The 53,529-nt window shown below is 70.9% G+C and carries 60 protein-coding genes and 1 pseudogene (2 of these 61 cut by a window edge); 34 read left to right on the forward strand and 27 right to left on the reverse strand.

Annotation, left to right across the window (positions count from 1 at the left end):
- The 3 genes in view from MCHLDSM_RS16305 to MCHLDSM_RS16315 are tightly spaced (each overlapping or abutting the next) and all read left to right on the forward strand, a layout consistent with a single transcriptional unit that may run on beyond the window.
- A protein-coding gene (locus MCHLDSM_RS16305) for an aspartate aminotransferase family protein (protein ID WP_048471021.1) crosses the window boundary here: on the forward strand, positions 1-805 show its 3' portion. 503 nt of this gene lie to the left of the window's left edge; 805 of the gene's 1,308 nt are visible here — the last part of the coding sequence; its start codon lies beyond the left edge, outside the window; it ends in the stop codon at positions 803-805.
- A complete protein-coding gene (locus MCHLDSM_RS16310; protein WP_048471022.1) occupies positions 792-1,967 on the forward strand; it encodes an amidohydrolase family protein in 1,176 nt (391 codons plus the stop codon). Before MCHLDSM_RS16305 ends, MCHLDSM_RS16310 begins: the two co-directional genes overlap by 14 nt.
- A complete protein-coding gene (locus tag MCHLDSM_RS16315; RefSeq protein WP_048471023.1) occupies positions 1,957-3,411 on the forward strand; it encodes an aminotransferase class I/II-fold pyridoxal phosphate-dependent enzyme in 1,455 nt (484 codons plus the stop codon). The genes MCHLDSM_RS16310 and MCHLDSM_RS16315 overlap by 11 nt, the downstream gene beginning before the upstream one ends.
- Before the next feature lie 3 nt (positions 3,412-3,414).
- Here the strand turns inward: MCHLDSM_RS16315 and MCHLDSM_RS16320 are convergent, their stop codons facing one another.
- The gene (locus MCHLDSM_RS16320) at positions 3,415-3,996 is read right to left on the reverse strand and encodes a TetR/AcrR family transcriptional regulator (protein WP_048471024.1); all 582 of its coding nucleotides are present in this window, start codon (positions 3,994-3,996) and stop codon (positions 3,415-3,417) included.
- Positions 3,997-4,050: 54 nt separating this feature from the next.
- On the opposite strand from MCHLDSM_RS16320, the gene MCHLDSM_RS16325 reads away from it, so the two are divergent.
- Both MCHLDSM_RS16325 and MCHLDSM_RS16330 read left to right on the forward strand, forming a co-directional pair.
- Positions 4,051-4,836: an SDR family NAD(P)-dependent oxidoreductase gene (locus MCHLDSM_RS16325; protein ID WP_234714017.1), complete on the forward strand. Its 786-nt coding sequence runs from the start codon at positions 4,051-4,053 to the stop codon at positions 4,834-4,836.
- A gap of 32 nt (positions 4,837-4,868) precedes the next feature.
- Entirely contained in the window at positions 4,869-5,741 is an 873-nt protein-coding gene (locus MCHLDSM_RS16330; RefSeq protein WP_048471026.1) for an SDR family NAD(P)-dependent oxidoreductase, read from the forward strand.
- Positions 5,742-5,759: 18 nt separating this feature from the next.
- Here the strand turns inward: MCHLDSM_RS16330 and MCHLDSM_RS16335 are convergent, their stop codons facing one another.
- Positions 5,760-6,197: a VOC family protein gene (locus MCHLDSM_RS16335; RefSeq protein WP_048471027.1), complete on the reverse strand. Its 438-nt coding sequence runs from the start codon at positions 6,195-6,197 to the stop codon at positions 5,760-5,762.
- 93 nt (positions 6,198-6,290) lie between these two features.
- Between MCHLDSM_RS16335 and MCHLDSM_RS35050 the strand changes: the two genes are divergently transcribed.
- A complete protein-coding gene (locus MCHLDSM_RS35050) occupies positions 6,291-7,073 on the forward strand; it encodes a hypothetical protein (RefSeq protein WP_053083006.1) in 783 nt (260 codons plus the stop codon).
- Here MCHLDSM_RS35050 and MCHLDSM_RS16345 read toward each other — a convergent pair.
- Positions 7,060-7,677 carry a dihydrofolate reductase family protein gene (locus MCHLDSM_RS16345; RefSeq protein ID WP_048471162.1) on the reverse strand — a complete coding sequence of 206 codons (618 nt, stop codon included), beginning with the start codon at positions 7,675-7,677 and terminating at the stop codon, positions 7,060-7,062. The genes MCHLDSM_RS35050 and MCHLDSM_RS16345 overlap by 14 nt on opposite strands.
- Positions 7,678-7,856: 179 nt before the next feature.
- On the opposite strand from MCHLDSM_RS16345, the gene MCHLDSM_RS16350 reads away from it, so the two are divergent.
- Together MCHLDSM_RS16350 and MCHLDSM_RS16355 are read left to right on the forward strand one after the other, a co-directional pair.
- Positions 7,857-9,047: a lycopene cyclase family protein gene (locus tag MCHLDSM_RS16350; RefSeq protein WP_234714018.1), complete on the forward strand. Its 1,191-nt coding sequence runs from the start codon at positions 7,857-7,859 to the stop codon at positions 9,045-9,047.
- 26 nt (positions 9,048-9,073) lie between these two features.
- Positions 9,074-9,718 (forward strand): pyridoxamine 5'-phosphate oxidase family protein, encoded by a 645-nt coding sequence (locus tag MCHLDSM_RS16355; protein ID WP_048471028.1) that lies wholly within the window; start codon positions 9,074-9,076, stop codon positions 9,716-9,718.
- A gap of 12 nt (positions 9,719-9,730) precedes the next feature.
- Here the strand turns inward: MCHLDSM_RS16355 and MCHLDSM_RS16360 are convergent, their stop codons facing one another.
- Positions 9,731-10,537 (reverse strand): YhjD/YihY/BrkB family envelope integrity protein, encoded by an 807-nt coding sequence (locus tag MCHLDSM_RS16360; RefSeq protein WP_053083011.1) that lies wholly within the window; start codon positions 10,535-10,537, stop codon positions 9,731-9,733.
- Positions 10,538-10,582: 45 nt separating this feature from the next.
- Between MCHLDSM_RS16360 and MCHLDSM_RS16365 the strand changes: the two genes are divergently transcribed.
- Entirely contained in the window at positions 10,583-11,269 is a 687-nt protein-coding gene (locus MCHLDSM_RS16365) for a CDP-alcohol phosphatidyltransferase family protein (RefSeq protein ID WP_082168911.1), read from the forward strand.
- Here MCHLDSM_RS16365 and MCHLDSM_RS16370 read toward each other — a convergent pair.
- Both MCHLDSM_RS16370 and MCHLDSM_RS16375 read right to left on the reverse strand, forming a co-directional pair.
- Entirely contained in the window at positions 11,172-12,719 is a 1,548-nt protein-coding gene (locus MCHLDSM_RS16370) for a phytoene desaturase family protein (protein WP_082168922.1), read from the reverse strand. The genes MCHLDSM_RS16365 and MCHLDSM_RS16370 overlap by 98 nt on opposite strands.
- Positions 12,716-13,849: a glycosyltransferase family 2 protein gene (locus MCHLDSM_RS16375; protein WP_201780384.1), complete on the reverse strand. Its 1,134-nt coding sequence runs from the start codon at positions 13,847-13,849 to the stop codon at positions 12,716-12,718. Before MCHLDSM_RS16375 ends, MCHLDSM_RS16370 begins: the two co-directional genes overlap by 4 nt.
- 99 nt (positions 13,850-13,948) lie before the next feature.
- Here MCHLDSM_RS16375 and MCHLDSM_RS16380 point away from each other — a divergent pair, with 99 nt between their 5' ends.
- Both MCHLDSM_RS16380 and MCHLDSM_RS16385 read left to right on the forward strand, forming a co-directional pair.
- The gene (locus MCHLDSM_RS16380) at positions 13,949-14,770 is read left to right on the forward strand and encodes a carotenoid biosynthesis protein (RefSeq protein WP_048471029.1); all 822 of its coding nucleotides are present in this window, start codon (positions 13,949-13,951) and stop codon (positions 14,768-14,770) included.
- A complete protein-coding gene (locus MCHLDSM_RS16385) occupies positions 14,767-16,329 on the forward strand; it encodes an FAD-dependent oxidoreductase (protein WP_053083007.1) in 1,563 nt (520 codons plus the stop codon). Before MCHLDSM_RS16380 ends, MCHLDSM_RS16385 begins: the two co-directional genes overlap by 4 nt.
- A gap of 8 nt (positions 16,330-16,337) precedes the next feature.
- Here the strand turns inward: MCHLDSM_RS16385 and MCHLDSM_RS16390 are convergent, their stop codons facing one another.
- Positions 16,338-16,784, reverse strand: a complete 447-nt coding sequence (locus tag MCHLDSM_RS16390) for a VOC family protein (RefSeq protein ID WP_048471030.1) — start codon at positions 16,782-16,784, stop codon at positions 16,338-16,340.
- A 192-nt stretch (positions 16,785-16,976) separates the two neighbouring features.
- Between MCHLDSM_RS16390 and MCHLDSM_RS16395 the strand changes: the two genes are divergently transcribed.
- The gene (locus MCHLDSM_RS16395) at positions 16,977-17,924 is read left to right on the forward strand and encodes a cation transporter (RefSeq protein ID WP_048471031.1); all 948 of its coding nucleotides are present in this window, start codon (positions 16,977-16,979) and stop codon (positions 17,922-17,924) included.
- Between the two features lie 12 nt (positions 17,925-17,936).
- On the opposite strand, the gene MCHLDSM_RS16400 is transcribed toward MCHLDSM_RS16395, so the two are convergent.
- The 3 genes and pseudogenes from MCHLDSM_RS16400 to MCHLDSM_RS16410 form a co-directional block, all read right to left on the reverse strand.
- The gene (locus tag MCHLDSM_RS16400) at positions 17,937-18,227 is read right to left on the reverse strand and encodes a putative quinol monooxygenase (protein WP_048471169.1); all 291 of its coding nucleotides are present in this window, start codon (positions 18,225-18,227) and stop codon (positions 17,937-17,939) included.
- Between the two features lie 78 nt (positions 18,228-18,305).
- On the reverse strand, positions 18,306-18,596 hold the full coding sequence (locus MCHLDSM_RS16405) for a hypothetical protein (RefSeq protein WP_048471170.1): 291 nt from the start codon (positions 18,594-18,596) through the stop codon (positions 18,306-18,308).
- A 383-nt stretch (positions 18,597-18,979) separates the two neighbouring features.
- Positions 18,980-20,311 (reverse strand): annotated as a pseudogene (locus tag MCHLDSM_RS16410) (NAD(P)/FAD-dependent oxidoreductase); the annotation flags it as partial.
- Positions 20,312-20,510: 199 nt separating this feature from the next.
- Here MCHLDSM_RS16410 and MCHLDSM_RS16415 point away from each other — a divergent pair.
- Positions 20,511-21,470 (forward strand): esterase family protein, encoded by a 960-nt coding sequence (locus tag MCHLDSM_RS16415; RefSeq protein ID WP_048471033.1) that lies wholly within the window; start codon positions 20,511-20,513, stop codon positions 21,468-21,470.
- 30 nt (positions 21,471-21,500) lie between these two features.
- Here the strand turns inward: MCHLDSM_RS16415 and MCHLDSM_RS16420 are convergent, their stop codons facing one another.
- Both MCHLDSM_RS16420 and MCHLDSM_RS16425 read right to left on the reverse strand, forming a co-directional pair.
- A complete protein-coding gene (locus MCHLDSM_RS16420; protein WP_048471034.1) occupies positions 21,501-21,818 on the reverse strand; it encodes a hypothetical protein in 318 nt (105 codons plus the stop codon).
- 55 nt (positions 21,819-21,873) lie between these two features.
- A complete protein-coding gene (locus MCHLDSM_RS16425; RefSeq protein ID WP_048471171.1) occupies positions 21,874-22,140 on the reverse strand; it encodes a hypothetical protein in 267 nt (88 codons plus the stop codon).
- 122 nt (positions 22,141-22,262) lie between these two features.
- Between MCHLDSM_RS16425 and MCHLDSM_RS16430 the strand changes: the two genes are divergently transcribed.
- Positions 22,263-22,604 (forward strand): DUF3253 domain-containing protein, encoded by a 342-nt coding sequence (locus MCHLDSM_RS16430; protein WP_082168912.1) that lies wholly within the window; start codon positions 22,263-22,265, stop codon positions 22,602-22,604.
- 6 nt (positions 22,605-22,610) lie between these two features.
- Here MCHLDSM_RS16430 and MCHLDSM_RS16435 read toward each other — a convergent pair whose 3' ends face one another.
- Positions 22,611-23,417: a class I SAM-dependent methyltransferase gene (locus MCHLDSM_RS16435; RefSeq protein ID WP_234714020.1), complete on the reverse strand. Its 807-nt coding sequence runs from the start codon at positions 23,415-23,417 to the stop codon at positions 22,611-22,613.
- A gap of 28 nt (positions 23,418-23,445) precedes the next feature.
- Here MCHLDSM_RS16435 and MCHLDSM_RS16440 point away from each other — a divergent pair, with 28 nt between their 5' ends.
- Positions 23,446-23,988, forward strand: a complete 543-nt coding sequence (locus MCHLDSM_RS16440; protein WP_048471035.1) for a class I SAM-dependent methyltransferase — start codon at positions 23,446-23,448, stop codon at positions 23,986-23,988.
- Here MCHLDSM_RS16440 and MCHLDSM_RS16445 read toward each other — a convergent pair whose 3' ends face one another.
- From MCHLDSM_RS16445 to MCHLDSM_RS16455, 3 genes are read right to left on the reverse strand one after another with little or no spacing between them, the layout of a single operon-like run.
- Complete coding sequence (locus tag MCHLDSM_RS16445; protein WP_048471036.1) at positions 23,989-24,372, reverse strand: DUF4267 domain-containing protein; 384 nt, start codon at positions 24,370-24,372, stop codon at positions 23,989-23,991.
- A 6-nt stretch (positions 24,373-24,378) separates the two neighbouring features.
- A complete protein-coding gene (locus tag MCHLDSM_RS16450) occupies positions 24,379-24,747 on the reverse strand; it encodes a SpoIIAA family protein (RefSeq protein WP_048471037.1) in 369 nt (122 codons plus the stop codon).
- Positions 24,748-24,801: 54 nt separating this feature from the next.
- A complete protein-coding gene (locus tag MCHLDSM_RS16455; RefSeq protein WP_048471174.1) occupies positions 24,802-25,683 on the reverse strand; it encodes a TIGR03854 family LLM class F420-dependent oxidoreductase in 882 nt (293 codons plus the stop codon).
- 67 nt (positions 25,684-25,750) lie between these two features.
- Here MCHLDSM_RS16455 and MCHLDSM_RS16460 point away from each other — a divergent pair, with 67 nt between their 5' ends.
- The gene (locus tag MCHLDSM_RS16460) at positions 25,751-26,503 is read left to right on the forward strand and encodes an alpha/beta hydrolase family protein (RefSeq protein ID WP_048471175.1); all 753 of its coding nucleotides are present in this window, start codon (positions 25,751-25,753) and stop codon (positions 26,501-26,503) included.
- A 54-nt stretch (positions 26,504-26,557) separates the two neighbouring features.
- On the opposite strand, the gene MCHLDSM_RS16465 is transcribed toward MCHLDSM_RS16460, so the two are convergent.
- Entirely contained in the window at positions 26,558-28,036 is a 1,479-nt protein-coding gene (locus MCHLDSM_RS16465; RefSeq protein WP_048471038.1) for a hypothetical protein, read from the reverse strand.
- A gap of 200 nt (positions 28,037-28,236) precedes the next feature.
- Here MCHLDSM_RS16465 and MCHLDSM_RS16470 point away from each other — a divergent pair, with 200 nt between their 5' ends.
- Positions 28,237-28,671: an MOSC domain-containing protein gene (locus MCHLDSM_RS16470; protein WP_048471039.1), complete on the forward strand. Its 435-nt coding sequence runs from the start codon at positions 28,237-28,239 to the stop codon at positions 28,669-28,671.
- A gap of 6 nt (positions 28,672-28,677) precedes the next feature.
- On the opposite strand, the gene MCHLDSM_RS16475 is transcribed toward MCHLDSM_RS16470, so the two are convergent.
- On the reverse strand, positions 28,678-29,193 hold the full coding sequence (locus tag MCHLDSM_RS16475) for a hypothetical protein (protein ID WP_048471176.1): 516 nt from the start codon (positions 29,191-29,193) through the stop codon (positions 28,678-28,680).
- A gap of 114 nt (positions 29,194-29,307) precedes the next feature.
- Between MCHLDSM_RS16475 and MCHLDSM_RS16480 the strand changes: the two genes are divergently transcribed.
- Together MCHLDSM_RS16480 and MCHLDSM_RS16485 are read left to right on the forward strand one after the other, a co-directional pair.
- A complete protein-coding gene (locus tag MCHLDSM_RS16480) occupies positions 29,308-29,898 on the forward strand; it encodes a YdcF family protein (protein WP_048471040.1) in 591 nt (196 codons plus the stop codon).
- A 17-nt stretch (positions 29,899-29,915) separates the two neighbouring features.
- A complete protein-coding gene (locus tag MCHLDSM_RS16485; protein ID WP_048471041.1) occupies positions 29,916-30,623 on the forward strand; it encodes a type II CAAX endopeptidase family protein in 708 nt (235 codons plus the stop codon).
- Here MCHLDSM_RS16485 and MCHLDSM_RS16490 read toward each other — a convergent pair.
- The 4 genes from MCHLDSM_RS16490 to MCHLDSM_RS16505 all read right to left on the reverse strand — a co-directional run bounded on the left by MCHLDSM_RS16490 (position 30,607) and on the right by MCHLDSM_RS16505 (position 34,582).
- Positions 30,607-32,460: a fatty acyl-AMP ligase gene (locus MCHLDSM_RS16490; RefSeq protein ID WP_048471042.1), complete on the reverse strand. Its 1,854-nt coding sequence runs from the start codon at positions 32,458-32,460 to the stop codon at positions 30,607-30,609. The genes MCHLDSM_RS16485 and MCHLDSM_RS16490 overlap by 17 nt on opposite strands.
- Before the next feature lie 66 nt (positions 32,461-32,526).
- Entirely contained in the window at positions 32,527-33,138 is a 612-nt protein-coding gene (gene ripD / locus MCHLDSM_RS16495) for an NlpC/P60 family peptidoglycan-binding protein RipD (RefSeq protein ID WP_048471043.1), read from the reverse strand.
- Positions 33,139-33,334: 196 nt separating this feature from the next.
- Entirely contained in the window at positions 33,335-33,832 is a 498-nt protein-coding gene (gene tpx / locus MCHLDSM_RS16500) for a thiol peroxidase (RefSeq protein ID WP_043409562.1), read from the reverse strand.
- A 42-nt stretch (positions 33,833-33,874) separates the two neighbouring features.
- Positions 33,875-34,582 carry a DUF899 domain-containing protein gene (locus MCHLDSM_RS16505; protein ID WP_048471044.1) on the reverse strand — a complete coding sequence of 236 codons (708 nt, stop codon included), beginning with the start codon at positions 34,580-34,582 and terminating at the stop codon, positions 33,875-33,877.
- Positions 34,583-34,668: 86 nt separating this feature from the next.
- Between MCHLDSM_RS16505 and tenA the strand changes: the two genes are divergently transcribed.
- The 5 genes from tenA (at position 34,669) to aceA (ending at position 40,890) form a co-directional block, all read left to right on the forward strand.
- Positions 34,669-35,406 (forward strand): thiaminase II, encoded by a 738-nt coding sequence (gene tenA, locus MCHLDSM_RS16510; RefSeq protein ID WP_048471177.1) that lies wholly within the window; start codon positions 34,669-34,671, stop codon positions 35,404-35,406.
- Between the two features lie 72 nt (positions 35,407-35,478).
- On the forward strand, positions 35,479-36,714 hold the full coding sequence (locus MCHLDSM_RS16515) for a GTP cyclohydrolase II (protein ID WP_048471045.1): 1,236 nt from the start codon (positions 35,479-35,481) through the stop codon (positions 36,712-36,714).
- Positions 36,711-37,925 carry a URC4/urg3 family protein gene (locus tag MCHLDSM_RS16520; protein WP_048471046.1) on the forward strand — a complete coding sequence of 405 codons (1,215 nt, stop codon included), beginning with the start codon at positions 36,711-36,713 and terminating at the stop codon, positions 37,923-37,925. Before MCHLDSM_RS16515 ends, MCHLDSM_RS16520 begins: the two co-directional genes overlap by 4 nt.
- Positions 37,926-38,564 carry a uracil phosphoribosyltransferase gene (upp, locus tag MCHLDSM_RS16525; RefSeq protein ID WP_048471047.1) on the forward strand — a complete coding sequence of 213 codons (639 nt, stop codon included), beginning with the start codon at positions 37,926-37,928 and terminating at the stop codon, positions 38,562-38,564. It abuts the gene before it with no gap.
- 37 nt (positions 38,565-38,601) lie between these two features.
- Positions 38,602-40,890: an isocitrate lyase ICL2 gene (gene aceA, locus MCHLDSM_RS16530; RefSeq protein WP_048471048.1), complete on the forward strand. Its 2,289-nt coding sequence runs from the start codon at positions 38,602-38,604 to the stop codon at positions 40,888-40,890.
- Between the two features lie 222 nt (positions 40,891-41,112).
- On the opposite strand, the gene MCHLDSM_RS16535 is transcribed toward aceA, so the two are convergent.
- Entirely contained in the window at positions 41,113-41,889 is a 777-nt protein-coding gene (locus tag MCHLDSM_RS16535; RefSeq protein ID WP_048471049.1) for an O-succinylbenzoate-CoA synthase, read from the reverse strand.
- A 36-nt stretch (positions 41,890-41,925) separates the two neighbouring features.
- Here MCHLDSM_RS16535 and MCHLDSM_RS16540 point away from each other — a divergent pair, with 36 nt between their 5' ends.
- Positions 41,926-42,666 (forward strand): glutamine amidotransferase, encoded by a 741-nt coding sequence (locus MCHLDSM_RS16540; RefSeq protein WP_048471050.1) that lies wholly within the window; start codon positions 41,926-41,928, stop codon positions 42,664-42,666.
- Here the strand turns inward: MCHLDSM_RS16540 and MCHLDSM_RS16545 are convergent.
- From MCHLDSM_RS16545 to MCHLDSM_RS16555, 3 genes are all read right to left on the reverse strand, one after another.
- Positions 42,663-42,956, reverse strand: a complete 294-nt coding sequence (locus tag MCHLDSM_RS16545) for a Dabb family protein (protein ID WP_048417355.1) — start codon at positions 42,954-42,956, stop codon at positions 42,663-42,665. The genes MCHLDSM_RS16540 and MCHLDSM_RS16545 overlap by 4 nt on opposite strands.
- Positions 42,957-42,975: 19 nt before the next feature.
- Positions 42,976-43,665: an Rv0518 family GDSL lipase gene (locus MCHLDSM_RS16550; protein WP_048471051.1), complete on the reverse strand. Its 690-nt coding sequence runs from the start codon at positions 43,663-43,665 to the stop codon at positions 42,976-42,978.
- A gap of 62 nt (positions 43,666-43,727) precedes the next feature.
- Positions 43,728-44,942, reverse strand: coding sequence for an acyltransferase family protein (locus MCHLDSM_RS16555; protein ID WP_048471052.1), 1,215 nt, complete (start codon positions 44,940-44,942; stop codon positions 43,728-43,730).
- A gap of 245 nt (positions 44,943-45,187) precedes the next feature.
- Here MCHLDSM_RS16555 and MCHLDSM_RS16560 point away from each other — a divergent pair, with 245 nt between their 5' ends.
- The 6 genes from MCHLDSM_RS16560 (at position 45,188) to yaaA (ending at position 51,015) form a co-directional block, all read left to right on the forward strand.
- A complete protein-coding gene (locus tag MCHLDSM_RS16560) occupies positions 45,188-46,369 on the forward strand; it encodes a PP2C family protein-serine/threonine phosphatase (RefSeq protein ID WP_048471053.1) in 1,182 nt (393 codons plus the stop codon).
- Positions 46,359-47,942: a sensor histidine kinase gene (locus MCHLDSM_RS16565; RefSeq protein ID WP_048471054.1), complete on the forward strand. Its 1,584-nt coding sequence runs from the start codon at positions 46,359-46,361 to the stop codon at positions 47,940-47,942. The genes MCHLDSM_RS16560 and MCHLDSM_RS16565 overlap by 11 nt, the downstream gene beginning before the upstream one ends.
- Positions 47,939-48,379, forward strand: coding sequence for a response regulator (locus MCHLDSM_RS16570; protein WP_048471055.1), 441 nt, complete (start codon positions 47,939-47,941; stop codon positions 48,377-48,379). Before MCHLDSM_RS16565 ends, MCHLDSM_RS16570 begins: the two co-directional genes overlap by 4 nt.
- A 1-nt stretch (position 48,380) precedes the next feature.
- A complete protein-coding gene (locus MCHLDSM_RS16575) occupies positions 48,381-49,514 on the forward strand; it encodes an alkaline phosphatase family protein (RefSeq protein ID WP_048471056.1) in 1,134 nt (377 codons plus the stop codon).
- Positions 49,515-49,677: 163 nt separating this feature from the next.
- Positions 49,678-50,244 carry a glycoside hydrolase gene (locus MCHLDSM_RS16580; protein ID WP_048471057.1) on the forward strand — a complete coding sequence of 189 codons (567 nt, stop codon included), beginning with the start codon at positions 49,678-49,680 and terminating at the stop codon, positions 50,242-50,244.
- 24 nt (positions 50,245-50,268) lie between these two features.
- Positions 50,269-51,015, forward strand: coding sequence for a peroxide stress protein YaaA (yaaA, locus tag MCHLDSM_RS16585; protein WP_048471058.1), 747 nt, complete (start codon positions 50,269-50,271; stop codon positions 51,013-51,015).
- Positions 51,016-51,036: 21 nt separating this feature from the next.
- On the opposite strand, the gene MCHLDSM_RS16590 is transcribed toward yaaA, so the two are convergent.
- Complete coding sequence (locus MCHLDSM_RS16590; RefSeq protein WP_048471059.1) at positions 51,037-51,531, reverse strand: hypothetical protein; 495 nt, start codon at positions 51,529-51,531, stop codon at positions 51,037-51,039.
- Between the two features lie 121 nt (positions 51,532-51,652).
- Here MCHLDSM_RS16590 and MCHLDSM_RS16595 point away from each other — a divergent pair, with 121 nt between their 5' ends.
- The 3 genes in view from MCHLDSM_RS16595 to MCHLDSM_RS16605 are tightly spaced (at most 47 nt apart) and all read left to right on the forward strand, a layout consistent with a single transcriptional unit that may run on beyond the window.
- Complete coding sequence (locus tag MCHLDSM_RS16595) at positions 51,653-51,892, forward strand: hypothetical protein (RefSeq protein ID WP_048471060.1); 240 nt, start codon at positions 51,653-51,655, stop codon at positions 51,890-51,892.
- Entirely contained in the window at positions 51,889-52,242 is a 354-nt protein-coding gene (locus MCHLDSM_RS16600) for a hypothetical protein (protein ID WP_053083008.1), read from the forward strand. Before MCHLDSM_RS16595 ends, MCHLDSM_RS16600 begins: the two co-directional genes overlap by 4 nt.
- 47 nt (positions 52,243-52,289) lie before the next feature.
- Positions 52,290-53,529, forward strand: partial view of an amidase gene (locus tag MCHLDSM_RS16605; protein WP_048471061.1) — the 5' portion only. 227 nt of this gene lie beyond the right edge of the window; only the first 1,240 of its 1,467 coding nucleotides appear in the window; its start codon is at positions 52,290-52,292; its stop codon lies beyond the right edge, outside the window.

The raw sequence follows: 53,529 nt of genomic DNA on the forward strand, positions 1-53,529 counted from the left end.
CCCGTTCCGGCCCGGGCCGGACGGTGTGGAGGCCGATGTGACGGCCTGCCTGGAACTGGCCGACCAGCATCTGGGCGGCGGTCGCGTCGCGTGCCTGATCGTCGAACCGATCCTGTCCGACGGCGGTCTGGTGGTACCCCCGGACGGCTTCCTGGCGCAGCTGCACGAGGTGTGCCGGCGCCACGGCGTCCCGATGATCTGCGACGAGGTCAAGATGGGGCTGGGCCGGCCGGGCACCCTGCACGCCTTCGAGCACGACGGCGTGGTGCCCGACATCGTCACGTTCGGGAAGGTGATCGGCGGCGGGCTGCCGCTGTCGGCCGCGGTCGGACCCGCCGAGATCCTCGACAACCCGCCCGCTGCGGCGCTGCTGACCACAGCCGGCAACCCGGTGTGTACCGCCGCGGGCCGGGCAGTCCTGAAGACCATCGTCTCCGACGGGCTCGTCGACAACGCCGCCACCGTCGGTGCGGTACTCGCGGATTCGCTGCGCGGTCTGGCCGACTCCCCCGGCGGTGACCGGATCGGCGACGTCCGGGGCCGCGGCCTGGCCGTCGGCCTGGAGCTCGTCGATCCCGAGACGGGTGACCGGGATCCGCGGCTGGCCGCCGCGGTGGTCTACCGTGCTTGGGAGTTGGGCGCGGTCGTCTACTACGTCGGCGGGAACGTCCTCGAGATCACCCCGCCGCTGGTGCTCACCGAGAGTCAGGCGATGCAGGCGGCGGAGATCCTCAGGGCGGCGATCGGCGACGCGGCCGCAGGCAAGGTCGACGCCGAGGAGGTCGCGAAGTATGCCGGCTGGTGAACTGCAGGACGTCTTCGACGGCGTGGAGGCCCAGGTCCCCGACGGCCTCGCCGACCACCTGCGCACCGTCACCCTCGTCGACCACCACGTGCACGGCACCTTCACCGAAGCCGTCGACCGGGCCACGTTCGAGTTCTCGATCAACGAGGGGTCCAACGATCCGGTGCCGAGCTGGATGACACAGTTCGACTCCCCTCTCGGCCTGTCGATACGGCGTTGGTGCGCACCACTTCTCGGTCTGCCCCCGCACGCCGACGGCGAACAGTACTGGAAACGCCGCTGCGAATTCGGTCCCGACGAGCTGGCGACGACGATGCTGCCGGCCGCCGGTGTGTCGCGCTGGATCGTCGACACCGGCTTCAAGGGCGACCGGATCACCCCGCACGGCCGCCTCGCCGAACTCGCCGGTGGGCAGTCCTCGGAGATCATCCGGCTCGAACGGGTCGCGGAGGATCTTCTCGAGGACGGCACCGCCCCCGACGACTTCCCCGACGCGATGCGGGCTGCGCTGGCGCGCGCCGCCGACGACCCGGCGGTCGTCGGCACCAAGACGATCGTGGCCTACCGCACCGGCTTCGACATCGACTGGAGCGCGCCCGCCGACGCCGACGTCGTGACCCGCGCCCGGGACCTCGCGGCGCGGCCGGGTTCGCCGCGCATCGACGACCCGGTGCTGATCGCGTTCGGTGTGCACGAGGCGGCGGCACACGGCCTGCCGATCCAGGTGCACGTCGGGTTCGGCGACCGTGATCTGGATCTGCACCGCTGCGATCCCCTGCTCCTCCTGCCGCTGCTGCGAACCATGCCGCCCGTGCCCCTCCTGCTGCTGCATTGCTACCCGTACCACCGCCAAGCCGGTTATCTCGCACAGGCTTTCGACCACGTGAACTTCGATGTCGGGCTGGCGATCAACTACCTGGGCCCCCGCGCCACCGGACTGGTCGCCGAGGCGCTGGACACCGCGCCGTTCGCCAAACAGCTGTACTCGTCGGACGCATTCGGCCCACCCGAACTCCACGTGCTGGGGTCGGTGCTGTGGCGGCGTGCCATGGGGCTGGTGCTCGGCGAGTGGGTCCGGACCGGCGACTGCGCCGAGGCCGACGCGATCCGCATCGTCGACATGATCGGCGTCACCAATGCCCAACGCGTCTATGGGCTCTGACCACACCCGCGCACCCCTGTTCGCCTCGCTACGCGAATTCGTCGAGCGCGGGCAGGCGCCGTTCTACTCGCCGGGGCACAAGGGCGGCCGCACACTCGACCCGTGGCTGCGGCAGAACATCGCCGCCCTGGACCTGAACAACCTGCCCGACACCGACACGCTGCACTGCCCGGCGGGGCCGATCCTCGAGGCGGAGCGGCTGATCGCCGACGCATGGGGCGTCCCGCAGAGCTTCGTCATGGTGCAGGGATCCACGGGCGGGAACATCGCCGTCGCGCTGACGGCGCTGCGGCCCGACGAGCCGGTTCTGGTGGCGCGCAACGCCCACAAGTCGGTGCTGGCAGGGCTGGTGCAGGTCGGCGCCCGGCCGGTGTGGCTGGAGCCGCGCTGGGACGCCGCGTTCGGTGTCGCACACGGACTCGACACCGGCGTCGTCGAGACGGCGTTCCAGACGACCGGTGCGAAGGCCCTGTGGGTGCTGCACCCGACCTACTACGGCACGACCGGGGACATCACCGCACTGGCCCAGGTGTGCCGCCGCTACGGCGCGCGGATGCTCGTCGACGGTGCGCACTCCCCGCACTTCGCGTTCCACCCGGAGCTGCCCACTCCGGGCGAGCGGTCCGGCGCCGCCGCCACCGTGCAGTCGGTGCACAAGATCCTGTCCGGGCTCAGCCAGGCCGCCGTGCTGCACGTCGACACCGCCCAGCTCGACGAAGCGTCGGTGCGGCGGTCCCTGCAACTCGTGCAGACCACCAGCCCGCACTTCGCGATCATGGCGTCGATCGATCTGGCGCGCCGGCAGATGGTGCTCGACGGCCGGGCCCTGCTCGACGCCGCGCTGGCCCGGGCACGATCCGCCGCCGAGCGGCTCAGCCAGATTCCGGGTCTGACGGTGCTGCGACCGCACCACCTGGCCGGACCCGGCACCGGCCTGTGCCAGCTCGACGAGACCAAGCTGCTGATCGGAACCGCCGCCGTGAACGCCGACGCACGGGAGATCCTGGCGCGGCTCAACCACGTGCACGGTGTGCAACCCGAACTCGCCGGCACCGGACACATTCTGTGCATCAGCACCATCGGCAACACCGCCGACGACTTCGACCGGCTGACAACGGCTTTCGAGGAAGTATCCGCCCACTTCGGACAGCGGGATATCGACACGGCGAGTGGGTGGACCGCTGATCTGCTCGCGGTGCGGCCGGACGTGGTGCTGACGCCGCGTGACGCGTTCTTCGCCGACACCGACAGCGTCGCACTGGCCGATGCCGCCGGACGGGTCGCCGCCGAGGCCATCACCCCCTACCCGCCCGGCATCCCGCTGGTGATGCCGGGCGAGCGCCTCGGGCGGGACGTCATCGACCTGCTGGTGGCGCTGCGCGACGCGGGCAACCCGATCAGCGCCTCGGATCCGACGCTGACGGTCGTCGCGGTCGTGCGCTGACCGTCACCGGCGCGGCGGCGCGTCGACGAGCGCGGTGAACGCCCCTTCCAGCAGAGCCTGCAGATCACCCGGTTTCGCGTGCGCCAGCGTGGTCGCGCCCACGACGCTTCGCATCAGCAGCACACCGGAGATCACCGACAGGATGACGTCCCCCCGAAGGTGTGCCCCGGGGCCCCGGAGTTGCCGGGCCAGTCGTCGCCCGACATGGCGTTCGATGGCGTCGCGCACGATCTCGGTGGCCCGCGGGTTCGACAGCGAACGCAGCATGATCAGGAACGGCTCGGGTGGATCGGCTCGCGGATCGGTATGGGCGACCAGCGCGGCGGCTACGTGGCGCGCCAGATCTGCGGCGTTCTCGGCGACGAAAACCGCTGGCGCAAAGGAGGTCTCGACGGCCTCGACGAACAGCTGCTCCTTCGACCCGAAGTAGCGGTTGACCAGCATCGCGGTGAAGCCGGCATCGGCGGCGATATCCCTCACGCCTGCGCCGTCGTAGCCGGCCCGTGCGAAATGGCGAACGGCCGAGTGCAAGATAGCCTCGCGGGTGGACGCCGCATCGCGGCGGCGCGGTGAGCTGGACGGCATACCTCACGGTAGAGGAATAAATCACGAGAAGTCTACATTTGTAGACATATGCAGATGGGATTGTCGAACAAACGAGCACTGGTCACCGGATCGAGCACAGGGCTGGGCCGCGCCATCGCCGAGATGCTGGCCGGCGAGGGCGCTTCCGTGGTGGTGCACGGCCGAGACGAGCAGCGCACCCACCACGTCGTGGACGGGATCCGCTCGGCCGGCGGTGACGCCGCAGGCGTGATCGGAGACATCGCGACCGCCGAAGGGGCAGCCGAGGTTGCCGGTGCCGCCGGTGCGGTGGACATCCTGGTCAACAACGCCGGTTACTACGACGGGCTGCGGTGGACGCAGCTCGGTGCGGACGACTGGCTCGAGATCATGCGCGTCAACGTCATCTCCGGCGTGCGGATGATCGAGCACCTGGTGCCCGGCATGCGACGCCGGGGGTGGGGTCGCGTGATCCAGATCGGCGGCGGTCTGGCCCTTCAGCCGGCAGCGGGACACCCCCATTACAGCGCCAGTCTCGCTGCGCGCCATAACGCGACCGTGTCCCTGGCCCGCGAGCTCGCCGGCACTGGCGTGACGGCCAACATCGTCGCTCCCGGCGCCATACTCACCGGCCCCACCGAAGAGATGGCCCGCCGGGCCGCCGCCGAGCACGGTTGGGGATCCCACTGGAATGACATCGAAAAGGCCGCGTCGACCGCGTGGTTCCCCAACGATGTCGGCAGATTCGGCAGACCCGAGGAAGTCGCTGCGGCCGTGACCTTCCTCGCCAGCACGCACGCCGACTACATCACCGGGGCCGATCTCCGCGTGGACGGCGGCGTCGTCCGCACCGTCTCGTGACTTCGTCCACCCACCACAGAAAGGGAAACATCATGACGAACCCATCGAAAGTCATCCTGATTTCGGGTGCCTCCCGCGGCCTCGGCCGTCACCTCGTCGACCGGGCGCTGGCCGCCGGGCACCGCATCGTCGCCGGCGTCCGGTCGCCCTCCGCGCTCGCCGACCTGGCCGACCGGCATGCGGACCGCCTCGCCGTCGTGGAACTGGACGTCACCGACGCCGACCAGGCCCGCGGCGCCGTCTCCACCGCGGTCGAGCGATTCGGGCGACTCGACGTCCTGGTCAACAACGCCGGCTATGCGAATATGGCCCCGATCGAAGATGTCGACATCGACGACTTCACCGCCCAGATCGACACCAACTTCTTCGGCGTCGTGCGGCTGACCCGGGCCGCGATACCGGTCATGCGCGCCCAGGGGTCCGGTCACATCGTCCAGATTTCCTCGGTGGGAGGACGATTGACGCGCCCCGGCCTGGCCGCATACCAGTCGGCCAAGTGGGCTGTCACCGGGTTCTCCGGCGTGCTGGCCGCCGAAGTCGCTCCGCTGGGCATCAAAGTCACCGTGCTCGAGCCGGGCGGCATGCGCACCGACTGGGCCGGTGCGTCGATGCGTGTCGACGAGGTGCGCGACGAGTACGCGAGCACGGTCGGCGCGGCGGCGCAGATGAGCAGATCCAGCAGCATCGGCGCCAGCGACCCCGCCAAGGTCGCCGATCTGGTGCTGCAGATCATCGACATGGCCGAGCCGCCGGCTCGGCTTCTGGTCGGGCCCGACGCCTACGACTACGCCACAGCCGCAGGGCGGGCCCTTCTCGCCGACGACGAGCGGTTCCAGGCACTGAGCAGATCGACCGTGGCCGACGATGCGACTGCAGCCCAGCTCGATCCGCTCAGCGGTACGTAGGACGAGTGGATCTCGGGGTCACTCCGCCGTCAGTTTCTCAGCGAGCATCACCAGGATGCCGCTCGGACCCCGCAGATACGTCAACTTGTAGAGGTCGCGGTAGGTCGCCACGCCGCGCAACGGATGGCACCCGTGCCGGGCGGCGATCGCCAAGGCCTCATCGAGGTCGTCGACCGAGAAGGCGACGCGGTGCATGCCGATCTCGTTGGGCAGCGTGGGATTCGAGGTGATCGCCTCGGGGTGGATGTACTCGAACAATTCGAGGCGGCCCTGACCGTCGGGCGTCTGCAGCATCGCGATCTTGGCGTGGTTGCCGTCCAGGCCAACCGCGGTGTCGGTCCACTCACCGCGGACGGTGTCCCGGCCGACGACCTCCAGACCCAGATCGGTGAAGAAGGAGATCGTCGCCTCCAGATCGGAGACCGCGATGCCGACGTTCTCGAATGTGATAGCCATCGACCCGGATGCTACCGACGCCGTGGGGGTGCTCGGCTCTAGAGTGATCCGCCTGACGAGGAGAGGTGCCGCGTGCGAGGAGTTGCCTGGCTCGTGGCCGCGGCACTGGCGCTGGTGGCGGCCTTCGTGGTGGTGCCTCCCCTGGCGGCCGGCGGTGGATACGTCACCATCGGCGACAACACGCCGCTCGCGACAGCGTTCGCGGACAATCTGGTGACATCGTGGACCTCGACCAGCGGTGCGATGACCTCGGGAATGACTGAGCTGATTGATCTTTGGCGCCGTTGGCACGCCATCAAAATCGTCATCTCGGGACTGTCCACGGTGGCGTCGGGCGTGCTCGCCATCCTCCTGTGGAGTCGTTTCCTGCGTGACGACGCCGGTGGTCGCCGACGCCTCGGGTACCCGGTATGCGCAACGCTGGTGACGGTCCTGGCGCTGTGCGCGGTCGTCGTGGTGGCGGCGAACATCCAGGCCACCGCGGCCCCCTTGTCGGCGTTGACGCCCCTCCTTCCGGCCGACCCGCCGCCCGGGGAGCTCCGCGACGTCATGGCGCAGATCCGCAGTGGGCTCGTCGATCCGACCGGCACGTACGCGCAGCGACCCGCGCTGCTCACGCTGGTGGACAGCCAGCGCCGGTATCTGTCGGCGCTCGGGCTGACCGCTTCGGTTCTCGCGGTGATGTTCGCCGCGGCCGGCTTCCGTGCCGGGGCGGCGTGGCGCGCCACGGCGCCGGGCGAGCGCCGTCGCCGACGCACCGTGCTGGGTTTCGCGGTCGCTCTGGCGCTGGCGACCGCCGCCGCAGCGCTGGCCGCGGCCCTGACCTCCGCCACGGATCCGGCCGCCTCGCTGCTGGCGATCTTCACGACCGGATGACACGGAAGCGCAGATGAGCCACGCCCGGCGCGTCGAGGACCCGCTCGAGTTCGAGTTCGGGTGTGCCGGCGGGGAACCCGTCGAAGAGCCGTTCGCCGGAGCCGAGGATCACCGGGCTGATCTGCAGATCGATCTCGTCGACCAGACCCGCGGCGATGGCCTGGCGGGCACACGAGGCGCCGCCGGCGATCGAGATGTCCCTGCCCCCGGCGGCGGCTTCGGCTCGGGCGTAAGCGGATTCGATCCCGTCGGTGACGAAATGGAAGGTCGTGCCGCCGGCCATCTCGACCGGCTCACGTGCATGGTGGGTCAGGACGAACACCGGGCAGTGGTACGGCGGCTCCTCACCCCACCATCCTGTCCAGCCGGAGTCCCCCCATTCGCCCCGGATGGGCCCGAACATGTTGCGCCCCATGATGGTCGCACCGATGCCGTCCATCATGTCGGAGACGACCTGCCGGTTGACGGGATGGTCTTTGTCGGGGCCCAGGTGCCAGCCGTGAAGCCGCTCACCACCGACGCCGAGCGGGTGATCGCGGTCCTGGTGCGGCCCGGCGACGAAGCCGTCGGCGGAGATGGACATCGACAGATTGGTTCTGGGCACAGCGCCTCCGATCACGCGGGTGTTCCTGTCTGACACGCTTCTGACTGCCACGCGTAGCAGAATTCATCGGCCCGACGCAGCCGTTTCGGACCGCTCGCCCGCCGAACTGCTACGTTCGCGGGCGAGACAACCGACGCTCGGTGTCCTTTCGACGAGCTTCTGGGGCGATGATGGGACATATGGACGTGTTGGTGGTCGGCGGCGGCCCCGCCGGGACGGCGCTCGCCGGCGCATGCGGACGGCTGGGGCTGTCCACCGGCCTGGTCGACGTCGCCCCTGACCGCCCGTGGACCGCGACGTACGGCATGTGGAGCCGCGAACTGCCCGCCGATCTGCCGGCCGACGTGGTGGCGGCACGCGCCGCCGGCCGGGTGACGGCGCTGACCGAGCACCACCTCGGCTGGGACTACGCCGTGCTGGACGTGCCCGCCCTGCAGCGCCACCTCACCGACGGGCTGACCGGGGTCACGGTCCACCCCGGGCGGGTGGTCGGCTCCCCCGAGGCCGGTGCGGTCACGCTGGCCGACGGGTCTGCGCTGCGCGCATCGGTCATCGTCGACGCCGGCGGCCAGGCGCGGCCGCTGAACGCCCGCCGTCAACGACGCACCCGCGCGGCGCAGACGGCTTACGGGGTGTTCGTCGACGAAGCCGCGGCCGCGCCGCTGATCGGGCCCGGCGAGGCCCTGTTCATGGACTGGCGGCAGGACCACGGCGAATCCGGCTGGCCCACGTTCCTCTACGTCGTCCCGCTCGGCGGCGGGCGGGTGCTGCTGGAGGAGACGTCGCTGGCCCGCCGGCCGGGTCTGCCCCTGTCCACCCTGCGCCGACGGCTCTACGCCCGGCTGACGCATCATGGCATCACCGTGCCGGACGGCGCTCCGACCGAGAAGGTGGCGTTCCCGGTGGACCAGCCGCGACACCGCGCGCCCGGTGTGCTGGGATTCGGCGCCGCGGCGCCCCTGATCCACCCGGCGACCGGGTTCAGCCTGGCGGCGTCGCTGAACCTGGCGCCACAGGTGGCCGCCGCAATCGCCGCGCATCTGCCCGACGGCCCGGACCGCGCGCTGGCGGCGGCGCGCAACACCGTGTGGCCGTTGCCTGCCCGGGTCGTGCACCACGTGCGGCGCGTCGGCCTGGAAGCACTGCTGCGGATGCCCCCGGCCGACGTTCCGGGCTTCTTCGAACAGTTCTTCGCCCTGCCCGACTCCCACCGCTGGACCTACCTCACCGCCCGCGACGACGTGCGCGGCACCGTCGAGGCGATGACCTGCCTGTTCCGTGCGTCCAACAGTCGGCTGCGCGGCCTCCTCGTCAAGCCGGCGCTGATGCCGCCCCTGCAGACCAACGACCGCGAGAGCTCACCCGCGTGAGGCGGCGCAGCCGCTAGCCTGACGCCATGACACCGTCCACCCGGGTGACCAGGCTGCCGGAGAAGCAGCGCGACAGCCGCGCCGAGTTGTACGCGCTGCTGGACAGCACGCCGCTGGCGACGGTCGCCGTGATCCGCGACGGTCACCCCTCGATCTTCCCGACCGGGTTCGCCCGTATCGCAGACGAATTGGTGATCCACGGGTCGACGGGCTCGCCGTGGCTGCGGGCACTCGCGGCGGGCGCCCCGGCGGCCGTCTCGGTCACCACCCTCGACGGCATCGTGGTCGCGCGCAGCGGTTTCGAGTCGTCGTTCCACTACCGCAGCGCCGCATTGTTCGGCACCTTCAGCCCGGTCCCCGACGCCGACAAAGTGCGCTACCTGGAGACGCTGACCGATGCGTTCATCCCCGGCCGGGTGGCCGAATTGCGCCCCAGCACACGCAAGGAGATCGCGGCCACCGTGGCGCTGCGGCTCGACATCGGCGCGGACAACTGGTCGCTGAAGGTCAGTGACGGCTGGCCCGAGGACCCGGACGAGGACGTGGCCAGCGGCGCGTGGGCCGGGGTGGTCCCGTTGACGGTCCGGGCGGGGGCGCCCCACCCGGCGCCCGACGTGCCCGCCGGCATCCCCGTGCCCGCGTCGGTGCGGGCGCTGGCGGCCGCGGACTGACCCGGCGGCCGCTCAGCCGGCGCGGTTGAGCTGATCGAGCACCACGGTGGCGCGGAACCCGCACAGCACGAGGATGTGCATGATGTAGAGCCACAGCGCCAGAGCCGTCACGGCACCGACGATCGGCAGCCCGCCGAACGGCGCCGACCACGGGATCGGGATCGCCAGGAACAGCACGAAACCCTGCAGGAAGCCCGCCAGGACGGAGCCGGTGCCGAAAGCGCCCACCGCGAGCGCCCGCCACCCGATCCGGCCCGGACCGATCAACCCGAACACGGCCAGCAGCGCCGTCGACACCGTGACCCAGACGATGTGGAAGGCCACGACCACGCCCCACACCGTCGACCATCCGCCGCCCGCGTACAGCGGACCGACGTACGGCGCGGACAGCAGCACCGCGAGCACCAGGAACGGCGCGACCGCCGCCACGCCCAGCAGGCCGGCCCGGCCGCGCCATCCCGTCAGCGTGTCGGGCTCCGCCGACATCTGCACGAACGCGCGCCGCAATCCCTCGCCGTAGAGGCTCGCCGGGAACAGCACCACCAGCGCCTGCACCCACGACATCGACAGCGCCACCCGGGTCAGCGTCCGTAGCGCCTCCGGCGTGCCGTGACCGCCCGGCAACCCGTCGATCCCGGCGTTCATCGCGGTGGTCACGATGTCGTGCCCGGCCAGCGCGCCGACGGCCCACAACGCCGCCAGCGCCAGCGGAACCAGACCGATGACACCGAAATAGGTGGCGCCCGCAGCCCACAGGGCGAGGTCGCTGCCCGGGAACGTGGTCCGCACCCCGGAGGCGAACTGGCGCAGCCGACTCACGGCATGTCCCCCGCCGTCCGGTGCCCGCGCTGGCAGGCTGGCCTCATGACGTCCGACGACTCCGCGCGCGGCGCCGACGACGCCGGCTGGTCGCAGCTGCACGGTGGCGTGCAGCCGTCGCCGGTGGTGCGCGGCTGGTTGCGCATGGTGCGTGTGCTGGCGTCCGGCCCGATCGCCCGGATACCGCCCGACGTGCTGTCGGTGGCCGGCGTGGTCGCGCTGGCGGCGGCCTGGGCCGCCGTGGCGGGGCTCGGCCGGCCCGTCGCCGTCGTCCCACTCGTGCTGCTCGCGGGCGTCCTCGACGGACTCGACGGTGCCGTGGCGTTGCGCACCGGACGGGCCCGTCCGCTCGGCGCGGTCGTCGACTCGGTCGCCGACCGGATCGGCGACCTGCTGCTCGGCGCCACCCTGTACGCCCTGGGCGCACCGACGGCATGGGTGCTGGCCGCGGTGGCGCTGGTGATGCTGCTGGAGTACCTGCGGGCCCGCGCCCAGGCGGTCGGGATGCCGGGCGTCGGATGCGTCACCGTCGCCGAACGCCCCACCCGACTGATCGTGGTCGGGCTGGCCGCCGGCGGGGCGGCGGCGTTCCCGGCGGGCGTGCCGCCGCTGGGCTGGAGTTGGGGCGCGCTGTTCACGATCGTGTGGACCGCTCTCGGATGCGTCGGATTGGCCCAGTTGCTGCGCGGGGTGCGGCGCTCGATGCCGGCGTCGTTCCCGCCGGGCCGATGAGTCCTGCGACGATCTCGGCCGACATCAGCACCAGCGGGATGCCGCCGCCCGGATGCGCGGACCCGCCGACGAGGAACAACCCCGGGATCGGGCTGCGGTTGGCGGGCCGGCGCAGCGCGGCGCGCGGGCCGTGCGACGCGGTGCCGTAGATCGCGCCGCCCGGTGCGCCGGTGCGGCGTTCCAGGTCTGCCGGGGTGATGAGCTCGGTGAAGCGCAGGCGCGGCCGGACGTTGACGCCACGCTCGGCCAGCACATCGAGCACCCGGTCGGCGTAGCGCGCGGCGACCCCGTCGGCGTCCCAGTCGACCCCACGCCCGGGGTCGTGCGCCGGTGCGTTCACCAACACGAACCACCCCTCGGACTCGTCGTCGGGGCGCAGCGCCGGGTCGTCGGGGGCGTGCACGTAGACGGTCGGGTCGACCACGGGACGCGGGTCCGGGCCGAAGATGGCGTCGAACTCCGCGTCGTAGTCGTCGGGAAAGTAGATCCGGTGCGCGGCGCCCGGCACGCGACCCGACAGGCCGAGCAGCATCACGAAGCCGGCCATCGAGCGGGGTGCGCGGCGCAGCGCGCGGGAGATCCGCGCGGGGGCACGGTCGATCAACCGGCCGTACAGCAGCGCCGCGTCGGCATCGCTGACGACCGCGTCCGCCGGGATCTCCCGATCCGCGCACCGCACTCCGCTCACCCGTCCCTCCGCCATCAGCAGACCGTCCACCGTTGTGCCCGTGCGGATCTCGACGCCCAGGTAACTGCAGCGACGGACCAGTTCATCGACGATGCGGCGCAGACCGCCGGGCACGTACCACGCACCGAACTCCTGCTCGACGAACGCGGTCACCGACAGGACCGACGGGGTGCGACGCGGATCGGATCCCGAGTACGTGGCGTAGCGGTTGAGCCACATCCGCAGTCGCGGATCGGTGAACGCACCGCGACCCAGCCCGTCGATGGTGCGCCACGGCGCGACGGCCCGCAGATCGGCCGGCCGGATGCTCATCCGCGCCAGTCGTGACAGCGAAATAGGTTGCCGCAGAACGGGATCGGCGACCAGATCCCACAGTCGGCGGGACCGTTCGTGCAACCGGCGCCACGACTCCCCCGCGCCGGCGCCCAGCGCCGCGTCGATGGCGGCCGGTATCCGTGCGCCGTCGTGGGGGAACACCATCTCGGTGCCATCGGCGAACCGGTAGGCGCAGGCCGGATCGACCGGTGCCACCGTCAGATCCGCCGGTCCGCCGGTGTCGTCGAACAGGTCGGTGAGCAGGTCGGGAACCGTCAGCAGCGAGGGGCCGGTGTCGAAGACGAAGCCCTCGCGTTCGACCACCCCGAGCTTGCCCCCCACCGTCGGCGCCGCCTCGCACACGGTCACGCGGTGCCCGAGCGCGGCCAGCCGGGCCGCGGCGGCCAGCCCGCCCAGACCCGCCCCGACGACGACCACGCGGGTCATACCGGCCGCCCCTTCCAGCGCAGGGTGCCGCGCCACCGCCCGCCCCACGACGACGCGAGCAGGCCCGTCAACGCCACGATCGACAGCGGATGCGCGGCAGCGTCGAGCAGGTCTCCCCTTCCCCCGCGGCGGCACCACCGCCGAGCCGCCACCCGGCCCACGACACCCGCGGCGTAGCCCAGCGCACCCACCCGCGAGCCGGTCAGCGCCGCGACCGCGGGGACGACGTACACGACGCACAGCGCCGTGCCGACCGCGACCGCGCCCACCGGTGACCCGAACGCCGCCCACAGCGACTTGCGGTACCCCTCGCTGAGTTCGCTCCCCGTGGCGTACATCCGGCAGGTGGCCACCGCCGACCCGTCGGCGACGCCGGTCCGGCCGCCGGCCGCGCGCACCGCCCGCGCCAGGTTGATGTCGTCGAGCACCTCGCCCGCCACGGCCTGCCAGCCGCCGGCGCGGGCCAGCGCCGCCGCGTCGACGACGAGGAACTGTCCGTTGGCCACCGCCATCGACGGGCGGCGGGACCGCTCGGCCAGCCGCACCGGGAGCGTGGTCAGCCACGACCACGCCAGCAGGGGTTGCACGAGGCGCCCGAGCACCCCGACGGCGATCTGCCGGGGCCAGGCACTGACGAGCGCCAACGCGCCGGGACCGCGCAGCAGCGCCGCGGTCGCGGCGACGGCGTGCGGGGCGAGGACGACGTCGGCGTCGACGAATGCCAGGATCTCGCCGCGCGCGGCGGCGGTCAGCTGAGCGCACGCGTGCGGCTTGCCCAGCCACCCCGGGGGCGTCGCCGACCCGGTCAGGATCTTCAGCCGCGGATCGCCGTTCGCGGCCCGGCGGACGACCTCGACCGTGCCGTCGGTGGAGCCGTCGTCGAGAACGAGGATCTCCACCTCGGTCAGGCCGCTCTGGGCGAGCACCGACCGGATCGTCGGCCCGATGCGGTGCGCCTCGTCGCGCGCGGGGATCAGCACCGACACCACGGCGCCGACAGGGGCGGGATCGTCGGGCAGCCGCCGCAGCAGCCGAAGATTGAGCAGTTCATGCGCGGTACCCAGGCAGGCGAGCGCGGATCCGACGGCCACGACGGCGCGTAGGATTTCGGCAGGGCGCGCATCGGGCACCTGCAAACTCTACGCAGGTCGACGATGCCCGGCGAAGGAGCCAGCGTCCGCGGCTGGCGCCGCGACGGCTGACAGACTGGAACAGTGGAGGTTCGGCGGGTGGCGGTTGCGGTGCCCCTCGCCCCGGTGCGCACCGGACATGTGGTGTGGACGCTGGTCGCGTCCGCCATCGGTGTACAGATCCTCTACCCCCTGATGCCCGAGGCGTGGCGCACCCAGGTGACCGTGCTCAGCGTCTCCCTCTTCTTTCTCGCTTCTCTGGCAGACACCGGCCGCGTGCACGGGCTGCGCGGTGCGCTCACCCTCGCCGCGGTCGCCGGCGGTGGCGGCCTGGTCGCCGAGTCCGTCGGCGTCGCCACCGGGTGGCCGTTCGGGCACTACGCCTACACCGGGACGCTCGGCCCCGAACTCGTGGGTGTCCCGGTCATCGTGCCGATGGCCTGGGTGATGATGGCGTGGCCGGCGCTGGTGGTCGGCCGCACCCTGATGCGCCGCGGCCCCGCGGTGGTGGCCGTCGCCGCCTACGCGCTGACGGCCTGGGACGTGTTCCTGGATCCGCAGATGGTCGCGGCGGGCCACTGGAGCTGGCTCGACCCGCACCCCAGCCTGCCGCTCATCCCCGGCATCCCGCTGTCCAACTATGCCGGGTGGCTGCTGGTCTCCCTTGTGATGATGACGGCACTGCACCTGCTGCTCCCGCCGTCGCGCGCTTCATCGCCGTCGTGGCCGGCCGCCGCGCTGTACCTGTGGGTCTACTTCTCCTCGGTGATGGCCCACGCCGTCTTCTTCGGCCTGCCCGGCTCCGCGCTCACCGGGGGCGTGCTGATGGGTGTCGTCGCCGTGCCGTTCGCGATCGAAGCGGTCGCCGCGCTGCGGCGAGCCCGCCGGCAGCCACCGATCTCTGAGGAGCCGTCGCCATGAGCAATGCCCTGACCAGCCGCGCCGCACCACTGCGCATGCGTCCGCGGGCTCTCGTCACACCCGACCCGCTGCAGCCGCGTGAGGCGCCCGAGGGCACCGAGGCGGTGATCGTCGGCGGCGGCATCGCGGGCGTCTCGGCGGCGGTCGTCCTCGCCGAGCGTGGGGTCGCGGTGACGCTGCTCGAGGCCGCCGATCACCTCGGCGGACGGTTGGGCGCATGGCCCGAGCGCCTTCCGGACGGCTCCGAGCAGATCATCGAGCACGGGTTCCACGCGTTCTTCCGGCACTACTACACGTGGCGGGCGATCCTGCGCCGCGCCGACCCCGACCTGTCGTTCCTCGCGCCGGTGAAGAGCTACCCCGTGATCTCGGCGGACTGGCCCGCCGAGGACCTGTCCGGGCTGCCCGCGGCGCCGCCGCTGAACCTGCTCGCGCTGGCGCTGCGCTCCAAGAGCCTCACCCGCCGGGAACTGATGACCGCCGACGCCGACACCGGTCGCGCGCTGCTCGCCTACGACCGGGCGACCACGTACGCCGAGTTCGACGACGTCGACGCCGCGACCTTCCTCGACGGGTTCGGGATGACCGAGCGCAGCCGCACCATGCTGTTCGAGGCCTTCGCGCGGTCGTTCTTCTGCAACCAGGGTCAGCTCTCCGCCGCCGAGCTCGTGGCGATGTTCCACTACTACTTCCTCGGCAACCCGGAGGGCATCGGTTTCGACGTACCCGACACCGACTACGCCACCGCGATCTGGGATCCGCTGCGACGACATCTGGAGCGGCACGGCGCCGGCGTTCGGCTGGGGAGGCGCGTCAGCTCACTCGAACCGCAGGGCGTCGGCTGGCGGCTGTCCACCGACGGTGACGTCATCGACACCCGCAATCTGATCCTGGCGCTCGACCCCGGGGCCCTGACATCGTTGGTCGGCGCCTCGGCAGCGACCGCGCAGGCCGCTCCGCTGCTCGCCCAACGCTGCGAAAACCTCACCGTCGCACCACCGTTCGCGGTCAGTCGTATCTGGTTCGACCGCGACGTCGCGCCGGACCGTGCCCCGTTCAGCGCCGTCAGCGGACAGCCCACGCTGGACTCGATCGCCGTCTACTCCCGGTTGGAGGCGCCGAGCATCGACTGGGCGCGCGCCACCGGCGGCTCGATCGTCGAACTGCACTCGTACTCGTGCCGCCTGCCCGACGCCGCCAGTGCCGCCGCCGCACTGCGTAGCGAACTGGCCGTCCTGTGGCCCGAGACCGTCGGCGCGACGATCCTGCACACCCACGACCGGCTCGAAGCCACCGCACCCGCCTTCCCGCCCGGCTCGGCGGGAACGCGGCCGGGAGTGCGCACCGATGCGCGCGGGCTGCGCCTGGCCGGCGACTACATCGACACCCGTTATCTGTCCGGTCTGATGGAACGCTCGGCCATGTCGGGTGTTCTCGCGGCCAACGACGTGCTCGCCGAACTCGGGGTCGCGGCGGAGCCGATTCTCGGGGTGCCGCAACGCGGCCTGCTCGCCGGGCTGCCGCACATCGGCGGCCGGAGCAGCCGCGCGGCGCGGTAGCGCGGATCTCAGCGGCCGGGCAGCCGGGTGGTCACCTCCTGCAGCACCCACTGATTTCCGTCCGGATCGCCGAACGTCGCATGTGAGGTGTAGCTGCTTCCCTGGGCACCCGGCCCAGCGACACGACCGACCGTGCCCGGCCGCGTGAACACCCCGGACTCGTCGTGGAACACCTCGCTCACCTCGACGCCGCGGGCCAGCAATTCCTCCCGGGCGGCCCGGATGTCATCGACCACGAGCAGCAGGCCCCCGACGGAGCCAGGGGTTGCCGCGGACACCCCGTCGCCGAAGATGACGGACGCCGGCGAGCCGGCCGGCGTGACCTGGACGATGCGATAGCCGTCGGTCACGGCGAAATCGGCATCGAGCCGCCAGCCCAGCCGATCGTGGTAGAAGCTCAGTGCCTTGTCGACGTCCGAGACGGGCACGATGACGACCTCGAGTCTGAAATCCATGGTGGATCAGCCACTTTCCTACTCAGTGTCGGAGCCGTGGCGGGACGCGGTTCGACGGTGTGCTGCCCGGTCTGCTGCCGGAATGACCCTGTAACAGCGCCAGGTGCGTCCCGCATTCCCCTGACGGGTCGTAGGCTCGCTCACCATGGCGATGGCGTCACCGTCGGCGGTTCTGCAGCCGAGCGACGAAGCTTGCACACCTACACGCTCACGATGCTCGGGCTGGCTGTCGTCGGCTTCGCCGTCTACGGCATCACCCGCGTCTCGGCGACCCAGCTCGACGGCGTGATCTCACTGATCAACGCCGCCGCGGCGTTCATCGCGGCGCGGTTGGCGGTGGCCTCCTCGCGTCCACCCGATGCCGAGAACCCCTATGGCCGAATGGCTTTGGAGAACCTTTACGCGCTGTTTCGGTCCCTGATGATTCTCGGCGTGGTGCTCGTCGCGGTGGTGACCAATGCGATCAAGGTCATCGACTACCTCGTCACCGGGCAGGGCAGCGAGCCCGAATTCGGGGTGGCCGCGATCTACACCGCCGTCGTCGCCGCCATCGGGCTCGCATTGATGGCGAACCACCGACGCAACAACCGCTCCGTCGGTGACGCGTCGGCCCTGCTGCGCGTCGAAGCCAACGCGGCGAAGATGGCGAGCTTCATCAGTGCCGGCATCTGCGCCTCGCTGGTGATCGTGGCGATCATCCCCGACGGCACCGTCGTCACCTCGGACCGCTTCGACATCAAGGACATCGCCGACAGCATCATCGTGCTCATCCTGTGCGCTGTCCTCGTCGCCGACCCCGTCCGCGAGATCCGGCTCGAATTCGGTCGGCTGTCGGGCCGGCGTTCCGACCCGGATCTCGACGCCGCCGTCCGCGCAGCCATCGAGGCGGTGTCGGACGAGCATCGCGGCGAACTCGACCACGACCTCACCCTGATCGACGCGCTGGCCATCAGCCGGGGCAAGACCACCGAGGTCGATCTGCGGGTGTCCTACACCGGCGCCATGTCGGTGGCCGAACAGGACCTGTTGCGAGCCCGAACGCTCGACGAACTCACCGACCGGGTCGGGCCGATCCGGCTGACGCTGGTGTTCAGCGACTACCCGATCCACGGCATCCCCGCGATCGCCACCGACGGGTGATCAGCCGCGAGGTCACCCGAAAAGCGTTCGGGCGTCGGTGATCCGGTACTCGGACACCGACCCGGACCGGATCGCGCCCCGCTGCTCGTCGCTGGGGCCGCTACCCCGGAACTCCTCGACCGCCGCCGGGGACTCCCACTGCTCGTAGACGTTGATCCGGCCGGGGTCCACCGGATCCGCGCAGATCGCGAAATCACGGCAGCCGGGCGCCGCCCGCGCCTGCCGCACGACGGTCGCGCAGCCCGCGAGGTAGGACTCGCGGTCGGCGGGATCGACCATGAGGTGTCCCGCGACGATGATCATCTGCGCGCTTGCCGGTTCGCCCATCACGAAGGATGGACCGCAGCGGCGCCCCGCAGTCATCGCCGAGCGGCGGGTGCCCTACTCGTCTTCCCCGTCGGACTTGCTCAACGCCCGATCGGCGCTGCGCACGAGATTGCGGTTGAACTGGTACTGAGCCGCGACGAGCTGATCGGCGAGCTCGATGGCGGCATCGACGATCTTGTTCCGGAGCGGCTGGACCGCGTCGGGAACCGCCTCGTCGACCGTCTGGCGGAACAGTCGCAGCGCCTCGGCCACAGCGTGCTGGCCGACCTTGGCCGACTCCCGGACGTCATCGAGGAGATCGCCGGAATGCGTTGTGGGCTTAGCTGTTCCCGATACCTGGGTCATCATGGGTCCTTTCGAGCGGTCGTGTCACCCACGCTCGACGCTAAGCGCGCACACTCCGTCGCGGTACGGACCAAGGTCCTCAATGACCCGCCGACGGTCTGCAGGGTTCCCGACGGTCAGCCGCCCAGTTCGGTGACCGCCGTGTCGAGCGCCGCGGCCTGCATGGAGAGCTCGGCGTCCGCGAGGTCCGTGGCGCCGCCGGTGCGCTCGAGCAGCGCCGCCCGCGAGATCACCTCCATCGCGCCGCGGAACGCGTCGTCGTCGAGTGCCTTCGACGTGATCACCTCGGCGCGGCCCTCGATCAGCACCAGCAGCGCATCGGGGTCCGCGGTCAGCAGACGGCGCACGTCATCGGTCGAGATCGTCATCCCCGCCGGGGGCGACTCGTCGACCGTTTCGTCGCAGTTCGTCCACGTGTAGAGCTGCTCGGGGGAATTCGCGGCACCGAGCATGAACGCCCGGTGATAGCGGTTGGTGCGCGCGATGGTGGCCAGCCAGGTGGCCACGGTGCTGACCCGGTTGCTCAGACCGGTGAGGAACGCGATGTGCAGCACGCCCCAGGCCAGCCAGCCCGGAAAACCCGACATCTTCAGGCGGCCGACCTGCAGCAGAGCGTTCCCGTGGCTGATGTAGGCCGCCGAGCCCAGGTCGCGGTAGCGGTAGTCGCGGCGGGGCCGGTCCGCGAGTTCCCTACGGACGCAGGCGGCGACGTGCAGGCCGCCCTGCATCGCGTTCTCGGCGACACCGGGCAGGTTGTCCCGGCCGACCAGGTCGCCGATCACGAAGATCTCCGGGTGCCCGGGGACCGACAGGTCGGGCGCGACCGCGAGCCGGCCGGCCCGGTCGGTCGTGACCCCGAGGACCTCGGCGACGTGCCGGGCGAACGGCACGGCCTCCACGCCCGCGGTCCAGAGCACCGTGCGGGCCTCGTAATGCTCGGCCGCGCCCCCGGCTTTGGGGGTGACGGTGACCCCCTCGCGGCGCACATCGGTGACGTGCACGCCCATGTGCAACTCGACGCCGAGCTTCTCCAGAGTCTTGGTGGCTTTCGCCGACAGGTCCGGGGCGAACGTCTTGAGCACCCGGTCCCCACCGTCGAAGAGCAGCACCCGGGCGTCCTCGGGCTCGATGCTGTGGAACTCGTTGGCCAGTGTCTGGGTGGCCACTTCGCGGATCTGCCCGGCCAGTTCCACGCCGGTCGGCCCGCCGCCGGCGACGGCGAAGGTGAGCCATGCGGTGCGCTCCGGCCCTGGCGGCAGCGTCTCGGCGATCTCGAACGCGGTGAACAGCCGCTGCCGGATGCTCAGCGCATCGTCGAGGGTCTTCATGCCTGGCGCCCACTGCGCGAAGCTCTCGTTGTCGAAGTAGGACTGGCGCATCCCCGCGGCAATGACGAGCACGTCGTAGTCGAGCGTGAACCGCGACTCGTCCGGTCGCATCGCGGTCAGCCGGCGCGCCCGCGGATCGAGTTCGACGGCCTCACCGAGCAGGATCGTCACATTGCGGTGACGCGCGAACTCCTCGCGCAGCGGACGGCTGATGTGGCCGATGCTGAGCTTGCCCGTCGCGCACTGGTACAGCAGCGGCTGGAACAGGTGTCCCGCCGCACGGTCGAGCAGGGTGACGTCGACGTCCGCCCCGCCGAGCCGGCGCGCGCAGAACAATCCGCCGAACCCTCCACCGATGATCAGCACCCTCGGGCGACCGTTGCTCACCAGGAAAGGCTAATCCCCGGCGGACATCTGTTTCTGACGAAATCCGACCGGGCGTAACGCCGATACGTCACGTGACGAAGTACTCGGCGCGGGCGGATGTGAAGCAACGGCATCCTCGGCACCGCGGTGCCGACCGTAACCAGGCAATCCCGTGACGCGCGCCGGTGAGGCGCGCGGTGTAGAGGACGGCAATACACGAATGAATGTTCTGCTCAACTTCAGACGCCGGCTGCTCGCCGGCGCGATGGTGGCGCTGCTGCTGCCGGGTCTGGTCGCCGTCGCCGGTGGATCGGCGACGGCCGGCGCGTACTCGCGGGCCGGGCTGCCGGTCGAGACGCTGATGGTTCCGTCGGCGGCGATGGGCCGCGACATCCCGGTCAAGTTCCAGGGCGGTGGGCCCAAGGCGGTCTACCTGCTCGACGGGCTGCGCGCCCGCGACGACAACAGCGGCTGGGACATCGAGACCGCCGCGTTCGAGAACTACTTCGAGTCCGGGCTGTCGGTGGTCATGCCGGTCGGCGGGATGTCCAGCTTCTACACGAACTGGCAGGGACCCGCGGTCGGCAACGGCACCACCTACAACTACCAGTGGGAGACGTTCCTGACCTCCGAGCTGCCGGCGTACCTGGCGGCCAACAAGGGCATCTCCCCCAGCGGCAACGCCGTGGTCGGCCTGTCGATGTCGGGCAGTGCGGCGCTGATCCTGGCGGCCTACCATCCCGGTCAGTTCAGCTACGCCGGCTCGCTGTCGGGCTTCCTCAACCTCTCTGCCGGCATCTGGCCGACGCTGGTCGGATTCGCGATGCGCGACGCCGGCGGCTTCGACGCCACCGCGATGTGGGGCCCGGGCGGCGGTCCGGCATGGCAGCGCAACGATCCGACCCTGCAGGCGGGGCGGCTGGTGGGCAACGGCACCCGCATCTGGGTGTACACCGGAAACGGCCGGCCGGGCGACCTCGGCGGCGGTGGTGACATCCCGGGCCAGGTGCTGGAGAGCATCACCCAGGACAGCAACCGCGCGTTCCAGAAGGCCTATGTGGGCGACGGCGGACGCAACGCCACCTTCAACTTCCCGGCCAACGGCACGCACGGCTGGGGATACTGGGGTGCACAGCTCAACGCGATGAAGCCGGACATCCAGCGCACGCTGGGTGTCTGACCTCGTCGTCCGAAAGTGGCCGGGGCGCAGTCAGTCTGCGTCCCGGCCGCTGCCGTCTCCGGGAACCGGCACGGATGTCTCCCAGCGGGCGCGGCGTTGCGCGCTCGACTGCTCCCACCACGGCGGTGTGCCGCGTTCGCCGAGCGCGACCTTGGCGGCCTGCACGCCGGCCCGCGCCGCGGGCTCGTCCGGGGTGCCGCGTGTTCGCCGCACCTCGCGGCGCCACGCCATCAGGATGCGCGTGAGTTCGGCGCGGCGCTGTTCGGGGATGTCCGGATCGGTGGCGCGCCAGCGGCGGCCGTTGATGACGACGTGGTGTCCGTCGTCGGTGAGTTCTGGCTCGCTCATGAGAAAACGACCACCGCAGAACCGGGTGGCTCTGCGGTGGTCGTGGCGGGTTCGATCAGTACGTCGGGACGAAGACGCCGTTCAGCCAGACGCCCCAGTGCTGCCAGCCCTGATCCCAGACCTGCGGGTTGCCCGCGGCCCAGGTCGGATCGACCGGCTTCGGCGGGGCCGAGGCCGGCGGGGTGCCGGTGCTCGGCCCGGCGGGCGGCGCCGGCGGCGGCGTCCAACCCGGCTGGGCGGCAGCGGTTCCGGCGATTCCCATCGCACCGGCGGTGAGGCCGCCGAACACGGCTGCACTGGCGAGGACCTGAGTCAACTTCATCGGTAGAACTCCCATCCCGGGCCTCCTGGCCCGCAGTTCAATGAGTACGGCTAAGTACTAACCGCAACGTGCGCGGGATAAACGCATGCTGTGGCGGATCACACACCGGTATGACTGGAGCCATGGCAGACCAGCTACGCCGCGAGTTGACGGCGATCGCCGACCAGGCGGGTCCGTTCGCCGACGCGGCGCGCGCCGCGCTGGACGACGCCCCCGCCGGCACGCGGCTCGAGGCCGCGATCCTGGCGCTGGCAGGTCATCGCGGTCCCCGCAGCAGCACGTGCCCGTCGGACGCGGCGCGCGCCGTCGGGGGCGAGCAGTGGCGCGCCCTGATGGACGACGCGCGCGACACCGCCCGCGCGCTCGCCCGGGCCGGTCTGGTGGAGATCACCCAGCGCGGCGAGGTGCTCGACCCCGACGCCGACTGGCGCGGCCCGATCAGGATCCGCGCCGTCGATCGGTGAGTCTTCTCAGCACGGGCGCTTACGGCCGACGAGGTGGAACACCCGGCTCAACTGGCGGTAGGGATCCCGGGCGGCGGCCTCGAGTTCGACGCGGACAATGGCCTCCACGGACTCGTCGGCGCCGTCGCGCGGCACCGCGCCGGCGAACTCCAGCCAGTCGGTGAACAGCCACACGCCATACCAGCGGGTCGGATCGACACCGCCTGCCCTGAGCAGTGCGCTGAGGTCCTCGACGGTGTCAGCGCGTGTCGGAACGCCGAGGACTCCGACCTCTTCGGTGGCGTCGAACGCCGCCAGCGCGTCGGTCCACCGGCGTTCCAGCGCCGGCCGCACCGCCATCGTCGCCGCGTTGAGCGCCATGATCGAGACCACGCCGCCGTCGGCCGTGCACGTGCACAACTGGTCGACGAGTGCGTCGGGCGTCTCCAGATACATGAGTACCCCGTGGCAGAGCACGGCGTCGAAACGGCGCCCCTCGACCGCGTCGACGGCCTGTTCCCCGTCGGCCTGTATGAGCCGGACCCGGCGCTGCACGTCGAGCGGCAGCCTCTCCCACCGCTCGCCGGCCTTGGCCAGCATCGCGGGCGACGGGTCGAGCAGGGTCACCTCGAAGCCGGCGTGCGCCAGCGGGAAAGACTGGTGTCCCGCGCCGCCTCCGACGTCGAGCACCGACCCCGGCGGCCCGGGCAGATGATCGAGCAGCTGGTGGTGCAGCACCTGACTGCGGACTCGCCCCTTCAGAGACGCGTACGTCTCGTCGGCGAACGGACCGGCCAACTGCTCCCACGTGTCGTCACCCATGGCTTCGATCATGCGCGCACCCCACGCCTAGCATGGCGGCGTGTCCGACGACGACCGTGAGCGCTGGGACCGGCGCTACCGCAGCCTGCCGCCAGCCGAACCCGACGATGGCTGTCTGCCAACGGTTTTCCAACCCTTCGCGCACCTCTTCCCCACCGACGGCACCGCGTTGGACGTGGCGTGCGGGCGTGGAACGGCGGCGGTGTGGCTGGCGCGACGCGGCCTGACGGTCCGTGGCTACGACATCTCGCCGGTGGCCGTCGCGCAGGCCGGCGCCCTGGCGCAGCGATGCGGATGCATGGGCGCGTCTTTCGCCGTGGCCGATCTCGATGACGGGCTGCCGCCCGGCGATCCGGTGGATGTGCTGCTGTGCGCGAACTTTCGCGACCGCCGCCTCGACGAGGCGATGCGGCACCGCGTCCGCGCGGGTGGGCTGTTGGCGGTCAGCGCGCTGAGCGAGGTCGGCGCGACTCCCGGCCGGTACCGGGCGGCGCCGGGAGAGCTCCAGCACGCGTTCAGCACACTCGACGTGATCGCCTCCGGCGAGGCCGACGGCCAGGCCTGGGTGTTGGCGCGGCGATGATCAGGCGCCGGTGCGACGCGGCCGGCGCACCGCCCCCCACAGCCCGACGCCGATGCCGACCACCGCACCGCCGAGCCCGATCGCCTTCTGGGAGCGGCCCAGCTGATCGTGCACGCTGAGCCCGCCGATGAGGTCGGCCGCGTCGGCGCCGCCCGAGGCCAGAAACCAACCGCGGGTGTCGCGGTCCTGCAGCGCCGCAGCGACCAGCATGGCGCCGATCAACGCGTCGCGGTACCCCATCGAGCGCAACAGCAGCCGCGCGGTGGGTGGCGGATCCCCCGGGTCCCCCCAGAGCCGGTTGGCGCGCAGCGGATCCACGAGGAACGAGATCCCCGAGGTGAGGCGAATGCCGCCGGCGACCAGGGCGGCGCGATCGAGAGCCATCGGGGGTCAGCCGGCGGCCCAGGCGGCGGCCTGGTCCAGCTCGGCGAGCGGGTACAGCGCGATCTCGCCCGGCACCATCCACGCGAAGGCGTGCAGCGTGTGCACCACCCACTCCTTGTCGGTGACCACCGCGACGCGCCGGAACGCCGCGTGATGGCGGATCAGCGCCCCCAGCCCCAGACGCAGGTCCTCGGCCAGGCCGCCGGGACCGAACCCCTCGTAGTCGTCGGCGATGACCTCGACGAGCCTGATCTCACCGGTTGCCAGCATGTCGTCCATCGCGGGCCGGAAATCGCGCAGATCCTGACCGCGCAACCGGCCCGAGACGCGGATTCCGGCCACCCCCGGCGGCATGTCCTGGAGTATCTCGATCATGCTGGGCAGTCTGGCACGCCGGCAGCGTGCCCGGGCGTGATCCGGCAGGTGTCGTCAATTCTGGCGTGGCAGAAGCTCTTTGGCGAAGGTGTTCAGGAAGTCCTGGGTGCTGATCGAACCGGCGGGCCGGAACACGAATTTGGTGAGCCCCGCGGCGATGTAGTCGTCGAGCCGGCGGTGCAACTGCGACCAGTCGGCGGCCACCAACTCGGCCGGATCGAGGTCGGGACGGCGCTTGCGGATCGCGGCGAGCACCGGGGCGGGCAGCTCGCCGTCACCGACGGCGAGGTTGATGCCGTAGTGGTCCTCGGGCACCTCCCGCCCGGCGGCCGCGGCGGCTGCGCGGATCTGCCCCACCGCCTCCCCTGCCTCCGCCGGGGTGAGGAAGCTGCCCAGCCAGCCGTCGCCGTAGGCGCCGATGCGCCGGTATCCCGCCGGTGACGAACCGCCCAGCCAGATGTCCAGCCGCCCAGGGGGTTTGGGCATCACCGTGGCGTCGCGGACGGAGAAGAACTCGCCGGAGAACGAGACGGTGTCTTCGTGCAGCACCCGGCGCAGCAGCTGCAGCGACTCGTCGAACACCGCCGCGCGCCTGCCCTCGGGCACCACGAACAGGTCGCGCTCGACGGGCAGGGCCGACCGCAGGCCGAACACCGGCAGGACCCGCTTGGGCGCGAGCGCGGCCAGCGATGCGAGCTGCTTGGCGACCAGCACCGGGTTGCGGCCGGGCAGCACCGCCACCGATGTGCCCACCTTGAGGTCGCGGGTCCGGGAGAGCGCGAACGCCATCCCCACCACCGGATCGATCGCGGGCGAATAGACCAGCTCGGAGAACCACAGCGAGTCGATGCCCGCCGACTCGAGCTGGTCGACGAACCCCGGCAGCGCGTCCGCGCCGACGTCGACCCCGAGGCTGACCCCGAACCGCACCTTCACCATGGACTCCTCCCGCCGCGACGACCACTCCAGCATGCGGCACGGTCGGCGATGACAGGATGTGGGCGTGGCAGAGCGCATCACCTTCCCCAGCAGCAGCGGCCCGACGCTGGCCGGCCTGATCGACGTGCCGCAGGGCGAGATCCGCGGCTGGGGTGTGTTCGCGCACGGTTTCACGCTGGGCAAGGACTGCCCCGCCGCGAGCCGGATGTGCAAGCAGCTGGCCGCCGAGGGTATCGGCATGCTCCGGTTCGACAATCTCGGGCTCGGTCATTCCGAGGGCGACTGGGGCGACGGGTCGTTCTCGCACAAGGTCGACGACACGGTGCGGGCCGTGAGATTCATGAACGACTCCGGCCGTGAGGTGCGCCTGCTCGTCGGTCATTCATTCGGGGGCGCCGCCGCCATCGCCGCCGCCCATGACTGTCCGACGGTGGCCGCGGTGGCCAGCGTCGCCGCGCCGTTCCAGCCCGCGCACGTGGAGAAGAACTACGACGCGCTGGTCAGCCGGATCGAATCCGACGGTGAGGCAACGTTTCTCATCGGCGGCAAGGCGCTCACCCTGCGCCGGCATTTCATCGAGGACGTCCGCAACGCCGATCTGCGTGAGCGCATCAAAACGCTGCGGCGGGCCTTGCTGGTCATGCACTCGCCCACCGACAACACGGTCGGGATCGCCAACGCCAGCGACATCTTCCGCGCCGCACGGCATCCCCGCAGCTTCGTCTCCCTGGAGGGGGCCGACCATCTGCTCACCGAGAAGAACCAGGCGGCCCGCGCTGCGCGCATCGTCAGCGCGTGGGCCGACCCCTACCTGTAGAACGCACCAGTGGGCGGGTCCGCGCCTGCGCGGAGCCCGCCCACCGGCACGGGGTCAGTCCTGTGAACCGCCCGAGCCGGAGTCGGTGCTCTTCTTGGCGCCGGAATCCGACGCACCGGCCTTCTTGGCGCTCGATTCCGACGCACCGCTCTTCTTCGCCGAGCTCGCGTCACCCGCGTCCGAGGACGTGGTGTCGGGCTTCTTCTTGAAGCTGTCGCTGAGCTTGGAGACGCTGGCGTTGATCGAGTCCCGCACCTGCTTGACCGCTTCGCTGGTCGCCGTCGGCTTGCGGTGCTTGGGGCCCTTGGACGCCGCGGCACCGTCGTCGGTGGCCGGGGCCTCGGCGGCGGGGGCTTCCGCGGCGGGCGCCGCGGTGACCGCCGGAGCGGTCAGCGCCGTGGTGGCCTCCTGCGCGGTGGCCTTGTCCGAGGTCGCCGTGTCGGTGGTGTCGGCAGCCAGCGTCGACGTCGTCGTGGTCGTGGTCGTGGTCGTGTCGGGATCCTCGAAGACCGGGCCCGGAATCGGCTTGTTGTCCGGGTTGGGGACGAACGGGGCGCACAGCGAGCACTGCGTGCCGAGCACGAACGGGTTGAAGGCGGTGTTCAGGCCGCGGCCCAGGCTGGTCAGGCTGGCCGTGATCAGCTCCGGGGTCACCGGCTTGATCTGCGAGAAGTCCGGCGTGCCGGTCAGGCTGTCGTAGAAGCTCGTGAACGGCTTGGTCGGGTCGAGCTTGACGGTCTCGCCGGACCAGGGCACTTCCTGGCCGTCCGGATCCTTGACGTAGCACTGACCGTCGGCGCTGCAGCTGATGCCCTCGCGGGTTTCCGGGAACGTGTATCCCTCTGGCGAAAACAATGCGCCGATGTGACGAAGATCAAACATTTTGCTCAGAATGGCCGTGGGGTCGTCACACGCACCGGGGCCGGTGCCGGTGCAGCCGGAGTTCATCGGTAGCTGAGACGCGGCGATCGCGGCGAACATGTTGCCCAGGGGCACGGACAGGGCAGGGAACGGCACCAGCACGTTGGCGAGCGCCTGATAGCGGGGCACGTCAGCGGTGTCGGTGCCGAGGATGTTGGTGGGGCTGTAGACCCACCAACTGCCGCCGTAGTACAGATCGGCGCCGAGGCCCACGACGTTACCGTCGGGCTGGGTCAGGGTGATGCCCTCGTAGGTCGGCTGGAAGCTGGGGCCGCCATCGGGCTCGCCGCCCAGGTGGACGTTGCCGTCACCCAGCGCGGTGAAGAAGTTGTAGGGCGTATTGGCAAGCGCGATAAACAGGTTCGCCGGGATGTTGAACATGTTCGTGCTGTCCGTGGTCGAGACGAACGGCGCCGCCGCGGGCAGGCCCGTCGGCTCGGCGCAGAGCGCACTCGAGCTGCCCGCGGCGCAGCTCTGGGTCGCGGCGACCAGGTTGACGTCGTAGTTCGCCATCCGCAGGTCCAACTGCGAGGTGACCGGTGTCGCGGAGATGACGCCGGCGCCCATCAGGGCTACGCCGGCGGTGACGTAAGAACGTGCAGATGTGCGCATGACGCGCCCCCTCCATGTTGCTGTGCGTGACCCCGACCGCGAGAAACGTATCCAGAATGTGATCAATTGTCTACTGGACATCGATGAATTCTCATCAACCATTCATTTGCTGACGCGGCCGTCAGTTAATTCGCGCGGCGACAAATAGCAAACAATTGCCGATGCGGCGACGGAATTCGTGGCGATTAGGCTGGGCGCTCGTGCGTATCGTCGCTATTCATCTGGCTCCGGGGCGGCGCATCCCGACGCGTTCGGTCGACGCGGTCGTGGCCGAAGCGGGCAAAGGCCTGGTCGGCGACCGTTATCACGGCACCCGGCACCGCCACGTCACCCTGCAGTCGCGCGAGGCGCTCGACGCCGCGGCCGCGCAGCTGGGCCACCCCGTGGACTCCGGCGCGACGCGCCGCAACATCACCGTCGACGCCGGGGAGATCCCCACAAAACCGGGCACCAGGATCCGGATCGCCGACGTCGATCTGGAGGTGGTGCGGGTGTCGGCCCCGTGCCGCCTGCTCGACGACTGGATCGGTCCCGGCGCCGCCGCCGCGCTGCACCGCCGTGGTGGGTCGGTCTGCCGGGTGCTCAGCACGGGCACCCTGCAGGTCGGCCACGACGTCGTCTTTCCGCGGGACTGACCCAGGTCAGCTGCCGTCGCCTCCGCCGACCTCGGCGGGCAGCGGGGGCGGCAGCGGTGTGGTCGGGGTCGGGGTCGCCGAGGTGGTCGGCCCGGCGCCCGGCGAGCTCGTGCTCCCCGGCCGATGGAAGTCCAGCATCGGTTCGTCGCGGATCACCTTCTCGGCCGCGCTGATCACCAGCGCGTCGGCGGTGACCATGTACTCGATGCCGTCCCGGGACGCGGTGAAGGCGCCGTCGGCCGACTGGGACGCCGCGGCGATCAACTTCGCCCCGTCCCGGACCCGCACCCCGCGGTACTCGAGGTCCCCGTCGGCGAGCTTGCAGATGGCCACGCGAGAGCCGGCGGTGCTGCCGAACACCACCGCCGTCGCCGGGGCCGCGCACCGTGCCGTCGAGTCGATGTACCCCCGGCTGTCCGACGGTGGCGCCGAGGACGCGGACGGAGCCACCGCGAGGAGCGCCACGGCCGAAGCGGCCGTCGCCAGGGCGGTGCGAACGAGGACCGTGCGGTGCGAAGACATCACTGTCCACCAGACCACGCCGGGACGGAAGTTGCGAACGGCCCCGGCCGATTTTCGCGCATCGTTGGGCCATCGAGACCGGACCGTAATGAACCGAGTCCGGCCGGCGATGACATGATCGTGACCTTCTCCGGTGCCGCGGCGCGGTGCAGCGCACTGCTGCTGGCCGTCGCGACGGCGTTCGCCCTGCTGCTGGGAGCCGGACCCGCACACGCTGCCCCACCTCTGGTGGCCAAGGACTTCTCCAAACCGGCGATCGTGGTCCTCGGCTACGGACTCAAGGACAACGGCACCATGCGGCCCATCCTCTACACCCGTGTCCTCACGGGTCTGGCCGTGGCGCAGATGTTTCCCCAGTCGCCGATCATCGTGACCGGCGGCAATCCGCGCAACGGTCGGACCGAGGCGGGTGAGATGCGCAAGACGCTGCGCGTACTCGGCTTCCCCGACGACCGCATCATCGTCGAGGACCGGGCCAACAGCACCGTGCAGAACGCCCGGTTCTCGGTGCCGCTGGCCGAGGCCGCAGGCACCTCGGGGATCATCCTCGTGACCTCGTCGTCGCATCAGGACCGTGCCGACGGCAACTTCGCGGACGCCGGCGGCAATGTGCTTGCGACGGTGAGCTTTCCGGACGGCAATCCGTCGATCAACATCGCCCAGTTCGTCCGCGACGTGCTGAGCCCGTTCGTGGCGGTCACCTGAGGGCTTAAGGTCCCCTCGTGGACCCTGCTCAGCAGGCCCCGCCGCACCGCTGGGGACTGGGCGCCTTCGTCGTCGTCGAGGCCGTGTACCTGGTGTCGGCGCTGGCGCTGGCCGTGGTGTTGGGCCGCGCCGGTGCGTCGTCAGTGCTCCCCGTCGCCGTCGGCGTCGCGCTGCCGACCGCGCTGGCCGCCTGGTGCGCCGTCGTCGTCACCACTCTGCGCGGCAACGGTCCGTGTACCGACCTGTGCATCCGGTGGTCCTGGCGCGGCGCCGGAGTGGGCGTGCTGTTCGGTGCCGCCGGCCTGCTGGTCACGATTCCCGCCTCGGTGCTGTGGCTGTCGATCGTCGGTGACGACGTCACGTCGGCCGCCGACGACGTGTTCGGCGATCTGCGGAGTACGTGGGGCTGGGCGGTGCTGGTGTTCGCGGTCGTGGTGGTCGTCGCGCCGGTGTGCGAAGAGATCATCTTCCGGGGACTTCTCTGGGGCGCCGTGGAACAGCGCTGGGGACGGTGGGTGGCGCTCGGGGTCACGACCGTGGTGTTCGCGATCGCGCACCTGGAGTGGCAGCGGGCCCCGCTCCTGCTCGTCATCGGGCTTCCGATCGGCCTGGCGCGCCTCTACGGCGGCACGCTGATCGCCGGCATCGTCGCCCATGCCATCGCGAATCTGCTGCCGGGGCTGGTGCTGATGTTCACGGTTGCCGGGGTCATGCCCGCGGCGTGATCGCCCGGTCGTCGAATATGCCGTCCAGATACGCGGTGCGGCAGGCCCGGCGCGCCAGCTTGCCACTGGTCGTCCTCGGGATCGCACCGGCGGGCACGATGCGCACGTCGGCCACCGGAGCCTGATGGTGTTCGTACACAGCGGCTTTGATCGACGCCACCGCGGCGCCGGGATCCGTGCGCGCGGTGCCTGCGGCGCGCTCGGCGACGATCACCAGGCGATCCGCCCCGTCGTCCCGCACGGCGAACGCGGCGACGTATCCGCGGCGCACGATCGGGGACGCGCCGGCCGCGGTGGCTTCGAGGTCGTGCGGGGAGTAGCGGCGGCCGCCGAGGATCACCACGTCGGCGATCCGGCCGGTGATGTAGAGCTCACCGTCCAGATAGAACCCGAGATCGCCCGTGCGCAGCCAGTTTCGGTCCGGATCCGCGCCGATGGCGTGGCTGCCGCCGGCCAGGGTGCCTGCCAGGCGCGCGCCGAACGTCTGCTGCGTCTCCTGGGGCCGGCGCCAGTAGCCGCGGGCGATGTTGTCGCCCTGCACCCACGGCTCGCCGACCCGCCCGTCGGGGAGCTCGCGGCCGGTGTCGGGGTCGACGATCACGCAGGACAGGCTGCGCGCGACCTGCCCGCACGACACGTGCGCCGCGGCGAGGTCGTGGTCGGGCGCGACGGGCACAGCGGTGCCGCGGGCCAACGCGTCGCGGTCGACATACAGGGCCTGCGCCCGGGCGGCGGGGGCAATCGTCGCGACGAGCAGCGTCGCCTCGGCGATGCCGTAGGACGGCTTGAAGGCGGTGCGCGGCAGGCCGAACGGCGCGAAGGCCGCATCGAACGCGGCGATCGCGTCGATGCTGACCGGTTCGGATCCGATGATCAGCACCACGTTGCTCAGATCGATCCCGGAGTCCGTGCCGGGCACGCCCCGGGCGGCGGTCCACTCGTAGGCGAAGTTCGGTGCCGCGGTGACCACCCGTCCGGTCGCCGACCCCGCCGACAACGCCTCGATCCAGCGCAGCGGCCTGCGGATGAACGCGGTCGGCGACATCAGCGTCGAGTGGCCGCCGTAGACCGCCGGGAAGCCGATCATCGACAGACCCATGTCGTGATACAGGGGTAACCAGCTGACCCCGTGGGTGTTCCGGTCGAGCAGATCGATCGACAGGATCATCTGCACCAGATTCGTGCCCACGGCGCGGTGGGTGATCTCGACGCCGGCCGGAGGTCGCGTCGCGCCGCCCGTGTACTGCAGATGCGAGACGTCGTCGACGTCGATCACCGTCGGCACGAACGTCGTCGCCGCCGCGTCGGGCACCTCGTCGATCGTGATGACCTCGGGCCGTCGCAACCCGGTCACCTGGTCGAGGAACTCCTCCACCCCGGCGCGGGCCCCCGAGGTGGTGAGCACCGCGACAGGTCGGGAATCGCGCAGCGCGACGTCGAGACGTTCGGCGTGGCCGGGCAATTCGGGGGCGAACAGCGGCACCGCCACCGCGCCGGCCTTGATCGCGCCGAAGAAACCGGCGATGTAGTCGAGGCCCTGGGGCGCGAGCACCGCGACCCGCTCCCCCGGCGTCGCGGCCTGTTGGACGCGTGCCGCCACCGCGGCCATCCGCACGCCCAGTTCGGTCCAGGTGATCTCCGAGATCTGCGTACCCGCGCCGGAGAAGTCGAGGTACCGGTAGGCGACCTCGTCACCGACGTGGGCGATGTTGCGGTCGATCAGCGAGATGAACGTGATGTCGTCGGGCAGGTCGATCTCGCCGTCCGCATCGAGGCAGTCCTCGACCTGCAGCAGTCCGTCGCTGATCGGGATCGACCGGCCCGTACGGCGATTCATGCCCGCAGTCTAGGCGCCGCGGGCATGGTGCCGTGCCGGGTCCGAATCACCAAGGGCCGCAACCGGTCAGGCGATGATACGCACCAGGTAGGGCGTCATGTCCTTGGTGCGCACGTCGGAGACCGCGACCCCGGAATCGGTGGTCTCGACCATCTTCCCGTTGCCGATGAACAGCGCCACGCTCTGCGTGCCCTCGGGGCCGTAGAACAACAGGTCACCGGGCAGTGCGAGCGACGGCATGACCTTCTGGCCCACCTTGTACATCTCGCCCGAGGACCGCGGCAGCTTCACACCCACGCCGGCGTAGGCGTAGACCATCAGGCCGGAGGCGTCGAAGCCGACGACCTCCACCCGCGGGGCGGGCGCCGGCGCCGGAACGGCGGCCGGCAGGTTCAGGCCCGGCGTCGTCAGATCCAGCGCCGACGCGTCGACCCCGGCCTGATCGGGCTGCGCCGGATCGGCGGTGGGAGCCGCCGCAGTGCCCTTGCTCGGGCCCGACGCGCCGCCGCCACCGTAGGCGAACGGGACGCCGCGCTGCGAGAGCGCACGGGCGATCACGATCTCGACCGCCTTCTGGTTCGTCGCCGATCGCGTGGGCTGAGCCGCCGCCAGGCCCGGCGTCGCCGCGAGCAGGGCGAAACCGAGCATGAGGACTACAAACACACGGACGCGTCGCATGGCACTTCCACCGCTTTCCAGCCGCCAGCACCGCGCGGGCGCTGGACCTCATTGATTAACAACAGTCACTATGACCACTTCTACACCACCTGAACTGGTGTATTTACGTCGTCGCAGGACGGTGAACCAAGAGATGCGGGACCGGGACCGAACAGTGACCTACGTCGGCGAGTCGCCCTCTAGGGTGTGTCGCGCGTCACGACCCCAGCGCAGCCAGCGCCGCGTCGTAGTCGGGCTCCTGACCGATCTCGGGCACCAGTTCGGTGTAGGCGACGTTGCCGTCCGCACCGACCACGACGACGGCGCGGGCCAGCAGCCCGGCCATCGGGCCGTCGGTGATCGTGACGCCGTAGTCCTCGCCGAAGCTGTCGCGGAAGGCCGACGCCGGGGTCACGTTCTCGATGTCCTCGGCCCCGCAGAACCGCTTCTGGGCGAACGGCAGATCCTTCGACACGCACAGCACCGCGCCACCGGCGGCCGCGGCGCGCTCGTTGAACGTGCGCACGCTGGCCGCACACACCGGGGTGTCGACCGACGGGAAGATGTTGAGCAGCAGCGGCTTGCCGCGGAACTGATCGTCGCCGACCGCGCCGAGATCGGTTCCGGTCAGGGAGAAGCCGGGCGCCGGCGAACCGACGGCGGGCAGCTCTCCGACGGTGTTGATCGGGTTTCCGCGCAAAGTTATCTGTGCCATGCGCACAGTGTGCCAAGCGCGACCGGTTTCGTCGCGGCCGGGTCAGGCGCCCTCGGGGTCGCCGTAGGCGCGCGCGATGTCCTCTGACGACGCCCACCCCGAATACGTGGGCCGCTGCGGCCAGCCCTCGGGCGAATCCTGCCACTCCTCCTGGCGGCCCCACGGCAGGATGTCGATCAGCGCGAACGAATGACTGAGCTGTTCGGTGCCGCGGCCGTTGGTGTGCCAGGTGCGGTAGACGGTGTCCTTGGTCGGATCCGGGTCGCGCAGGAACACGTTGACGGCGAAGCCCTCACCGGGGGCGGCGTCGACGTCGGCGGCGAACGGACTCTGCGACGACGAGTACCACTCCATCGCGTTGCCCACCCGGCGCTTGTAGGCCAGCGCCTCCTCGATGGGGCCCGACGTCACGATCACGAACCGCGCGTCGTAGTTGTCGAGGAAGCCGAGCCGGGTGAACTGGGAGGTGTAGCCGGTGCAGCCGCCGCACTGCCACGTGTCGCCGTCGTTCCACATGTGGTTGTAGACGATCAGCTGCGAGCGGCCCTGGAAGATGTCGGCGAGCCGGACCGGGCCGTCGGCGCCGATCAGCGTGTAGTCCGGCATCTCGACCATCGGCAGGCGGCGTCGCTGGGCGGCGATCGCGTCGAGCTCGCGGGTGGCGGCCTTCTCCCGGGCCCGCAGCTCGGCGAGCTGGGCGCGCCAGGTGTCGGCGTCGACGACGGGTGGGCGGGCGGTCGTTTCGATCATCGGGTCATCCTGTCAGCGATGTCACAGAGGGTCACCGGGATTGACCGGGCCCGCGCCCGGAACTCATCGCTGACAGGATGGCGAGCATGACATCGATCTCGCCGGCGCCGCCCCGCATCGGATCCGGGCGGCCGGACTCCTGGACCTCGCGGCTGTGGGCCGACATCGACGGGATCTTCGCCGCGATCACCGCCCACCCCTTCGTCACCGGGCTCACCGACGGCACGCTCGACGCGGACGCTTTCGTCCACTACGTCGCCCAGGACGTGCACTACCTGCGCGCCTACGCTCGCGCGCTGGCCGTCGTCGGCGCCAAGGCCCCCACGCTGGCCGACACCGCGCTGTTCGCCCGGCACGCCGCCGAGGTGTTCGACGTCGAACTGGCGCTGCACGGTGAGCTGTTGCCTGCACTGGGCCTGTCCCCCGACGCCGTCGACCGCGTTCCCGTCGCCCCGACCACGCAGGCCTACAACAGCTATCTGATCGCCACGGTCTACGACGGCGGATTCGCCGACGGGCTCGCCGCGGTGCTGCCGTGCTACTGGATCTACGCCGAGGTGGGTGCCGAACTGGCACACCGCGGTTCGCCCGACGCGCGCTACCAGAGCTGGATCGACAGTTACGGCGGCGACGAATTCGCCGCGACCGTCACCGAGGTACTCGAGCTGGCCGACCGGGTGGGACCGACGCTCACCGCACCCGGCGAAGCCGCCGCCCGTGCCCACTTCGTCACCACCGCTCGCTACGAGTGGATGTTCTTCGACGCCGCACACCGCCGCGAGGCGTGGCCGGCGCCGACCACGGGCGCATCCGCCACGCAGTGACTAAGCTGGCTCCTTCCCCACGACCTACCGCAGTCCTCACGACCTGACGCAGCACCCCAGCGAAGGAGACCGATGCCCACCGGCCACGTCCGACTGACGTCGCACAGCGGTGGCACCGACGCGCCGGCAGTGCACTGGGGAGCCCCCACCCCGGCCGCGCGCGGACCCGTCGTCGGCACCACCGCCCGGGCGCACCGCAACGTCATCGGCACCCACAGCGGCGCGTACGGCGTCTACCGGGCGCTGGCGGTCGCGGCCGGCAAGCTGTCCCCCGACCATCGCGCCGACCTCACCGACACCGCGCCGACCGACCGGATCGGGCCGTATCCGCAGTGGGGCGACCCCGCGACCATCGTCAGCCTGGATCCCTGGGGGGCGACGGTCACCGAGGCGTTCGCCGCCGAGATCGCCGCAGGCATGGACATCCGCCCCACCATCGCGGTCACCAAGGCGCAGGTCATCCTGCCGGAGATCGGCGACGCGCTCGGTAAGGGCCGGCTCGCGCCGGACGGCCGGGTTCTGCTGCCGACCGGCGCCGCGCAGGTCACCAAGGCCGCCGTCGAACCCGTCTGGCACCTGCCCGGTGTGGCCGCACGCTTCGGCTGCACCGAAAACGATTTGCGCCGTGTGCTTTTCGAAGAGACCGGCGGAATGTATCCCGAGCTGGTGACCCGCCCCGACCTGGAGGTGTTCCTCCCGCCGATCGGCGGTCAGACGGTGTACATCTTCGGCGACCCGGCACACCTGGCCGACCCGGCGGTCGAGCTGACCGCGCGGGTACACGACGAGTGCAACGGCTCCGACGTGTTCGGCTCCGACATCTGCACCTGCCGGCCCTATCTCACCCACGCGATCGAGGAATGCATCATGGGCGCCCAGCGGGGCGGCGTCGGCCTGGTCTCCTACTCCCGCAAGGAAGGCCGCGCGCTCGGCGAGGTGACGAAGTTCCTGGTCTACAACGCCCGTAAGCGGCAGGCCGGCGGTGACACCGCCGACCAGTACTTCGCCCGCACGGAATGCGTTGCCGGAGTGCAGGACATGCGGTTCCAGGAGCTGATGCCCGACGTGCTGCACTGGCTGGGTGTCACGAAGATCCACCGGCTGGTGTCGATGAGCAACATGAAGTACGACGCGATCACCGGCGCCGGGATCGAGGTCGGCGAGCGGGTGTCGATCCCCGACGAGCTGATTCCCGCCGACGCCCGCGTGGAGATGGACGCCAAGATGGCCGCCGGCTACTACACCCCCGGCGAGGTCCCCGACGCCGACGACCTCAAGCGCGTGAAAGGCAGGGGGCTGCACGGATGACCGTGCCCGCCGACGCCGTGGAGGCGCTGCGCACCACGACTGCGGTGCGGACGCGCTCGGCGCTGCTGCTCGAGCGGGCCCGCGCGGGTGAGTCCCGCTGGTTCGCCGTCGACGACGACGCGCTGGGGGGCGCCGCCGACGACGTCGCCACGCTCACCCGAACCCGGTACCCCGACCTCGACATCCCGCTGCACAGCCGGTGGCGTCACTTCGAGGCCGGCGGGGTGGACCGTCGCGCAGACCTCGACGTCCTGCTCGACGGCGCCGACACCCGCGAGCGCGCCCGCGCGATGATCGACCTCACCGTGGTCAGCGTGCTGCTCGACGCGGGTGCCGGCGCCGACTGGGGGTTCGTCGAGAACGGCGTCCGCTACACCCGCTCGGAAGGTCTCGCGGTCGCCAGCTGGCACGCGTTCCTCGCCGGGACGTTCTCCAGCGACCCTGGGCGGCCGCTGCAGGTGGACGCCGCGGCGCTGCGCACGCTCACCGTCGACCACCTCGCCACAGCCCTGCAGGTGAGCCCGGTCAATCCGCTGGTTGGCCTCGACGGTCGGGTGCACCTGCTGCGCCGGCTGGGCGATGCGCTGGCCGACCAGCCGGAGTTCTTCGGCGAAGCGGGCCGTCCCGGAGGCCTGTTCGACACGTCGTCCGCCTCGTCGGGCGTCGTCGACGCGCACGACCTGCTGGCCGCGCTGCTGACCTCGATGTCCCGAATCTGGCCCTCGCGCAACATGATCGGCGACGTGCCACTGGGTGACTGTTGGCGCCACGACGCCGTCGACGGCCCGGGGCTGACGGCGGGCTGGCTGCCCTTTCACAAGCTGTCGCAGTGGCTGACCTACTCGCTGATCGAACCCCTGCGCTGGGCCGGGGTGACGGTCACCGGGGTGGAGGCGCTCACCGGGCTGCCCGAATACCGCAACGGCGGCCTGCTGCTCGACACCGGGGTGCTGCGGCTGCGCGATCCCGCCGACGCCGAGCGCGCGTGGACCCCGGCCGACGAACCCGTGGTCGAGTGGCGCGGGCTGACGGTGGCGCTGCTCGACGAGCTGGCGCCGCTGGTGCGCGCCCGGCTCGGCGCCGACGCGGCGCACCTGCCGCTGGCCTGCGTCCTCGAAGGCGGTACCTGGGCGGCGGGCCGCGCCGTGGCCCAGCGGTTACGCGGCGGGCTGCCGCCGCTGTCGATCACCAGTGATGGGACGGTGTTCTAGATGACGTCGACGTCCGGAGTGCACCTGGTCGACCATCCGCTGGTCCAGCACAAGATCACGCTGATGCGGCGAAAGGACGCCTCCACCAACACTTTCCGCCGACTGGTGCACGAGGTGTCGGCGCTGATGGCCTATGAGGTGCTGCGTGACATCGGCATGCACGAGGTCGCGGTCGACACGCCGATGGAGTCGACCACCGGCAACGTGATCGACGGCAAGAAGCTCGTGTTCGTCTCGGTGCTGCGCGCGGGCACCGGGATCCTCGACGGCATGCTCGACGTGGTGCCGTCGGCCCGGGTCGGCCACATCGGGCTCTACCGCGAACCGAAAACGCTTGTCACCGTGGAGTACTACTTCAAGATGCCCGGCGATCTGGCCGAGCGCGACGTGGTGGTGCTCGACCCGCTGCTGGCCACCGGTAACTCGGCCGTCGCCGCGGTGGAGCGGGTGCGCGAATGCAACCCCAAGTCGGTGAAGTTCGTCTGCCTGGTGACGTGCCCGGAAGGCATCGCGGCGATGACGCAGGCGCACCCCGATGTGCCGATCTACACCGCGGCCGTCGACCGCCAACTCGACGGCAACGGCTACATCCTGCCCGGGCTCGGTGACGTCGGCGATCGCATCTTCGGCACCAAGTAGCCTCGCCGAGGCCACCCCGGGATCTAGGCTTCGGGTCATGGCCATCATCGAAGCCGACCTTCAGCCTGAGACGCCGTTCGAACACGACGTCGCAGAGACGCAACGCTATTTCGACAGCCCCCGCTTCGAGGGCATCATCCGCCTCTACACCGCGCGGCAGGTCGCCGAGCAGCGCGGCACGATCCCTGCCGACTATCCCGTCGCGCGGGAGGCGGCCACCGCGTTCTATCCGCACCTGCGGGAGCTGTACTCGCGTGGCAAGAGCATCACCACCTTCGGGCCGTACTCCCCCGGCCAGGCGGTGGTGATGAAGCGGATGGGCATCGAGGGCATCTACCTCGGCGGCTGGGCCACCTCGGCGAAGGGGTCGATCAGCGAGGACCCGGGCCCTGACCTGGCGAGCTATCCGCTCAGCCAGGTGCCCGAGGAAGCCGCCGGCATCGTCCGGGCGCTGCTGACCGCCGACCGAAACCAGCAGTACCTGCGTCTGCAGATGACCGAGGAGCAGCGCGCGGCCACCCCCGCCTACGACTACCGGCCGTTCATCATCGCCGACGCCGACACCGGCCACGGCGGCGATCCGCACGTCCGCAACCTGATCCGCCGCTTCGTCGAGAACGGCGTGCCGGGCTACCACATCGAGGACCAGCGTCCCGGCACCAAGAAGTGCGGCCACCAGGGCGGCAAGGTGCTGGTGCCCTCTGACGAGCAGATCAAGAGGCTCAACACCGCCCGATTCCAGCTCGACATCATGCGGGTGCCCGGCATCATCGTCGCCCGCACCGACGCCGAGGCGGCCAACCTGATCGACAGCCGCGCCGACGAGCGCGACCAGCCGTTCCTGCTCGGTGTGACCAACCTGAAGATCCCGTCGTACAAGTCCTGCTTCCTGGCCATGGTGCGGCGCTTCTACAACCAGGGCGTGACCGAACTGAACGGTCACCTGCTCTATGCGCTGCCCGACGGCGAGTACGCCATCGCCGAGGCGTGGCTGGAACGCCAGGGCGTGCTGGCCCTGATCGACCAGACCGCCGCCGCCTGGCAGGACGGCGCCGAGCCGTCGCTCGACGCGGCGTTCGACACGGTCGAGTCCCGCTTCGTCGACGCCTGGCAGGACGACGCCGGGCTCGACACCTACGCCGGCGCCGTGGCCGATCTGCTCGAATTCCGGGAGCGCGAGGGCGAATCGACGACGATGAGCGCCACGGAGTGGCGTGCCTTCGCCGAACGCGCCCCGCTGTACAACGCCCGCGAGAAGGCCAAGGAGCTGGGCGCCGACGCGGCCTGGGACTGCGAGCGGGCCAAGACGCCCGAGGGTTACTACCAGGTGCGCGGCGGCATCCCGTACGCGATCGCGAAGTCCCTGGCGGCGGCCCCGTTCGCCGACATCCTGTGGATGGAGACCAAAACCGCCGACCTGGCCGACGCCAAGCAGTTCGCCGACGCCATCCACGCGGTGTACCCGGACAAGATGTGCGCCTACAACCTCTCCCCGTCGTTCAACTGGGACACCACCGGCATGACGGACGAGGAGATGCGGGCGTTCCCCGAGGAGATCGGGAAGATGGGCTTCGTCTTCAACTTCATCACCTACGGCGGCCATCAGGTCGACGGCGTGGCGTCCGAGGAGTTCGCGACCTCGCTGCGGCAGGAGGGCATGCTGGCGCTGGCCCGCCTGCAGCGGAAGATGCGTCTGGTCGAATCCCCCTACCGCACACCGCAAACTCTGGTCGGTGGCCCGCGCAGCGACGCCGCGCTGGCCGCGTCGTCCGGGCGCACCGCGACGACGAAGTCGATGGGCAAGGGCTCCACGCAGCACCAGCACCTGGTGCAGACCGAGGTGCCCAAGAAGCTGCTCGAGGAGTGGCTGGCGCTGTGGAGCGAGCACTACCAACTGCCGGAGAAGCTGCGCGTGCAGCTGCGGCCGCGGCGGGCCGGGTCGGACGTGCTGGACCTGCAGATCCTCGGCGACGGGGAGGAGCCGCTGGCCAACGTCGTCGTCGACCCGATCAAGGACCGGCACGGCCGCAGCATCCTGACCGTGCGCGACCAGAACACCTTCGCCGAGCAGTTGCGCCAGAAGCGGCTGATGGACCTGATCCACCTGTGGCTGATCCACCGGTTCAAGGCCGAGATCGTCTACTACGTGACGCCGACGGAGGACAACATCTATCAGACCGAGAAGATGAAGTCGCACGGCATCTTCAGCGACGTCTATCAGGAGGTCGGCGAGATCATCGTCGCCGATGTGAATCAGCCGCGCATCGACGAACTGCTCGCGCCCGACCACAAGGCCCTGCTCCGGCTGATCAGCAAGCAGGACTGAGCGCGCGGCACCGCGGGATCCCGGTCGCGGCCGAACGTGCCACCAACGGCGTTCTGCCACAACCGAGCCCATCGCCAGCCGGGGTGGTCCATGTGACCAGTGAACGCGGATCTACCCGGCAGGCGCAACGGAATTTCGCGTCGTCCAGTCACACACCTGCACGTTCTGCACACGAAGTGCGAGTGCGGGCGTGCACAACGTCGATGCGTGAGACGCGTGGGGCTACAGCAGGGCGGCGGCGCGGCGGACCAGCGCGCGCCACTGCTGCACCGTCGCCGCATCGGTGACGAGCAGGCGTTCCAGCCGCGCCGGGTCCGGCGCGGCCGGCATCGGCGCGGCCGGCAGGTACCCGTCGGCCGGGATCAGCGAGCGCGCCGGCGAGACGACGTCGCCGTCGCGCAGCCACTGCGGCACCGGACCGCACGCATAGCGGAGGTCCTGCAGCGCCGCGGCGAGCGCCACGTCGGCGGCCAGACCGATGCTCGTCGCCCCGCTGAACTCCACCAGCACCGGCATCCCGAGTCGCTCCGCCCGGCGCATCGCGCGCCGCACGCCGCCGAGTTCGCCGCAGCGCAGCACCGCGGCGTCGGCGCACTGCGGATCGGCGCCCAACAGATCGGCCTCCACGGCGACCGGCACGTCGACCCGACGCCGCACCTCGGCCGCGTCGGCGGGGCTACTGCAGACCAGTTCCACCAGCTCCAGACCTTCGGCATCCCGGATCCGCGCCACGGCCCGGTCGACATCGTCGACCTCGATCACCGCGCGGGCACGCCCGTCGCTCACCGGCACCCGGCCGCGGACCGCGTCCGGCCAGCCGACCGTGCTCGGCTCCATCGCCGCCGTCAGCCAGCGGGCGGCCAGCGCGTCGTCGCAGTCCGGGGGCGGGCTGAACTCGCCCCAGCCCTGCGGCCCGTCCACCAGCACGCCCACCCGCGGCCCGTCGGCGGTCGGGACCGCGAACACCGGTGCGTCGTCGAAATCGATGAGTGTTCTCACTGACCGACAAAGCTAGCCCGTGGCTAGTCTTGACCGGTGGCCGCCGCCCCGTTTCTGCTGCTGTCGATCCGCGGCGAGGACGACGCCGCCGACGACGAGTACCGGGCGGTGATGCGGTTCGGCGGGCTCGACGAGCACACGCTGCGACGGATCGGGCTGACCCACCGCGAGCTCGGCGACATCGACCTGTCCCAGTGGTCGGGCATCATCCTCGGCGGCGGGCCCTACACCGTCAGCGACGATCCGGCCGCGAAGTCACCCACCCAGCGGCGGGTTGAGGCCGAATTGGCCGACCTGCTCGACGCGGTCATCGCGGCGGACTTCCCGTTCCTGGGCTGCTGCTACGGCATCGGCACGCTGGGCGCGGCGGTGGGCGCCGTCATCGACCGCTCGCACAGCGAACCCGTGGGGCCGGTGACCGTCGACCTGACCGACGAGGGCCGCGCCGACCCGTTGTTCGCGCCGCTGCCCGACACCTTCGACGCGTTCGGCGGCCACAAAGAGGCGGCGTCGGTGCTGCCCGCGCACGTCACGCGGCTGGCCACCTCGGCGGCCTGCCCGGTGCAGGCCTTCCGGGTGGGCGCCAACGTCTACGCCACCCAGTTCCATCCCGAACTCGACGTCGACGGGCTGTGCACCCGCATCGACGCCTACAAGAACCACGGCTACTTCGCCCCGGAGACCGCGCAGTCACTCAAAGACGCTGCGCGCCAACGCACCGTCATTCACCCGATGACGATTCTGCGCGGCTTCGTGGACCGGTACGCGCGCCGTTAGCCGGCGGGCACCTCGAACTGCGCCCGGGCGATCTGGTCGACCATCGGCGCCAGCCGCGCCCGCAGCGCGTTGTGCTCGGCGTCGGCGTCGTAGCCGCGGTAGGCGTCGATGTCGGCGAAGTCGGCGACGATGACGAAGTCCCAATTGCCTTCGCGCAGGCCCGCATCCGTGCCGACCGTGTAGTTCAGCGTGCCGGGGAGGTCGAGGCCGCGCAGACCCTCCTGGATTCGCGCCACCTCGGCGGCGTCGTGGCCGTCCTTGAGCTTCGCGAGCACCACGTTGCGAATCATCAGCGCACCCTAACAGCCATCAGTACGGCGCGAGCTGGGTGCCGATCAGCGGCGCGATCTTCTCGGCCATGTAGGTGTGGCCGGCGTCGGTCGGATGCACGCCGTCCTGGCCGATCAGCTCCGGCCGGCCGACGAACCACCGTGCGGCGATCGGGTCGACGAACGTCGCCCCGGCCAACTGGGCCTGGTAGCCGAGCACGTCACGGATGCGGAGCACCTCCGGTGGCGGATCGGCCGTCGGCCACGGCGGTCCGATCACCAGCATCTTCGCCGAGCGGGCGATCTGGCGGGCCAGACTGAGCGTGCCGTACATCGCGATCGACAGCCGCGTCGGCTCGACCTTCATGTCGTTGCGGGAGCCGAAGAACACCACCAGCGCATCGTTGGGTTTGACGGCCCGCACCGTCAGGTCCTCGAACACGCTGCCCCGGTTGCCGCGCGTGCAGTAGCCGGCGCCGCCCTCGGCGGCGACCGTCGGCGTGACGGCGATGCCGTGATCGCTGAGCGCCTGCCACACCTGCGGCGCCCAGCCCTGCGGACCGTTACCGCCTTGATCGCTGCCGGTCGTATACGAGTCGCCGATCACGGCGATCCGGTTGACGGCGTAGTCCAGAACACGAACCTCGCGGTGCGTCACCGCGGGGGCGGGCACGCTCAGAGCGCCGAAAAGCATGGCGGCAGAGAGCATCCACGTCAGCACACGACTCACTGGACCAGCCTAGGGGTGCGCGCGCGCCGACCCGACGCCGACTCGCCGCGGTTCACGAACAGTTATCCCGCCCGTGCGGTGACCGGGTGCAATCGGCCCTGCGGCGGGTCCGACGGACGGGCGACGCGCGGCGTGGACGGCTCGATCATCTTCCGCATCCAGCGGCGCGCGGGCTCTTCGACGACGTGGTACAGCAGCGCAGCCAGCACACCGGCGAACAGCACGAGACCGAGCACCGCGAACTTCGCCGACCAGCTGGGCGTCAGCGTGATCCCGAACTGCTGGATCGCCCAGTTCCACGCGGTGTGCACGATCTCGTGGACCATGTACAGCCCGAACGAGATGTGGCCCAGGTACACCATCACCGGGGTCGACAGCAGGGCGGGCAGCGAGCCCGCCCCGATCGACAGCGCGATGACCAGCGGCACGAACAGCACGTCGACCAGCCCGCCGGCATCGAGCATGTCCTGGGGCGGGTACGCGTCGAGCAGGTACAGCCCGCCGATGATGATGACGACGAGCGCGACGGACGCGAGGCCGGCGGCCTGCCGACTGCGGTCCGACAGCTGCAGCCTGCGCACCGCGGCGCAGGCCAGCGCCCCGGCGGTGAATTGCATGACGATCCGCGGCAGCCAGCTCCACGGCGTGTAGAAGACGCCGTGGGCGAGCAGCAGAAGCGTCGGGGCCAGCGCGGCCGCGACCGCGAGCCAGATCAACCCGCGCGCCCGCGTCACCGCGGCGATGCGGAACACCACCAGCACGAGCCCGCCGAAGAGCAGGTAGGCCAGCCACTCCGCGCTGATCGACCAGGCCGGCCCGTCCCAGCTCGACCCGTCGAAGAACGGCTGGAACCACAGCTGAACGAGCAGCACCTGCTTGAGCCAGCTCAGGGCGTTCAGTGACCCGATGACGTCCGGGGGCAGCGGGAACCGGCCGACATAGAGGGTGAACACGGCGAACGCCGCGGCCAGATGCATCGTCACCAGATACACCGGCCACACCCGCGCCAGCCGCAGCCACAGGAACCGCAGCGTCGACCGCGTCGACCAGGACTCCCCCATCCGGTCCAGGTAGTTCCACGTCAGGACGAATCCGCTGAGGATGAAGAACAGGTCGACGCCCTGGGCACCCGCGTTGAGCACCGGGGCCAGCGCGTCGCGGAACCCCGGGGACGCCTCGGCGAGCAGCGGACGAAAATGGAAGAGGACGACCCACACGGCGGCCACGATGCGCAGCCCCGACAGGGCCTTGATCTCACCGGTGCGCACACGACTCATTTCGTCTCGAGAACAGAAGCAGTCGTCGACGACGTCGGCCGGAAGGGCGGTGGTGCTCGCCGCCTCCCCCCGACGGAAACGCCGGCGACCGGTCGCAGGCTACCAGCGCGGGCTGGCAGAACGCGTGCCGCAACGCCGCCGCCGGGAGGATGTCCACGGCGTCGAGGGCCCCGGGTATTCTCAGGAAATTGTCAATCGAACATGCCAGCGCGCGCGGTGGGGCGCGACGGAAAGTGCCGGGACGCATGCACGTCCCGGATGACGGTGGCCACTTGTCGCTGCTCCTCGTCGAGGACGACCGGGCCGACGCGATCCTGGTCGAGGAATTGATCGCCGACGCCGGTGTGGCCATCGGCGTCGTGTGGGCCGAGTCGATGGCCAAGGCCGAGCAGGTGATCGCCACGGCGCGCCCGGATTGCGTGCTGCTGGACCTGCACCTGCACGACACCGACGGGATCGCCGGCCTGGCCCGCATCGCCGAACGGGACGCGACGATTCCGGTCGTCGTGCTCACCGGTCTGAACGACGAGCACGTCGCGTCGGTGGCGGTGGCTTCGGGGGCGCAGGACTATCTGGTGAAGGGCCGCGTCGATCCCGAGACGCTGCGCCGGGCCGTGCTCTACGCGATCGAGCGCAAGCGCGCCGAGCTGACCGCGGTGGATCTGCACGCCACCCAGTTGCGGGAACGGGAGAACGCCCGGCTGGAGCGCGGTCTGCTGCCTTCGCCGCTGCTGCTCGACGATCCGGGTGTCGACATCGTCACCCAGTACCGGCCCAGCCGGCAGAACGCGCTGCTCGGCGGGGACTTCTACGACTTCGTGCAGACCCCCGACCGCACCGTGCACGTGATGATCGGCGACGTCGCCGGCCACGGTCCCGACGAGGCCGCGCTCGGGGTGGCGCTGCGCATCGCGTGGCGGGCGCTGACGTTCGCCGGGCTGCGCGGTGCCGACCGGATGCGGCAGCTCGAACGGATCCTGCGTGCCGAGCGGGCCGGCAAGGGCATCTTCGCCACGGTATTGAGCCTGGCCATCCCGCCGGAGGGGTCGTTGGTGACGGCGGTCCGGGCGGGCCACCCGGGCATGCTGCTGCACGGGCGCGGCACGGTCGAGTGGGTGGAACCGGCCGGCGGGCCCGCGCTGGGCCTGCATGCCGGGGACTGGACGCCGCAGCAGGTGGAACTGCCGCCCGGCGCGGGGCTGGTGCTGCTCACCGACGGCCTGTTCGAGGGGCACGTCGGGCGGGGCAACGAACGGCTCGGCGAGGCGGGCCTGCTGGAGCTGGCCCGGACGCTGGCGCACCTGCCCGGCCGGGAGTTCGTCGAGGCGCTGATCACCTCCGTCGAGGACCGCGCCCACTCCCACGGCGGCATCGCCGACGACATCGCGGTGGTGCGGGTGGAAAGGACGGGACGCGATGAGTCCTGATCAACGCGGGATGCGGGCTCTCACGGTCGAGGGCTGGCAGTACCTGGTGCTGTCGATCATGGCCGCGGTGGTGCTCGCCGGCGCTGTCACCACGGCGGTGCTGCTGCACCGCACCGATCAGGTGTCCAATCAGATCACCAACAACGTCGGACCCGCGCGGGTGGCGGCCTACCAGCTGCAGGCCGCGCTGCGCGACCAGGAGACCGCGGTCCGCGGCTACGTCATCGCCGCCGACCCCCAGTTCCTTGAGCCGTACAACAGCGGCCGTGAGGTCGAGGCGCAGGCGTCGGCCGCGCTGCGGCAGTTCGAGCAGAAGCGGCCCGATCTGCTCGACGATCTCGACGAGATCGAGCAGGCCTCCGGGTCCTGGCGGACGAACTACGCCGAACCCGTCGTCGCCGCGGTGAAGCCGGGGCAGCGCAACACCGTCTCCGCCGCGCTGACCGAGGTCGGGAAGTCCGAATTCGACCGTCTGCGGGTGCTTTTCGATCGCCAGAACGCGAATCTGTTGCAGGCCCGCAACGACGGCCTCGCCGAACTGCATTCGATCAGCGCGTGGCGCAACGGGGTGCTGATCGCGATGCTGGTGGCGTTCATCGCGACGATGGTGGTCCTGGCGGTGCTGCTGCGGCGCGCACTGGTGCGCCCGCTGAACCGGTTGGCCGCGGCGTGCCGACGTGTCGCCGAGGGGAACTTCGGTGAACGGATCGTGCCGCAGGGTCCCCGGGACATCCGGTTGATCGCGATCGACGTGGAGAACATGCGCCAGCGCATCGTCGAGGAGTTGGAGGCGTCGCGGGCGGCCACCGAGGCGCTCGACGAGCACGCCGAGGAGTTGCGCCGTTCCAACGCCGAACTCGAGCAGTTCGCGTATGTGGCGTCGCACGATCTGCAGGAGCCGCTGCGCAAGGTCGCCTCCTTCTGCCAGCTGCTGGAGAAGCGTTACGGCGACAAGCTCGACGAGCGGGGCACCGAGTACATCGGGTTCGCCGTCGACGGCGCGAAGCGCATGCAGATCCTGATCAACGACCTGCTGACGTTCTCGCGGGTCGGCCGCCTCAACGCCACCGAGACGGACGTCGACCTCGACACGGTGCTCGACGCCGCGCTGAGTAACGTGGCGACGTCGATCGAGGAGACCGGCGCGGTGATCGAGCGGCCGGCCGGGGGGCTGCCCACGATCAAGGGCGACCCGACGTTGTTGACGATGCTGTGGCAGAACCTGGTGGGCAACGCCGTGAAATTCCGCCGCGAGGGCGTGGCGCCCACGGTGGTGATCGACTGCGCACGGGGATCCGGTGAGACCGAGGAATGGTGGTTCTCGGTGACGGACAACGGAATCGGCATCGCCGCGGAGTTCTCCGAGAAGGTCTTCGTGATCTTCCAGCGGCTGCACGGCCGGGACGCCTACACGGGCACCGGCATCGGTCTGGCACTGTGCAAGAAGATCGTCGAACACCACGGCGGGACGATCTGGATCGACAACGACTACACCGAGGGCACCCGCTTCCGGTTCACCCTGCCGGTCGCCGTCGACAGCCCGGCTGCCCAACTGGAAGGATCGTCGTCATGACACCCGCTGAACGCGCCATCGACGTGCTGCTGATCGAGGACGACCCGGGAGACGAGCTGATCACCCGGGAAGCTTTCGAGCACAACAAGATCAAGAACAATCTGCACGTCGCACACGACGGCGAGGAGGGTCTGGACTTCCTCTACCGGCGCGGACAGTACGAGGGGGCGCCCCGGCCGGACCTGGTGCTGCTCGATCTGAACCTGCCCAAGTACGACGGGCGCCAGCTGCTCGAGACCATCAAGTCCGACCCCGACCTGAGCCACATCCCGGTCGTCGTGCTGACCACCTCCTCGGCCGAGGAGGACATCCTGCGCAGCTACAAGCTGCATGCCAACGCCTACGTGACCAAGCCGGTCGACCTCGACCAGTTCATGAACGCGGTCCGCCAGATCGACGAGTTCTTCGTCCAGGTGGTCCGGCTGCCGCAGTTCTGAGGTGGACCTCCCGCGGCCCGACACCACGACGGCGCACCTCGCCGACGTGACCCCGTCGGTGCTGGCGGCCATGGGGGTCGCGGGCTTCGAGCCGCGCATCGCGCTGCCGTATGACGTGGGTGGGGCGTGTGTGCTGCTCGTCGACGGCCTGGGAGCCGACCTGCTCGACGCGCACACCGCCGACGCGCCGTTCCTGGCCGGCCTGCGGGGACCCAGCCTGCACGTGGGGTTTCCGGCGACGACGGCGGCCGGGCTGGCCGCCGTCGGCACGGGGTGCCGTTCCGGTGAGCACGCCGTGGTGGGGATGTCGTTCCGGCTGCCCGACGTCGGCGTGATCAACGCGCTGCGGTGGCGTCCGCATCCGTGGGGCGACGATCTGCGCGACCGCGCCGTGCCGGAGCAGGTGCAGCCGCGCGCGACGGTGTTCGAGCGGGCCACCTCGGCCGGTGTCGCGGTCAGCGTGATCTCCGCCGCGGAGTTCGCCGGCTCGGGCCTGACGCGGGCGGTGCTGCGCGGCGGCCGCTACCGGGGTGTCCATGCGATCGGCGACCTGGTGGCCGAGATCGGGACCACCATCGCCGAGCGCGGGTTCTGTTACGCCTACCACGCCGACCTGGATCTGGTCGGGCACCTGCACGGCCCAGGATCCGACGCGTGGCGGATGCAGCTGCGGCAGGTGGACCTGCTGGTCGAGTCCATCGCCGACGCCCTGCCGCGCGGCGGGCTGCTGGCCGTGGTGGCCGATCACGGCATGGTGGCTCTCGGCGAGGACGTGGTGGACGCCGACGCCGAACCGCGCCTGCACGACGGGGTCGTCGCCCTCGGCGGCGAGGTGCGCGCACGGCACGTCTACACCCGCGACGGCGCATCCACCGACGTGCTGGCCACCTGGCGCGAATTCCTCGGGCCGCGGGCGTGGGTGGTGACACGCGAGGAAGCGGTCGCGGCGGGATGGTTCGGCGAGCGGGTCACCGACGACGCCCGGTCGCGGATCGGTGACATCGTGGTGGCCGCGCGGGGAACCTCGGGGGTGCTGCGCCGCACCGTCGAGCCCGTCGAATCATCACTGGTGGGTCAGCACGGATCGCTGACGCCGGCCGAGCAGCGCGTCCCGCTGCTGCTTGCTCATCGCTGACGTCAAAAGCATTGCTTCGCAACATCATTCGATAGTTTTGGTGAGTTTCTGAATCGATCTCTCGCGCAACCATTTTCGTGACATTCGGCGCGCTTGCGCACGTATTGTGCCCGCCGTCACAGATTTTGGCCGTATTAGAGACCCTCTGCTAGCGTCCGGCCGCATGTATGAACTCGCCACACTCTTGACGCTCGTCAACCAGGTGTCGGGAACGCCGTACATCTCCGGCGGTGACTCCCCGTCCGGGACCGACTGCTCCGGCCTGGTGTCGTGGGTCACGAACGCCGCGACCGGCAGGCCCGTCTACGGTGACCGCTTCAACACCGGCAACATCGAGGGCGCACTGCGTGCACGGGGCTTCCAGTACGGGACCCAGCCCGGTGCCCTGGTGGTCGGCTGGAACCGCGGCCACACCGCCGTGACGCTGCCCGACGGCACCCCGGTGTCGTCCGGCGAAGGCGGCGGCGTCAAGGTCGGCGGTGGTGGCGCCTACCAGAGCCAGTTCACCCACCACATGTACCTGCCCGCGCCGGCGGCCGCCGACGTACCGCCCCCAGCAGACCCTCTGCTCTCGCCGCCGATGGCTCCCCCGCCACCGCCCGCGCCGGTCGTGCTGATGGGCCAGGAGGCGCCGGCCCCGCCCCCGCCGCCGCCCGGCGACCCGCTGCTCCCGCCGCCGCCCCCTCCCGGCGACCCGCTGCTGCCGCCGCCGCCCCCGCCGGCGGGGTGAGCACCGCCCGCTAGCGTCTCTGCCGTGATCGTCCTGCTGCCCCCGTCGGAGACCAAGCGCGCCGGCGGGGACGGACCCGCGCTGGACCTCGAAGCGCTGAGCTCCCCGGAACTGCATCCCGTCCGGGCCGAGCTGATCGACGACCTCGTCGGACTGGCCGCCGACAGGGACGCCAGCCGCACGGCGCTGGGCCTGTCCGCCGGTCAGGACGCGGAGATCGACCGCAACGCGGCGCTGCGCTCGGCGCCCACGATGCCCGCCCTGCACCGCTACACCGGCGTGCTGTACGACGCGTTGGACGTGGATTCGCTGCGCGGCGCGTCGGCAGCCCGCGCCGCCGCGCGCCTCGCGGTCGTCTCGGCGCTGTTCGGACTCGTCCGCGCCGACGACCCGATCCCGGCCTATCGGCTCTCGGCCGGTTCGCGGCTGCCCGGACGCCCCACGCTGGCCGCGCGCTGGCGGCCGGCCCTCGAGCCCGTGCTGAGCGGGCTGGCCGAGCGGGAACTCGTCGTCGATCTGCGGTCAGGGTCCTACGCGGGACTGGGCAAGGTCCCCGGCGCCGTCACCGTCGAGGTCGTCGCCGAACGCGCGGACGGTCGCCGCAGCGTGGTCAGTCACTTCAACAAGGCGCACAAGGGACGGCTGGCACGCGCGCTGGCCGCCACCCGGTCCGAGCCGTCGGATGCGGCCGCCGTCGCCGGGGTCGCGCGCCGCGCGGGCATGCGCGTCGAGCGCCAGGGCGATCACCTCACCGTCGTCGTCCCGGCGTGAGCGGCCCTGCGCGGCAGCGACTTACAGCGACGCGATGAAGTCCGTGGTGTAGAACTCCTCCGGTTGCTGACTGTTGCTCGCGGGCCGGGTCAGCGACAACCACGCCCCTGTCGCGCCGGGCATCCTCGGTCCGCGCACGGTCACCGTGCCGGAACCTGCCCCGTCGGTGAACAGCGCGGCGGACGCCACTCCGGGCGCCCCGTCCCCGCACCCCGCCGCCGAGGTGCGCGGCATCTGGATCAGCCGCACGTCGTAGCGGGTGTTGGGCACGCCGGTGAAGAACGTGACATCGGCGGCGACGTCGCCACCCTCGGTCCGCAGCACCGCGGTGGCGCGGCCGTAGTACGAGCCGCCGACGTACTTGATCTGGCTGAAATCGCAGCGGCGGAGCTTCTCGGCGAACGGCATCACGGCCCCCGCGCTCTCCCCGGACGCCGTGCCGGCGCCCGCCAGCATCGGTCCGGCTGCGACCAGCAGCGCCGCGGCGGTCACCGCGGCGCGGGCGATTCGGCGCATGGGAGCCGTCCTCTCGGGGATCGGGGCAATCGACAGTACCGTCAAGGTTAGTGGGTCTCACCATCGGCTGCCGCACCAGGGCGTTGACGGCGTCCGGCGCGGGAGGTGACACTGTCGCCCGATGTCGACACTGTGGGTCTACCTGCGCATCCAGCTCATGACGTTCGTGTGCGGGATCGTCGGACCCATCTTCCTGTTCGTCTACTTCGCCGCCCAGCCCGACACCACCATCCGGTGGATGTACTGGTGGGGCCTGCTGATCACCGTCGCCGACATCCTCGTCGCGCTGGCGATCACCGACTCGGTGACCCGCCGGGATCGTGAAACGGCCGCCCGACGCGCAGGCCAGGACGCCTCGTGACCTACCCGGCGCCCCGGCCGCCCGCACCGCGGTCCGGGGCCGACGTGGCGATCTCCATCGTGGTCCTCGTGCTCACCGTGGTGATGGGCGCCGCGGCGGTGTTCTTCGGGGTGTTCTCGCTGGCGTTCCTCGATCACTGCCCACCCGAGACCTGCAGCGTCGACGGTGCGGTCAACGCGGTGTTCACCGCGCTGCTGGTCGCCGCCGGCGTCGGCGTGGTCGGACTGGTGCTCACCGTCGTGGCGCTCATCCGGCGCGCGACCGCATGGCCCTACGCGCTCGCCACGTTCGCGCTCTGCGCGCTGACCCTGTTCCTCGGCGGGGTCGGCTACGGCGCGGCGGTCGGCTGAGCGCCGCGGAGTTGCCGCGGTGTGCCGCGCCCGCGATGATCCGCGTCATGGACTCACGCACGGCGTTCGAACTCGCCGACCACGACGCGCTCGGTCAGGCCGAGCTGGCCGCCGCCGGCGAGGTCACCGCCACCGAGTTGCTCGACGCCGCGATCCTGCGGCTCGAGGCAGGCCGCTCCCTGAACGCGGTGATCGCGGACCTGTTCGATCGCGCCCGGGCCGACGCCGCCGCGCTGGATGCCTCCGGCGCGCTGCGCACCGGGAAGCACGGGCCCCTGGCCGGGGTGCCGTTCCTGCTCAAGGATCTGGGCGCCTCGTTGGCCGGCGCGCCCGAGGCGATGGGGTCGCGCGCGCTGCGTACCCACGTCGCCGAGCAGACGGCGTGGATCGTCGACCGCTATCTCGACGCGGGCCTGGTGATCTTCGGCAAGACCAACACCCCGGAGTGGGGTAACCACTGCACCACCGAACCGTCGCTGTTCGGGCCGACGGTCAACCCCTGGTCGCCGGACATCACGCCCGGCGGGTCCAGCGGCGGGTCGGCCGCGGCGGTGGCCGCCGGCATCGTGCCGGCCGCGTCGGGCGGAGACGGCACCGGGTCGATCCGGGTTCCCGCGTCGTGTTGCGGACTGGTGGGGCTCAAACCGCGCCGCGCCCGCACGTCGTTCGCGCCCGGCGCCGGGCACGGGCTCGAAGGCCTCGTCAACGAGCATGCGCTGACCCGGACGGTGCGCGACAGCGCGGCACTGCTCGATGCCGTCACCGGCGCCGGTGTCGGTGACCCCTACTCGGCACCGCTGCCCGCCGAGCCGTTCCTGCGCGCCATCGCGACACCGCCTGCGCCGCAACGCATCCTGATGGCCACCTCGTCGCCGTTCCCCGGGCCGGTCACCGATCCCGCGGTGGTCGCCGCGGTCGAGCACACCGCCGCGACGCTCGCCGGCCTCGGCCACCTGATCGAGCCGGGCGCCCCGACCATCGACGCCGACGCCGTGGCCGACGCGATCGCCGTGCTCCACACCGTCAGCAACGCCGCGCTGTTCGCCCTGGCCCGGGAACACCTGGGCCGCGATCCGCACGAGGACGAGTTCGAGCCGAGCAGCTGGGTGATGATCCGCGAGGGGTTCATCACGACGGGCCTCGCCTACGCCGAGGCCATCGCGGCGGTGCATGCGCAGACCCGCCGCTTCGCGGCGCAGATGACCGGTCATGACGTGCTGCTGGTTCCGACGCTGCTGACCTCGCCGCCGCCGTACCGGCTGCTGGATCAGCCGCGCGGCACCACGC

The organism is Mycolicibacterium chlorophenolicum, from assembly GCF_001044235.1.
Taxonomy (GTDB): Bacteria; Actinomycetota; Actinomycetes; order Mycobacteriales; family Mycobacteriaceae; genus Mycobacterium; species Mycobacterium chlorophenolicum.

Excerpts from the sequence above, each read along its gene's own strand:
- MCHLDSM_RS16515 (WP_048471045.1), top strand. The coding sequence starts at position 35,479 with ATGCCCACCGGCCACGTCCGACTGACGTCGCACAGCGGTGGCACCGAC.
- MCHLDSM_RS16325 (WP_234714017.1), top strand. The coding sequence starts at position 4,051 with ATGGGATTGTCGAACAAACGAGCACTGGTCACCGGATCGAGCACAGGG.
- MCHLDSM_RS16545 (WP_048417355.1), bottom strand. The coding sequence starts at position 42,956 with ATGATTCGCAACGTGGTGCTCGCGAAGCTCAAGGACGGCCACGACGCC.
- MCHLDSM_RS16560 (WP_048471053.1), top strand. The coding sequence starts at position 45,188 with ATGCACGTCCCGGATGACGGTGGCCACTTGTCGCTGCTCCTCGTCGAG.
- MCHLDSM_RS16475 (WP_048471176.1), bottom strand. The coding sequence starts at position 29,193 with ATGTCTTCGCACCGCACGGTCCTCGTTCGCACCGCCCTGGCGACGGCC.
- MCHLDSM_RS16365 (WP_082168911.1), top strand. The coding sequence starts at position 10,583 with ATGACGTCCGACGACTCCGCGCGCGGCGCCGACGACGCCGGCTGGTCG.
- MCHLDSM_RS16480 (WP_048471040.1), top strand. The coding sequence starts at position 29,308 with ATGATCGTGACCTTCTCCGGTGCCGCGGCGCGGTGCAGCGCACTGCTG.
- MCHLDSM_RS16520 (WP_048471046.1), top strand. The coding sequence starts at position 36,711 with ATGACCGTGCCCGCCGACGCCGTGGAGGCGCTGCGCACCACGACTGCG.
- MCHLDSM_RS16310 (WP_048471022.1), top strand. The coding sequence starts at position 792 with ATGCCGGCTGGTGAACTGCAGGACGTCTTCGACGGCGTGGAGGCCCAG.
- MCHLDSM_RS16350 (WP_234714018.1), top strand. The coding sequence starts at position 7,857 with ATGGACGTGTTGGTGGTCGGCGGCGGCCCCGCCGGGACGGCGCTCGCC.
- ripD (WP_048471043.1), bottom strand. The coding sequence starts at position 33,138 with ATGCGACGCGTCCGTGTGTTTGTAGTCCTCATGCTCGGTTTCGCCCTG.
- MCHLDSM_RS16315 (WP_048471023.1), top strand. The coding sequence starts at position 1,957 with ATGGGCTCTGACCACACCCGCGCACCCCTGTTCGCCTCGCTACGCGAA.
- MCHLDSM_RS16330 (WP_048471026.1), top strand. The coding sequence starts at position 4,869 with ATGACGAACCCATCGAAAGTCATCCTGATTTCGGGTGCCTCCCGCGGC.
- MCHLDSM_RS16335 (WP_048471027.1), bottom strand. The coding sequence starts at position 6,197 with ATGGCTATCACATTCGAGAACGTCGGCATCGCGGTCTCCGATCTGGAG.
- MCHLDSM_RS16400 (WP_048471169.1), bottom strand. The coding sequence starts at position 18,227 with ATGATCATCGTCGCGGGACACCTCATGGTCGATCCCGCCGACCGCGAG.
- MCHLDSM_RS16385 (WP_053083007.1), top strand. The coding sequence starts at position 14,767 with ATGAGCAATGCCCTGACCAGCCGCGCCGCACCACTGCGCATGCGTCCG.
- MCHLDSM_RS16355 (WP_048471028.1), top strand. The coding sequence starts at position 9,074 with ATGACACCGTCCACCCGGGTGACCAGGCTGCCGGAGAAGCAGCGCGAC.
- MCHLDSM_RS16435 (WP_234714020.1), bottom strand. The coding sequence starts at position 23,417 with ATGATCGAAGCCATGGGTGACGACACGTGGGAGCAGTTGGCCGGTCCG.
- MCHLDSM_RS16595 (WP_048471060.1), top strand. The coding sequence starts at position 51,653 with ATGTCGACACTGTGGGTCTACCTGCGCATCCAGCTCATGACGTTCGTG.
- MCHLDSM_RS16430 (WP_082168912.1), top strand. The coding sequence starts at position 22,263 with ATGGCAGACCAGCTACGCCGCGAGTTGACGGCGATCGCCGACCAGGCG.
- aceA (WP_048471048.1), top strand. The coding sequence starts at position 38,602 with ATGGCCATCATCGAAGCCGACCTTCAGCCTGAGACGCCGTTCGAACAC.
- MCHLDSM_RS16320 (WP_048471024.1), bottom strand. The coding sequence starts at position 3,996 with ATGCCGTCCAGCTCACCGCGCCGCCGCGATGCGGCGTCCACCCGCGAG.
- MCHLDSM_RS16425 (WP_048471171.1), bottom strand. The coding sequence starts at position 22,140 with ATGAAGTTGACTCAGGTCCTCGCCAGTGCAGCCGTGTTCGGCGGCCTC.
- MCHLDSM_RS16570 (WP_048471055.1), top strand. The coding sequence starts at position 47,939 with ATGACACCCGCTGAACGCGCCATCGACGTGCTGCTGATCGAGGACGAC.
- MCHLDSM_RS16565 (WP_048471054.1), top strand. The coding sequence starts at position 46,359 with ATGAGTCCTGATCAACGCGGGATGCGGGCTCTCACGGTCGAGGGCTGG.
- tenA (WP_048471177.1), top strand. The coding sequence starts at position 34,669 with ATGACATCGATCTCGCCGGCGCCGCCCCGCATCGGATCCGGGCGGCCG.
- MCHLDSM_RS16580 (WP_048471057.1), top strand. The coding sequence starts at position 49,678 with ATGTATGAACTCGCCACACTCTTGACGCTCGTCAACCAGGTGTCGGGA.
- MCHLDSM_RS16415 (WP_048471033.1), top strand. The coding sequence starts at position 20,511 with ATGAATGTTCTGCTCAACTTCAGACGCCGGCTGCTCGCCGGCGCGATG.
- MCHLDSM_RS16450 (WP_048471037.1), bottom strand. The coding sequence starts at position 24,747 with ATGATCGAGATACTCCAGGACATGCCGCCGGGGGTGGCCGGAATCCGC.
- MCHLDSM_RS16505 (WP_048471044.1), bottom strand. The coding sequence starts at position 34,582 with ATGATCGAAACGACCGCCCGCCCACCCGTCGTCGACGCCGACACCTGG.
- MCHLDSM_RS16490 (WP_048471042.1), bottom strand. The coding sequence starts at position 32,460 with ATGAATCGCCGTACGGGCCGGTCGATCCCGATCAGCGACGGACTGCTG.
- MCHLDSM_RS16420 (WP_048471034.1), bottom strand. The coding sequence starts at position 21,818 with ATGAGCGAGCCAGAACTCACCGACGACGGACACCACGTCGTCATCAAC.
- MCHLDSM_RS16445 (WP_048471036.1), bottom strand. The coding sequence starts at position 24,372 with ATGGCTCTCGATCGCGCCGCCCTGGTCGCCGGCGGCATTCGCCTCACC.
- MCHLDSM_RS16465 (WP_048471038.1), bottom strand. The coding sequence starts at position 28,036 with ATGCGCACATCTGCACGTTCTTACGTCACCGCCGGCGTAGCCCTGATG.
- upp (WP_048471047.1), top strand. The coding sequence starts at position 37,926 with ATGACGTCGACGTCCGGAGTGCACCTGGTCGACCATCCGCTGGTCCAG.
- MCHLDSM_RS16370 (WP_082168922.1), bottom strand. The coding sequence starts at position 12,719 with ATGACCCGCGTGGTCGTCGTCGGGGCGGGTCTGGGCGGGCTGGCCGCC.
- MCHLDSM_RS16555 (WP_048471052.1), bottom strand. The coding sequence starts at position 44,942 with ATGAGTCGTGTGCGCACCGGTGAGATCAAGGCCCTGTCGGGGCTGCGC.
- MCHLDSM_RS16590 (WP_048471059.1), bottom strand. The coding sequence starts at position 51,531 with ATGCGCCGAATCGCCCGCGCCGCGGTGACCGCCGCGGCGCTGCTGGTC.
- MCHLDSM_RS16390 (WP_048471030.1), bottom strand. The coding sequence starts at position 16,784 with ATGGATTTCAGACTCGAGGTCGTCATCGTGCCCGTCTCGGACGTCGAC.
- tpx (WP_043409562.1), bottom strand. The coding sequence starts at position 33,832 with ATGGCACAGATAACTTTGCGCGGAAACCCGATCAACACCGTCGGAGAG.
- MCHLDSM_RS16405 (WP_048471170.1), bottom strand. The coding sequence starts at position 18,596 with ATGACCCAGGTATCGGGAACAGCTAAGCCCACAACGCATTCCGGCGAT.